The organism is Nonomuraea fuscirosea (genome assembly GCF_003001935.1).
GTDB classification, from domain to species: domain Bacteria; phylum Actinomycetota; class Actinomycetes; order Streptosporangiales; family Streptosporangiaceae; genus Nonomuraea; species Nonomuraea fuscirosea.
This window is the reverse complement of sequence record NZ_PVNG01000002.1, coordinates 630110-687194: the sequence shown is the minus strand read 5'-3', so window position 1 is coordinate 687194 and position 57085 is coordinate 630110. Positions and strand designations below refer to the sequence as shown.

The 57085-nt window shown below is 72.6% G+C and carries 48 protein-coding genes (2 of these 48 cut by a window edge); 27 read left to right on the top strand and 21 right to left on the bottom strand.

All coding sequences use genetic code 11. The annotated features are described in order from the left end of the window. The 3 genes in view from B0I32_RS06570 to B0I32_RS57475 are tightly spaced (each overlapping or abutting the next) and all read right to left on the bottom strand, a layout consistent with a single transcriptional unit that may run on beyond the window. A protein-coding gene (locus tag B0I32_RS06570) for an NADPH-dependent FMN reductase (protein ID WP_106235850.1) crosses the window boundary here: on the bottom strand, positions 1-571 show its 5' portion. 11 nt of this gene lie to the left of the window's left edge; only the first 571 of its 582 coding nucleotides appear in the window; it begins with the start codon at positions 569-571; its stop codon lies off the left edge, out of view. Continuing rightward, positions 568-702: a hypothetical protein gene (locus B0I32_RS60845; protein ID WP_281262574.1), complete on the bottom strand. Its 135-nt coding sequence runs from the start codon at positions 700-702 to the stop codon at positions 568-570. Before B0I32_RS60845 ends, B0I32_RS06570 begins: the two co-directional genes overlap by 4 nt. Beyond that, entirely contained in the window at positions 695-856 is a 162-nt protein-coding gene (locus tag B0I32_RS57475) for a hypothetical protein (protein WP_181307085.1), read from the bottom strand. The genes B0I32_RS60845 and B0I32_RS57475 overlap by 8 nt, the downstream gene beginning before the upstream one ends. Positions 857-969: 113 nt before the next feature. On the opposite strand from B0I32_RS57475, the gene B0I32_RS06565 reads away from it, so the two are divergent. The 9 genes from B0I32_RS06565 (at position 970) to B0I32_RS06525 (ending at position 10484) form a co-directional block, all read left to right on the top strand. Continuing rightward, positions 970-1302, top strand: a complete 333-nt coding sequence (locus tag B0I32_RS06565; RefSeq protein ID WP_106235849.1) for a putative quinol monooxygenase — start codon at positions 970-972, stop codon at positions 1300-1302. A gap of 106 nt (positions 1303-1408) precedes the next feature. Next, positions 1409-2632 carry an ROK family protein gene (locus tag B0I32_RS06560; protein WP_106235848.1) on the top strand — a complete coding sequence of 408 codons (1224 nt, stop codon included), beginning with the start codon at positions 1409-1411 and terminating at the stop codon, positions 2630-2632. Then, positions 2629-3438, top strand: coding sequence for an ABC transporter permease (locus B0I32_RS06555; protein ID WP_106235847.1), 810 nt, complete (start codon positions 2629-2631; stop codon positions 3436-3438). The genes B0I32_RS06560 and B0I32_RS06555 overlap by 4 nt, the downstream gene beginning before the upstream one ends. After that, positions 3435-4214 (top strand): ABC transporter ATP-binding protein, encoded by a 780-nt coding sequence (locus tag B0I32_RS06550; protein WP_106235845.1) that lies wholly within the window; start codon positions 3435-3437, stop codon positions 4212-4214. The genes B0I32_RS06555 and B0I32_RS06550 overlap by 4 nt, the downstream gene beginning before the upstream one ends. Positions 4215-4307: 93 nt before the next feature. Further along, positions 4308-5276, top strand: a complete 969-nt coding sequence (locus B0I32_RS06545; protein WP_106235843.1) for an aliphatic sulfonate ABC transporter substrate-binding protein — start codon at positions 4308-4310, stop codon at positions 5274-5276. Beyond that, a complete protein-coding gene (locus B0I32_RS06540; protein ID WP_106235841.1) occupies positions 5273-6742 on the top strand; it encodes a sulfatase family protein in 1470 nt (489 codons plus the stop codon). Before B0I32_RS06545 ends, B0I32_RS06540 begins: the two co-directional genes overlap by 4 nt. A 154-nt stretch (positions 6743-6896) precedes the next feature. Beyond that, positions 6897-8030: a hypothetical protein gene (locus B0I32_RS06535; RefSeq protein ID WP_146178062.1), complete on the top strand. Its 1134-nt coding sequence runs from the start codon at positions 6897-6899 to the stop codon at positions 8028-8030. Between the two features lie 2 nt (positions 8031-8032). Further along, a complete protein-coding gene (locus B0I32_RS06530) occupies positions 8033-8347 on the top strand; it encodes a hypothetical protein (protein WP_106235837.1) in 315 nt (104 codons plus the stop codon). A gap of 139 nt (positions 8348-8486) precedes the next feature. Next, positions 8487-10484, top strand: a complete 1998-nt coding sequence (locus B0I32_RS06525) for a glycosyl hydrolase family 28-related protein (RefSeq protein ID WP_106235835.1) — start codon at positions 8487-8489, stop codon at positions 10482-10484. A gap of 44 nt (positions 10485-10528) precedes the next feature. Here B0I32_RS06525 and B0I32_RS06520 read toward each other — a convergent pair whose 3' ends face one another. From B0I32_RS06520 to B0I32_RS06510, 3 genes are all read right to left on the bottom strand, one after another. Beyond that, positions 10529-11395 carry a fumarylacetoacetate hydrolase family protein gene (locus tag B0I32_RS06520; RefSeq protein WP_106235834.1) on the bottom strand — a complete coding sequence of 289 codons (867 nt, stop codon included), beginning with the start codon at positions 11393-11395 and terminating at the stop codon, positions 10529-10531. Positions 11396-11511: 116 nt separating this feature from the next. Beyond that, complete coding sequence (locus B0I32_RS06515) at positions 11512-13086, bottom strand: multicopper oxidase family protein (protein ID WP_106235832.1); 1575 nt, start codon at positions 13084-13086, stop codon at positions 11512-11514. Next, entirely contained in the window at positions 13083-13502 is a 420-nt protein-coding gene (locus B0I32_RS06510) for a hypothetical protein (protein ID WP_106235831.1), read from the bottom strand. Before B0I32_RS06510 ends, B0I32_RS06515 begins: the two co-directional genes overlap by 4 nt. A 152-nt stretch (positions 13503-13654) precedes the next feature. Here B0I32_RS06510 and B0I32_RS06505 point away from each other — a divergent pair, with 152 nt between their 5' ends. The 5 genes from B0I32_RS06505 (at position 13655) to B0I32_RS06485 (ending at position 22303) form a co-directional block, all read left to right on the top strand. Further along, a complete protein-coding gene (locus B0I32_RS06505; RefSeq protein ID WP_106235829.1) occupies positions 13655-14818 on the top strand; it encodes a sensor histidine kinase in 1164 nt (387 codons plus the stop codon). 64 nt (positions 14819-14882) lie between these two features. Next, entirely contained in the window at positions 14883-15551 is a 669-nt protein-coding gene (locus B0I32_RS06500) for a response regulator (protein WP_106235828.1), read from the top strand. Between the two features lie 373 nt (positions 15552-15924). Continuing rightward, entirely contained in the window at positions 15925-17163 is a 1239-nt protein-coding gene (locus B0I32_RS06495) for a KAP family P-loop NTPase fold protein (protein WP_181307083.1), read from the top strand. A gap of 2 nt (positions 17164-17165) precedes the next feature. Beyond that, complete coding sequence (locus B0I32_RS06490) at positions 17166-18125, top strand: hypothetical protein (protein ID WP_106235825.1); 960 nt, start codon at positions 17166-17168, stop codon at positions 18123-18125. After that, on the top strand, positions 18122-22303 hold the full coding sequence (locus tag B0I32_RS06485; protein WP_106235823.1) for an AAA family ATPase: 4182 nt from the start codon (positions 18122-18124) through the stop codon (positions 22301-22303). Before B0I32_RS06490 ends, B0I32_RS06485 begins: the two co-directional genes overlap by 4 nt. 53 nt (positions 22304-22356) lie before the next feature. On the opposite strand, the gene B0I32_RS06480 is transcribed toward B0I32_RS06485, so the two are convergent. After that, complete coding sequence (locus tag B0I32_RS06480; protein WP_245955637.1) at positions 22357-23541, bottom strand: L,D-transpeptidase; 1185 nt, start codon at positions 23539-23541, stop codon at positions 22357-22359. A gap of 164 nt (positions 23542-23705) precedes the next feature. Between B0I32_RS06480 and B0I32_RS06475 the strand changes: the two genes are divergently transcribed. Both B0I32_RS06475 and qcrB read left to right on the top strand, forming a co-directional pair. Beyond that, on the top strand, positions 23706-24356 hold the full coding sequence (locus B0I32_RS06475; RefSeq protein ID WP_106235822.1) for a hypothetical protein: 651 nt from the start codon (positions 23706-23708) through the stop codon (positions 24354-24356). 91 nt (positions 24357-24447) lie between these two features. Beyond that, entirely contained in the window at positions 24448-25965 is a 1518-nt protein-coding gene (gene qcrB, locus B0I32_RS06470) for a cytochrome bc1 complex cytochrome b subunit (protein WP_106235820.1), read from the top strand. 16 nt (positions 25966-25981) lie between these two features. On the opposite strand, the gene B0I32_RS06465 is transcribed toward qcrB, so the two are convergent. Genes B0I32_RS06465 through B0I32_RS06450 form a run of 4 tightly spaced genes read right to left on the bottom strand, consistent with a single transcriptional unit; the run spans position 25982 to position 32908 of the window. Then, the gene (locus B0I32_RS06465; RefSeq protein ID WP_106235819.1) at positions 25982-29248 is read right to left on the bottom strand and encodes a glucodextranase DOMON-like domain-containing protein; all 3267 of its coding nucleotides are present in this window, start codon (positions 29246-29248) and stop codon (positions 25982-25984) included. Between the two features lie 57 nt (positions 29249-29305). After that, complete coding sequence (locus B0I32_RS06460; protein WP_106235817.1) at positions 29306-30622, bottom strand: MFS transporter; 1317 nt, start codon at positions 30620-30622, stop codon at positions 29306-29308. A gap of 10 nt (positions 30623-30632) precedes the next feature. Continuing rightward, entirely contained in the window at positions 30633-32150 is a 1518-nt protein-coding gene (locus B0I32_RS06455) for an acetate--CoA ligase (protein ID WP_106235816.1), read from the bottom strand. Further along, a complete protein-coding gene (locus B0I32_RS06450; protein WP_245955636.1) occupies positions 32147-32908 on the bottom strand; it encodes an enoyl-CoA hydratase/isomerase family protein in 762 nt (253 codons plus the stop codon). The genes B0I32_RS06455 and B0I32_RS06450 overlap by 4 nt, the downstream gene beginning before the upstream one ends. A 112-nt stretch (positions 32909-33020) precedes the next feature. Between B0I32_RS06450 and B0I32_RS06445 the strand changes: the two genes are divergently transcribed. From B0I32_RS06445 to B0I32_RS06430, 4 genes are all read left to right on the top strand, one after another. Continuing rightward, a complete protein-coding gene (locus tag B0I32_RS06445) occupies positions 33021-33914 on the top strand; it encodes a LysR substrate-binding domain-containing protein (protein WP_106235812.1) in 894 nt (297 codons plus the stop codon). A 371-nt stretch (positions 33915-34285) separates the two neighbouring features. After that, complete coding sequence (locus B0I32_RS06440; RefSeq protein WP_245955635.1) at positions 34286-35254, top strand: polysaccharide deacetylase family protein; 969 nt, start codon at positions 34286-34288, stop codon at positions 35252-35254. A gap of 155 nt (positions 35255-35409) precedes the next feature. Beyond that, on the top strand, positions 35410-36066 hold the full coding sequence (locus B0I32_RS06435; protein ID WP_106235810.1) for a hypothetical protein: 657 nt from the start codon (positions 35410-35412) through the stop codon (positions 36064-36066). 279 nt (positions 36067-36345) lie between these two features. Next, on the top strand, positions 36346-37872 hold the full coding sequence (locus B0I32_RS06430; RefSeq protein ID WP_106235808.1) for a PepSY-associated TM helix domain-containing protein: 1527 nt from the start codon (positions 36346-36348) through the stop codon (positions 37870-37872). Positions 37873-37939: 67 nt separating this feature from the next. On the opposite strand, the gene B0I32_RS06425 is transcribed toward B0I32_RS06430, so the two are convergent. From B0I32_RS06425 to B0I32_RS06405, 5 genes are read right to left on the bottom strand one after another with little or no spacing between them, the layout of a single operon-like run. Next, positions 37940-40711: a DUF5682 family protein gene (locus tag B0I32_RS06425; protein ID WP_181307081.1), complete on the bottom strand. Its 2772-nt coding sequence runs from the start codon at positions 40709-40711 to the stop codon at positions 37940-37942. Further along, the gene (locus B0I32_RS06420) at positions 40708-41823 is read right to left on the bottom strand and encodes an ATP-binding protein (RefSeq protein WP_106235806.1); all 1116 of its coding nucleotides are present in this window, start codon (positions 41821-41823) and stop codon (positions 40708-40710) included. The genes B0I32_RS06425 and B0I32_RS06420 overlap by 4 nt, the downstream gene beginning before the upstream one ends. A gap of 10 nt (positions 41824-41833) precedes the next feature. After that, positions 41834-43153 carry a VWA domain-containing protein gene (locus tag B0I32_RS06415; RefSeq protein WP_106235805.1) on the bottom strand — a complete coding sequence of 440 codons (1320 nt, stop codon included), beginning with the start codon at positions 43151-43153 and terminating at the stop codon, positions 41834-41836. Continuing rightward, on the bottom strand, positions 43150-44535 hold the full coding sequence (locus B0I32_RS06410; RefSeq protein ID WP_106235803.1) for a hypothetical protein: 1386 nt from the start codon (positions 44533-44535) through the stop codon (positions 43150-43152). Before B0I32_RS06410 ends, B0I32_RS06415 begins: the two co-directional genes overlap by 4 nt. Next, positions 44535-45026 (bottom strand): hypothetical protein, encoded by a 492-nt coding sequence (locus B0I32_RS06405; protein WP_181307079.1) that lies wholly within the window; start codon positions 45024-45026, stop codon positions 44535-44537. The genes B0I32_RS06410 and B0I32_RS06405 overlap by 1 nt, the downstream gene beginning before the upstream one ends. A 232-nt stretch (positions 45027-45258) precedes the next feature. Between B0I32_RS06405 and B0I32_RS06400 the strand changes: the two genes are divergently transcribed. After that, a complete protein-coding gene (locus tag B0I32_RS06400) occupies positions 45259-45900 on the top strand; it encodes a GntR family transcriptional regulator (RefSeq protein WP_106235800.1) in 642 nt (213 codons plus the stop codon). A 9-nt stretch (positions 45901-45909) separates the two neighbouring features. Here B0I32_RS06400 and B0I32_RS06395 read toward each other — a convergent pair whose 3' ends face one another. Next, positions 45910-46713 (bottom strand): NAD(P)-dependent oxidoreductase, encoded by an 804-nt coding sequence (locus tag B0I32_RS06395; RefSeq protein ID WP_106235799.1) that lies wholly within the window; start codon positions 46711-46713, stop codon positions 45910-45912. A 144-nt stretch (positions 46714-46857) separates the two neighbouring features. Between B0I32_RS06395 and B0I32_RS06390 the strand changes: the two genes are divergently transcribed. The 3 genes from B0I32_RS06390 to B0I32_RS06380 all read left to right on the top strand — a co-directional run bounded on the left by B0I32_RS06390 (position 46858) and on the right by B0I32_RS06380 (position 49446). Then, positions 46858-47601, top strand: a complete 744-nt coding sequence (locus B0I32_RS06390; RefSeq protein ID WP_106235797.1) for a PIG-L deacetylase family protein — start codon at positions 46858-46860, stop codon at positions 47599-47601. Further along, positions 47598-48299, top strand: a complete 702-nt coding sequence (locus tag B0I32_RS06385) for a 4-carboxy-4-hydroxy-2-oxoadipate aldolase/oxaloacetate decarboxylase (RefSeq protein ID WP_106235796.1) — start codon at positions 47598-47600, stop codon at positions 48297-48299. The genes B0I32_RS06390 and B0I32_RS06385 overlap by 4 nt, the downstream gene beginning before the upstream one ends. A 73-nt stretch (positions 48300-48372) precedes the next feature. Then, on the top strand, positions 48373-49446 hold the full coding sequence (locus B0I32_RS06380) for a 4-oxalomesaconate tautomerase (protein WP_106235794.1): 1074 nt from the start codon (positions 48373-48375) through the stop codon (positions 49444-49446). Positions 49447-49473: 27 nt separating this feature from the next. On the opposite strand, the gene B0I32_RS06375 is transcribed toward B0I32_RS06380, so the two are convergent. The 4 genes from B0I32_RS06375 to B0I32_RS58760 form a co-directional block, all read right to left on the bottom strand. Continuing rightward, on the bottom strand, positions 49474-49890 hold the full coding sequence (locus B0I32_RS06375; RefSeq protein WP_106235792.1) for a cupin domain-containing protein: 417 nt from the start codon (positions 49888-49890) through the stop codon (positions 49474-49476). An 11-nt stretch (positions 49891-49901) separates the two neighbouring features. Next, on the bottom strand, positions 49902-50723 hold the full coding sequence (locus B0I32_RS06370) for a phosphoenolpyruvate hydrolase family protein (protein ID WP_106235790.1): 822 nt from the start codon (positions 50721-50723) through the stop codon (positions 49902-49904). Next, positions 50720-52156 (bottom strand): Tm-1-like ATP-binding domain-containing protein, encoded by a 1437-nt coding sequence (locus tag B0I32_RS06365; RefSeq protein WP_106235789.1) that lies wholly within the window; start codon positions 52154-52156, stop codon positions 50720-50722. The genes B0I32_RS06370 and B0I32_RS06365 overlap by 4 nt, the downstream gene beginning before the upstream one ends. Positions 52157-52232: 76 nt before the next feature. Next, complete coding sequence (locus B0I32_RS58760; protein ID WP_106235787.1) at positions 52233-52940, bottom strand: helix-turn-helix domain-containing protein; 708 nt, start codon at positions 52938-52940, stop codon at positions 52233-52235. 130 nt (positions 52941-53070) lie between these two features. Between B0I32_RS58760 and B0I32_RS06355 the strand changes: the two genes are divergently transcribed. The 3 genes from B0I32_RS06355 to B0I32_RS06345 all read left to right on the top strand — a co-directional run. Then, the gene (locus B0I32_RS06355) at positions 53071-54534 is read left to right on the top strand and encodes an NCS1 family nucleobase:cation symporter-1 (RefSeq protein WP_219911665.1); all 1464 of its coding nucleotides are present in this window, start codon (positions 53071-53073) and stop codon (positions 54532-54534) included. Continuing rightward, positions 54531-55259, top strand: a complete 729-nt coding sequence (locus B0I32_RS06350) for an aspartate/glutamate racemase family protein (RefSeq protein ID WP_106235783.1) — start codon at positions 54531-54533, stop codon at positions 55257-55259. Before B0I32_RS06355 ends, B0I32_RS06350 begins: the two co-directional genes overlap by 4 nt. Before the next feature lie 120 nt (positions 55260-55379). After that, positions 55380-57085, top strand: the 5' portion of a protein-coding gene (locus B0I32_RS06345; RefSeq protein WP_106235781.1) for a glycosyl hydrolase family 18 protein. Its footprint extends 250 nt past the window's final position; 1706 of the gene's 1956 nt are visible here — the first part of the coding sequence; its start codon is at positions 55380-55382; its stop codon lies off the right edge, out of view.

Genomic DNA, 57085 nt, shown 5'->3' with positions numbered 1-57085 from the left:
CTCGGGAAGCGGCGGCCGACGCCGCCGGCCTGAGTGCGGCGATCGCGCGCACCTGGGGCGCGATCCGGTCGGCCCAGGCCGCCACGACCTCCTCCAGCCTGGGGAAATCCGCCTCCAGGAACGCGAGGCCCGGCGTGGGCACGCTCGCGCCCAGCTCCACCAGCAGCGGGCGCAGGTGCACCTCCACCGCCAGGGCGTGCTCGGCGTCCCCCATGACCAGCAGCGGCAGCGCCACCGTGCCCGCCAGCGCCTGCGGGGGCAGCCGGTCGAGGAACGACTTGAGCAGGCCGGTGTAGGTGCCCTTGTAGGTCGGGCTCGCCACCACCAGGACGCTCGCCTCCCGCACCAGCTCCAGCGCCACCTCGACGCCGGGGTGGGCGCCGGGGGCGAGCAGGTGGGGCCCGAGTGCCGACAGGTCGACCTCTTCGTGCGACCGCCCGGAGGTGCCGTTCGCCGAGGCGCTGAGGCCAGCCGGGTTGAGGCGCCGGCCGACCGCCTGCGCCGCCCGGCTGGCGAGGGTCAGGGTTCTGGAGCCCTCGCGGGGGTTGCCGACCAGCGCGACGACGGTCATCGGGCCACCGCCTCCTCATCCTCCAGGACGGTGGGGAAGAACTCCTCCGCCTCGTCGTCCGGCAGGTCGTACCAGTGGACGTCGCCCTCGCGCTCGTCCGGCGCCGCGTACCGGCGTGTCGTCTCAGCCATGATGGGCCGCCACCTTCCGTTCCCTCGCGACGAAGGCGATGGATGTGCCGGTGTGCTGCCGGACGTGGGCGAGGGTCTCCTGCAGTCTCTCGCGCGTCCGCACGTCCAGCCCGGCGAACGATTTCGTCCAATGACAGCACACCGGAGTACTCATGCGTATGAAGCTACGAGCCCCGCGCGGCGAAGTCAACATTTCCTACATGAGATATAGAGAATTAGCGATCGCTACGCTCGTCGGTAACGCCGCCGATCAAGGGAGCCGATTCGATGATCTTCATCACCGCCAAGTTCCGCGTCCTGCCCGAGTCCGCCGAGCGCTGGGCCGAGATCACCGCCGAGTTCACCGCCGCGACCCGCGCCGAGCCGGGCTGCCTATGGTTCGACTGGTCGCGCAGCCTCGACGACCCGGCCGAGTACGTGCTGGTGGAGGCGTTCAGGGACGACGAGGCGGGTGCGGCGCACGTGCAGTCGGCGCACTTCAAGCAGGCCCAGCAGACGCTGCCGCCGCACCTCGCCGAGACGCCCCGCATCGTCAACACCACCCTCGACCAGGACGGCTGGTCCGAGCTGGGCGAGATGGCGGTCCCCGACCGCGCCTGACCAGGCCGGCGCACCCGGCCGGTGCCCGAGCCCGAGCCCGGCCGGGACGAAAATATTTTTTCCGGGTTATTGACGAAAAAGGCCGGGCGTCGGCAGACTCAGCGTCATGGCACAACCCCATGGCCCCCTGTCGCAACTCCGGCGCGGGCACGAAGAGCTCGTGCTCGGGCTGCTGCGCAAGCACGGCCCGCTCAGCCGGGGCGAGCTGGGCAAGCACTGCGGGCTGTCCCGCACGACCCTGTACGACATCCTCGCGGAGCTGGTCGCCGAGGGCGCCGTCGTCACCGCCACCTCGCAGGACGCGCCGCGCGGGCGCGGCAGGCCGGCCGAGACGCTGACCCTCAACCCGGACGCCGGGCAGGCCATCGGCATCGACTTCGCCCGGCGCGGGCTGCACGTGGCGGCCGTCAACGTGGCCCACGAGATCGTCGGCTCGGCCAGCGAGCCGCACGACGCCGACCTGCCGTGGGAGGAGCGGGTCGCGCTGGCCGAGCGGCTGGTCGGCTCACTCACCGGAGCCGGATCGGGGGCGCTGCGCCTGGGCGCGCTCGCCGCGATCGGCGTCGGCGTGGTCGGCGCGCAGGTCGAGGGAACCGATCCGGACGAGAAGGGTTCCGCGCCGCATCCCGCACAACTGCTGCTGCGCGAGCGGTTCGGCGTCCCGGTGCTGCTCGACAACAACACCCGGCTGGCCGCGCTGGGCGAGTCCATCTGGGGCGCGGCGGCGGGCGGCCAGGACGTGCTCTACCTGCGGCTCTCCCACGGCGTCGGCGGCGGGCTGGTGGTCGGCGGATCGCTGCACCGCGGCGCGTACGGCCTCTCCGGCGAGTTCGGCCACATCACGGTCGAGCCCGGCGGCGCCCGCTGCGACTGCGGCGGCACCGGCTGCCTGGAGACCGTCGCGTCGATAAGAGCCGTGCTGGACGCCTACCGTGACGCCGGCGGCCGGGCCGCGGACATACCCGAGCTGGTCAAGGCCGTCAGAGCGGGCGAGACGGGCGCGCTGACCCTGCTGAGCGGGGTCGGCGCCAGGATCGGCGAGGTGCTCGCCGCCGTCTGCAACGCCATCGGCCCCAGCGTGATCGTGATCGGCGGCGAGCTCGCGGAGACCGGCCCCGCGCTGATCGGACCGATCGAGGGCGCCCTGCACGACCACGTCATGCCGGTCTCCCGGCAGCGCGTGAGCCTGCGCCGCGCCACGCTCGGCGAGGTGGCCGGCGCCCTGGGCGGCATCGCCCTCGTCCTGCACGAATCCCCCCTGCTCTCCCGCTATCCGGCCGGTCCCGACCTGGCGGAGATCCCCTCCATGACGCAAACGAGGCACCCATGACCCAGCTGACCGCGCTGGGCAAGTCGTCGCCGGCCCCGGTCGTGCGGCGCGGCCCCAAGCGCTCGCGGCGCGCCGTCGCGCTCAACCTGATCGCGGTCGTCATCGGCCTGGCCGTCTGGACACTGCTGGCCGGCGTCGGCGTGCAGGGCCTGCCCGGGCCGGTAGAGGTGGCGGGCAAGGCGGCCGAGCTGCTCTCGGACGGCACCCTCCCGCTCGACGCCCTGGCCAGCCTGCGCAGGGTGCTGCTCGGCTTCCTGCTCGGCACGCTGCTGGCGGTCCCGATCGGCTTCCTGATGGGCTGGTACGCCACCGCGCGCGGCCTGCTGGAGCCGTACGTGCAGTTCTTCCGCACCATCCCGCCGCTGGCGATCATCCCGCTGGCCATCGTGCTCATGGGCATCGGCGAGGTGCCGAAGGTCTTCGTGATCTTCCTGGCGTCGTTCCTGTCCAGCGTCGTGGCCACGTTCCAGGGCGTGGTGGACGTGGACAGGACGCTGATCAACGCCGCCCGGGTGCTCGGCGCGTCCGACCGGACGATCTTCCTCAAGGTCGTGGTGCCGGCCTCGACGCCGTTCATCCTGGTCGGGATGCGGGTCGGGCTCGGCTCGGCCTGGGGCACGCTGGTCGCCGCCGAGCTGATCGCCGCCCAGGAAGGCCTGGGCTTCCGGATGCAGCAGGCCCAGCTCTACTACGACCTGTCCACGATCTTCGTGGGACTGATCGCCATCGGCGTGCTCGGCCTGCTGATGGACCGGTTGCTGCTGCTCGCCGAGCGCCGCCTCACCGACTGGCAGGAGCGCCGTTGAACGCCAAGATCTCGTTCAGGGACGTGGTCAAGACCTACCCGATGAAGGACGGCACCTTCACGGCCCTGGACCACGTGTCGCTGGACATCGCCGACCGCGAGTTCGTCACCGTCGTGGGACCGTCCGGGTGCGGCAAGAGCACGCTGATGAGCATGGCCGCCGGGCTGGTCGAGGCCAGCGCGGGCGAGACGCTGGTGGACGGCAAACCGGTCACCGGTCCCGGACCGGACCGGGGGGTGATCTTCCAGCAGTACGCGCTGTTCCCGTGGCTGACCGTGCGCAAGAACGTCGAGTTCGGGCTGAAGCTCATGGAGCTGCCGGCCGAGGAGCGCAGGCGGCGGGCCGAGCGGGCGATCGAGCTGGTCGGGCTGTCCGACTTCGCCGACGCGCTGCCGAAGACGCTGTCCGGCGGGATGAAGCAGCGCTGCGCCATCGCCCGCGCGTACGCGGTGAACCCGCAGGTGCTGCTCATGGACGAGCCGTTCGGCGCCCTGGACGCGCTGACCAGGGTGCAGCTGCAGGACCAGCTGCTCGACACCTGGAGCCAGGACCAGCGCACGGTCATGTTCATCACCCACGACGTGGACGAGGCCGTCTACCTGGCCAGCCGGGTGATCGTGATGGCGGCCAGGCCCGGCCGCATCCAGCGGATCATCGACGTGGACCTGCCCTACCCGCGTACCGAGGAGATGCGGCTCTCGCCCGAGTTCGGGCGCATCCGCAACGAGGTCTGGCACGCCGTCTACCACCAGGCGCCCGCCTCGTCGGCGGCCTGACCCACACCACCAGGCACCCGGCCTGAACCACACCCACCAGGCATCTGCCGCGTCAGCGGCCTGAACAACCCCCCGAGAAAGGACTGATCCGCCATGCGTTCTCTTCGTCGCGCCCTGACGGCCGCCACGGCGGTGAGCCTGTTGACACTGTCCGTGACCGCCTGCTCCGACGACGGCTCCACGGTCAGGTTCGGCTACATCAGCGACTACAACGGCGCGAGCCTGCTCGCCATCGCCGACAAGCAGGGCCTGTGGGACAAGCAGGGGCTCACCCCCGAGATCAAGGTGTTCACCAACGGGCCGCTGCAGATCCAGGCGCTCGGCGCCGGCGACCTCGACTTCGGCTACATCGGCCCCGGCGCGATGTGGCTGCCCGCCACCGGCAAGGCCAAGGTCGTCGCGATCAACACGCTCGCCTACGCCGACCGCGTCATCGGCCGGCCCGGCGTCAAGACGATCCAGGACCTGAAGGGCAAGAAGGTCGGCGTGCCGGAGGGCACGTCCGGCGACATGGTGCTCAACCTGGCGCTGCAGAAGGCCGGCATGACGGTCAAGGACATCCAGAAGGTGCCGATGGACCCGGCCACCGTGGTGTCGGCGTTCGCGGCCGGGCAGATCGACGGGGCCGGCATCTGGTACCCGCTGATCGACAACATCAAGCGGCAGGTGCCGGACATGGTGGAGCTGGCCAGCACCAAGGAGTGGCCCGACAGCTCGTTCCCGACCGCGTTCGTGGGCGGCACGAAGGTGGACGACGCGCTCACCAGCAAGGTGATCAAGGTGCTGCAGCAGGCGAACGACTGGCGGGCGGCGCATCCCGAGGAGGCGATCACCGAGTCGGCCGCGCTGCTCAAGCTGGACCCGGCCAAGGTCAAGGCCGACGCGGCGAACGTCCAGACGATGACGACCGAGGACCTGGTCGGCAAGACCAAGGACGGCACCGTCGCCAAGTGGCTGAACAGCCTGGGTGACTTCTTCGTCGGCACCGGCCAGCTCAAGACGAGGCCCGACCCCGCGACGTACTACACCGGCGATCTCTACACGAAGGCCTTCACGAAGTGAACCTGCTGTTCCTGATGACCGACCAGCACCGCGTCGACACGCTCGGCTGCTACGGCAACCCGCACGTCGCCACGCCGAACCTGGACCGGCTGGCCGCCACCGGCACCCGTTTCGACCGGTTCTACACGCCGACGGCCATCTGCACGCCGGCGCGGGCCAGCCTGCTCACCGGGCAGGCGCCGTTCCGGCACCGGCTGCTGGCGAACTACGAGCGCAACGTCGGCTACCTGGAGGATCTGCGGGAGGACGCGTTCACCTTCCCCGAGGCGCTGAAGGAGCGCGGCTACCAGCTCGGGCTGATCGGCAAGTGGCACGGAGGCACCACGCGCAACGCCGCCTCGTACGGCTTCGACGGCCCCGACCTGCCCGGCTGGCACAACCCGGTCGACCACCCCGACTACCTGGCCTACCTGGCGGAGCGGGGGCTGCCGCCGTACCGGATCTCGGACCTGATCCGGGGCACCACGCCCAACGGCAACCAGGGCAACCTGCTGGCGGCGCGGCTGCACCAGCCGGTGGAGGCCACGTTCGAGCACTACCTGGCGACCAGGGCGATCGAGCATCTGGAGCGGTACGCGGCCGACGGCCGGCCGTTCTTCCTGGCCACCCACTTCTTCGGGCCGCATCTGCCGTATCTGCTGCCGGACGAGTACTTCGACATGTACGACCCCGACCTCGTCGAGCTGCCGCCGTCGATCGCGGAGACGTTCGAGGGCAAGCCGCCGGTGCAGCGCAACTACAGCGCGCACTGGACGTTCGACACGATCCCGATCGAGGTCAGCCGCAAGCTGATCGCGGTCTACTGGGGTTACGTGACGCTCATCGACCAGCAGATCGGCCGCATCCTCGACCGTATGGACGAGCTGGGCCTGACCGATCGGACGTCGGTGTTCTTCACCTCCGACCACGGCGAGTTCACCGGCGCGCACCGGCTGCACGACAAGGGCCCGGCGATGTACGAGGACATCTACCGCATCGCCGGCATCGTCCGGATCCCGGGGGCTGCGCCGCAGGTCAGGGACGAGTTCGTGTCGCTCACCGACTGCACGGCGACGATCCTGGAGCTGGCCGGCTGCGACACCGGGCCGGCCGTGGACAGCCGCAGCCTGGTGCCGCTGGTGCGCGGCGAACATCCGGAGTGGCCGGGCGAACTGCTCGCCGAGTACCACGGCCACCACTTCCCGTACCCGCAGCGCATGATCCGCGACGACCGCTACAAGCTCGTCGTCAACCCCGAGTCGGTCAACGAGCTGTACGACCTGCGCGCCGACCCGCACGAGCTGAGCAACCGCTACACCCACCCCGAGCTGGCCCCGGTCCGCCGCCGCCTGATGCGCCGGCTGTACGACCTGCTGCGGGAGCGCGGCGACAACTTCTACCACTGGATGACGCCGATGTACGACATCGGCGCCCTCGACTACGACCCCACGCTGAGCGCGTTCGAGAAGGAGGCCGCCTCGGGATGAGATGGGACCCGGCTCCGGGCGCGGCCGGCTCCGGGCGCGGCCGGCTCGGCGCGTGATCCGAGGGCGGCGATTCCCGTTCTGTGAAACGCGTGTCGGGCGGCGCCTCTGATGTGCTTGACTCCCGCCTGGTAGATAACCCCCTCTGGGAGGGCTCATGGGGGAGTTCGTAGGGATCGACCCCCGTTGGGCACAAGAGGTGATCCGCCGGATGGAGGCGGGAAAGGGGGTCCTCGGCCGGACGCGACCCGGGCTGGACGCCGCCATCGACGAGGCGGGCCAGGACTGGGCCGGCCATCGGGGCACCACGGCCATGCGCCGCGCCTGGGAGTTCTACCACGAGTCCCAGCAGGACCTGAAGTGGCGCGTCGACACGCTGGAGCAGCTCGTGCCGGTGCGGGAGAGAGGCATGCTCACCGGCGCCTTCCCGTTCGGCAGCGAGACGGAGGCGGTGCTGGCCGCCGAACGGACCGCGCACGCCGTCCTGCGCGCCCTGGACCAGCCTGCCACCGGCGCCCGGGCCGCCCCGGAGACGGCGACCGGGGCCGAGGGGGGCGACGAGCAGGCGGACGGCGAAGAGGCAGGCGACGATCAGGCGGACGACGGGCAGGTGGGTGGCGAAGAGGCAGGCGACGATCAGGCGGACGGGCAGGTGGGTGGCGAGGAGGCGGGTGACGTGATGGAGCGAGCCTTGGCCGGAGCCGAGGGCAAAACCGGCGATCCCGCCTACGCGGCGGCGCTGCTGGCGACCCTCGGGCCCGACGCCTTCACCCGCCTGCTGTCGGAGCACGCCGCCTCGGACACCGATGGGCCTGCGGAGGACGCCGTCCCGGCCGACGGTGGGCCGGTGGGCGGGCGGGTCCTGGCCGAGGCGTTCGCGAGCGCGGAGCGGACCGGGCGCCTCGGGGACGCATGGTATGAGCTGGTGGACAGCGCCCCGGCCGGCGTCCTGGCGAACCTGGTCACGCTGGCCGGCCAGTCGGGCGCGATGCTGAACCGGGTGGCGACGGGCCTGCTCGGCCGCCCGCCCGCCCCAGGCTGGAGCCCGCGCGCCCTGATCCAGGCGTACGAGCGCGATCCGCTGGCGTTCCAGCAACTGCTGGCCGAGCACCGGGACGAGGCCCGCGTGCTGCTGGACGCCGCGGCCGGCGACCCCGGCTGCGCGGAGCCGCTGGCGAGCGCGGTGCACGAGGCGCTGAAGCCGGGCGCCGGCGTGGACGGGCTGCGCGAGCGGGCCTGGCGCACCGTCGTCCGCGGGCTCGGCGCGACGCTGGAGATCGAGGATCGCTGAGCATGCTCACCAAGCACCAACTGCTGCGCGACGCGGCCGAGAAGGAGTCGCTGGCGGCGGCCTTCACCCGCTACGCGCGCGGCCTGGCGGAGGCGTTCGACGGGATCCCGGTCGAGCCCGGCGACTGCGAGCCGTACTGGACGGGGCCCGCCGCGGAGCGCTTCCTCACCCGGGCGCGGTCACTGCGCCGGGAGCTGGGCGAGCTGGAGGACTCGTGCCTGGCCACCGCCGAGAACCTGCGCGGCCGCGCGGGGCGGTTGCGCGAGGAGGCGGCCCAGTTCGGCCCCTCGTCCGAGAACGATCCGTGGGGCTGGTAGGCCGGCCGCAATCTACGCAAGCTGTTTGCGTTATGGCCGCAAGAATTTGAGGAGTCGCTGAAAGTAGTGCACAGGGCCTTGTGGAGGTGTGTGCGAGCGGCCTACTGTCGCCTCACCCCCCGAGAGAAACGAGGACGCGATGCGTCGCACCCTCATCGCGGCCACCGTCGCCGCCCTGGCCCTGAGCCTCACCGGCCCCGTCGCAGCCGAGTCCGCGGCGCCCGCGCCCGTCGTCACCCGGGCGGGGCTCGATCCGGCGCTGGTCGCGGGCCGGGGCGCCCGGGTGGCCTTCGCCGAGCAGGAGGCGGAGAACGCGGCGACGAACGGCACCGTCATCGGCCCGGGACGCGACGCGTACACGCTGCCCGCCGAGGCGTCCGGGCGCAGGGCGGTCCGGCTGGAGCCGGGCCGGCACGTGGAGTTCACCCTGCCGGCCAGCGCGAACGCGATCACCGTGCGCTACAGCATCCCCGACGCGCCCGGCGGAGGCGGCATCACCGCGCCGCTCGACGTCACGGTCAACGGCCGCGACCGCGTCACGATGACGCTCACGTCGCAGTACTCATGGCTGTACAACCAGTACCCGTTCTCCAACGACCCCGGCGCCGGCCTGCTGCATCCCGACTGGTGGATCACCGAGTGCTCGTGCGTGCCCGCCGCCACGACCCCGCCGCCGGTGATCCCCAAGCCGTTCCGGCCCAGCCACTTCTACGACGAGCAGCGCCTGCTGCTGAAGCGCACGTACCGGGCGGGCGACCGGGTGCGGCTGACCGCCCCGGCCGGGAGCGCGGCCGCGTGGACGGTCGTCGACCTGCTCGACTCCGAGCTCGTCGGCCCGCCGAAGATCGAACTGCTCGCGGCCAGCGTGCTGGCCTTCGGCGCCGACCCCACGGGGCGGCGGGACGCGGCCGGGGCGTTCGACCGGGCCATCGCCTTCGCCAAGCGCAAGCGGCTGAAGGTGTACGTGCCGCCGGGGACGTACCAGATCGATCGGCACATCATCGTCGACGACGTGACGATCACCGGCGCGGGCAGCTGGTACACGATCATCAAGGGCCGCGAGACCGCGCTGCCCCGCCCGGCCCCCGACGGCTCCACGCACACCGGCGTCGGCTTCTACGGCAGGGACGCCGCCGACGGCGGCAGCCGCGACGTGCACCTGTCGGGGTTCGCGATCGAGGGCGACGTACGCGAGCGCATCGACACCGACCAGGTCAACGGCATCGGCGGCGCGATGAGCGACTCCACCATCGACGGCCTGCACCTGCGGCACACCAAGGCCGGCATGTGGTTCGACGGCCCGATGAGCGACGTGCGGATCACGAACAACGTCATCGTCGACCAGATCGCCGACGCGATCAACTTCCACACCGGCGTCACGAACTCGCTCGTGGCGAACAACTTCATCCGCAACACCGGTGACGACGCCCTGGCCATGTGGTCGGAGAAGATCCCGGACACCGGCAACACGTTCGCCCGCAACACCGTGCAGAGCCCCGTGCTGGCCAACGGCATCGCCGTCTACGGCGGCGGCGACAACACGATCTCCGGCAACCTGATCGCCGACCCGGTCAGGGAGGGCAGCGCCCTCCAGGTGGGCTCCCGCTTCGGCGCGGAGCCGTTCACCGGCCGGCTGGACATCACCGGCAACACGACGGTCAGGTCCGGCACCTACGAGCTCAACTGGAACATCGGCCTGGGCGCCATCTGGTTCTACGCGCTGGAGCGGGACATCGCCGCCGACGTCCGGGTGACCGGCAACGACTTCCTCGACAGCACCTACAACGCGATCATGCTGGTCAGCGAGTGGTCGGTGAAGGATCTGTACGCGATCACGAACGTGCATTTCAAGGACATCCGGGTGGACGGCACCGGCACCTCCGTGGTCAGCGCCCGGGTGAAGGGGTCGGCCACGTTCGAGAACGTCGACGCGCGCAACGTCGGGGCGGTCGGGGTGAACAACTGCGGCTCGTTCGGCTTCCCCGCCACCGGGTCGGAGTTCTCGCTGACGGACCGGGGCGGGAACGACGGGGGCTGGCTGGCGCCGTGGCTGCTGCCCAACACCATCACCTGCGACGACCGCCCGCCCGTGGTCCCGCCCCCGGCCCCGTCACCCTGGCGAGGGGGGCGCCGGTGACCGCCCCACGCTGGACGGGGAGGCCGTCGGTGAACGCGCCGCGCTCAGCTCATGGCGGCCAGGCCCTTGACCACGGTGGTGGTCAGGGTGCCGATCTCGCCGATGCCGATGCTGACCGTGTCGCCGTCCTGGAGCGTGAAGGGCAGGTCGGGCACCAGGCACGTCCCGGTGGCCAGCACCGCGCCGTCGGGGAAGGAGTCGGCGCGGAACAGGTAGCCGGCCAGGTCGTCGAGGCGGCGGTTCAGCTGGGAGGTGCTCGCCTTGCCGTCCCACACCGTCTCGCCCGCCCTGACGATGCTCAGCGAGATGTCCAGCGCGTACGGGTCCGCGACCTCCCACGCGGGCCTGATCGCCGGCCCCACCGCGCACCCGCCCAGGTAGATCTTGGCCTGCGGCAGGTAGAGCGGGTTGACCCCCTCGATGGTGCGCGAGCTGACGTCGTCCACGACCGTGTAGCCGACGATCTCGCCGTGCGCGTTCAGCACCAGCCCGAGCTCCGGCTCCGGCACGTCGATGCCCGAGTCCTCGCGGACCGAGATGCGCCCGCCGTCGCCGGACACCTTCCACGCCACCGACTTGAAGAACAGCTCGGGCCGCTCGGCGTCGTAGACCAGCTCGTACACGTCGGCGGCCTGTTCGCTCTCCAGCACCCTGGCCTCGCGCGAGCGCCGGTAGGTGACGCCGGCCGCCCACACCTCCATCCGCCCGTCCACGGGAGCCAGCCGCCGCACCGACCCGGACGGGTGCCGCGGCCCGTCCGCCTCCGCGCAGCGCCGGCGGAGCTCATCGGAGGACAATCGGAGCAGCTCGCCCACGGTGGTGATCCCGGCCAGCTCCGCCACCTGCTCGCCGTCGTCGATTCCGACGGCGTCGGCGCTGGTCAGAGGGCTGGTGAACCGTACGATCTGCATGCCTGCTCCTAGCTCCATCAGACGAGGGGGCGTCGGTCATCCGATGAATAATCCCCTAAGGGATCAACCTAGTAGTTCGGCGGGTTGATCGGGAGGGGCCTTGTGGTCATATCCCCTCATATCACCTCGAAGTCGGCCATCATCGCCATGTCCTCGTGTTCGAGGTTGTGGCAGTGCAGCATGTACGTGCCGCGGTGGCCGTCGAAGCGGACGAGCACGTCCACGACCTCGTACGGGCGCACGTCCACGGTGTCCTTCCAGCCCGCGTCCGTGGCGGCCGGCGGCCGGCCGTTCCTGGCCAGCACCTGGAAGTGGGCCAGGTGCACGTGCACGGGATGCCGGAAGTCGCCGGTCAGCCGCCAGACCTCGGCGGTGCCCAGGCGGGGCCGGGCCAGCGGCACGCCGGGCCGGTAGCGCTGCCCGTTGATCGTCCAGGCGCCGTCCGTCGCGCGGAAGTCGAACCGGCGGGTCACGACGGGGCTGGGCCGCTGCGGCGGGCGGGACAGGACGGCCGGCACGCGGCTGTCGTCCGGCGCCCGCCGGGTGACGACGAAGCGCATGACGTTCCCGGCCGGGCCCTCGGCCAGGGCGTTGACCAGGGTGACGGCGGTGCCGACCGGGTAGGCGGAGAAGTCGACGACGACGTCGTACCGCTCGCCGGGGGAGATCGGGATCTCGTCGTGCGCCACCGGGGCGGCCAGCAGCCCGGAGTCGCTGCCGATCTGGGTGAACCGGCCGCCGGGGGTCAGCCGGAGCAGGTACCTGCGGGCGTTGGAGGCGTTCAGCAGGCGCAGGCGGTAGCGGGTGGCCGTCACCTCGGCGACCGGCCAGGGCGCGCCGTTCACCAGGATCACGTCCCCTTCGACCCCCTCCATGTAGTCACCGCCGAGCCGCCCCCAGCCACCCGGCGGGCCGTGCCGTCCGTGCCCGCCGTCCGTCCCGGTCGCGCCGCTCGCGCCATGGGCGTGTCCGGTCGGCGGGGCGTCGAACGGCTGCGGGTAGCGGAACGAGCCGTCCTCCTCGAAGGCCCGGTCGCAGATCATCAGCGGCAGTTCCCGCTCGCCGCGGGGCAGCGGCAGGGCGTCCTCCTCCTCGTCGCGCACCAGCGCCATCCCGGCCAGCCCCCGCCACACCTGCGGCGCGGTGAAGTCCATCCGGTGGTCGTGGTACCAGAGCGTGGCCGCCCGCTGGCCGACCGGGTAGCGGTACTCCTTGACCAGCGGATGGTGCACCTCCCCTGGATGAGCCGGCCGCGGCGTGAGGCCGGCGGGCATGACGAGGTCGGTCGGGTAGCCGTCGGAGCCGGGCGGGGTGACGCCGCCGTGCAGGTGCGTGGAGGTGGGCACGGGCAGCTCGTTGCGCACCGCGACCGTGACGGGTTCCCCGCGCCGCAGCTCGAACGTGGGCCCGGGGAAGATGCCGCCGTACCCCCACACCTCGGTACGCAGCCCCGGCAGGATCTCGGCCGCCGCCACCCGCTGCGTCACCTCGTACCGGCCTGGACTGACCGGCCTGGCCACGTCCGGGATCGGCAGCGGCACCGTGAACGGCCGGGGCGGCCGCGCCCCGCTCCGCAGCAGTTGCCCCGCCACCTCGTCCGTCGCCCTGCACCCGGCCACCCCCAGCCCGGCCCCGCCCAGCACCCCCAGGAACGCCCGCCGGGAGAACCCTCCGGCGCCGGCCCGGCTCACGCGCCACCGTCCCCGGCGTCGGAGCGGCGGAACGTGCGCCAGGTCCAGGCGGTGAAGACGGCCGACAGGCCGAAGATGGCCATGCCGAGCGGGAAGTGCCCCGCGATGATCCGCGCCTGCCCCAGCCCCACCTGCGCCGTCTCCAGCACCACGAGCCCGGCTCCGGCCAGCGCCGGCCACCCGGGGCCGCGGCCTGGCCGCCACAGCAGCACGGAGGCCACCAGCTGCAGGTAGAGCAGCGCGTGGGTGTAGCCGGCGTTGTCGCGGTGCCAGGCCAGCAGATCGACGTCGCCGGTGACGAACAGCCCGGCGAGCGCCGCCTGGACGAGCACCCCGGCCAGATGCCCGGTCGCCGCCACCCGCAACGACCAGACGATCCAGCCGCGCGGTCGCGGAACGGAGTTCGAGGAGGTCATGGCCGGAATGCTCCTCGGAACACCCCTCCGCTCACATCCCGCACCGGACGACTCTGTTCCCTACTCCCGGGGTCGTACGCGAGCCGCCGGGTACGCGAAACGTACGCCCCCGGGATGACGCCCCGCCCGAGCCGCTCCCCTACCTTGGGTGCATGAACACCCGCCGAAAGGACGCGCTGGTCGCGGCGGGCGCGCTGGCGGCGATCACGGCGGGCACGTACGCGAACCTGTCGTGGTCGGGCCCCCAGGAACGGCCGCTCGACCCGGCGGGCCTGGCGCTGCTCGTGGTCGCGGCGCTCTCGCTCGCTTTCCGCCGCACCGCCCCGCTGGCGGCCGGGATCGTCGCCGCGGCCGCCGGGGTCGCGTACTACGCCGCCCACTATCCGGGCGTGTTCACCGCCGCGCCCGCGCTGGCCTCGATCTACACCCTCGTCGTGCTCGGCCGGCGCAGGGCGGCGATCTGGCTGGCGGCGGCGCTGACCGTCAGCATGTACGGCCTCATGGCGCTGGCGCCCGAGGACCCTCCGCCGGGCAGCTGGATGGCGCTGCTGAGCGGCTGGCTGGTGGCCATGGTGCTGGTGGGCGAGGTGACCAGGAGCGGCCGGGCGTACCTGCGGGCGGTGGAGCAGCGCGCGCAGGCGATGGAGCAGCGGGCGGAGGCCGTGGAGCAGCGGGCGCTGGAGGCCGAGCGCACGCGGGAGGAGGCGGCGCTGCGCCAGGCGGGCGAAGAGCGGCTGTGGATCGCGCAGGAGCTGCACGACTCGCTCACGCACAGCATCTCCGTGGTCAACGTGCAGACCGCGCTGGCCCTTGAGCTGCTGGAGCGCCGTCCTGAGCGGGTCAGGGAGGCGCTGCTGGCGATCAAGGAGTCGGGGCACGAGGCGATGAACGAGCTGCGTGCCACCCTCGGCGTGCTGCGCGCTCCCGAGGAGGTGGAGACGGGGCTGTCCGGGCTGCCGCGCCTGGTCGCCAGGGCCGAGGGGGCGGGGCTGCGGGTGACGCGCACCGTGCTCGGTGTCCCGTACGCGCCGGCGCCTGAGGTGGATCGGGCCGCGTACCGGATCGCCCAGGAGGCGCTGACCAACGTGCTGCGGCACGCGGGCGCGGCGGCGGTCACGGTGACCGTCGAATACGCCGACTCGAAGATCGTGCTGCGGGTGGAGAACGACGGCGAGCCCGGCGTGGCCGGGCCGGGGATGGGGTTGATCGGGATGCGCGAGCGCGCGGTCGCCGTCGGCGGCTCGCTGACGGCGGGTCCGGGCGAGCACGGCGGCTTCACGGTACACGTCGAACTCCCCGCCCGGGCCGCCGCATGAGCCCCCGGCACGGCGAGTCCCGCGCGGACGCCAGGACGCGCGACGCCGCCGCAGGGAGGCGGCCGTGATCCGGGTGCTGCTGGCCGACGACCAGCCGCTGATCCGGGCCGGCTTCAGGGCCCTGCTCGAACTCACCGACGACATCGCCGTGGTCGGCGAGGCGGGCGACGGCGCGCAGGCGGTGGAGCTGGCCGGACGGCTGCGGCCGGACGTGGCACTGCTCGACGTGCGCATGCCGCTGATGGACGGCATCCAGGCCACCCGCAGGATCGGCGCCACCCCGGAGCTGAACGACGTCCGCGTGGTGATCCTCACCAACTACGCCCTCGACGAGTACGTCTTCGCCGCGCTCAGGGCCGGCGCCAGCGGCTTCCTGCTGAAGGACATCGAGCCGGGCGACCTGCTGCAGTCGGTGCGGGTGGCGGCCAGGGGCGAGGCGCTGCTGTCGCCGTCGGTGACGCGCCGCCTGATCGAGGAGTACGTCAGCACCCCACCCCGCCCGGCACCCTCCGCGCCGGGGCTGGACCGGCTGACCGGCCGCGAACGCGAGATCGTCGCCCTGGTCGGCAGAGGGCTGTCGAACGAGGAGATCGCCGCGCACCTGGTGATCAGCGGCGCCACCGCCAAGACGCACGTGAGCAGGTCGATGATCAAACTCGGCGTCCGCGACCGGGCCCAGCTGGTCGTCTTCGCCTACGAGTCGGGCCTGGTGGTCCCGGGGGCGAGCGCCTGACCGGCGAGCGCCCGGGGCTCAGAAGGTCAGCAGGAAGTCGTAGCAGTTGAGCAGCCAGATCAGCAGCCACAGGGCGACGGCGGGCAGCCGGGCCGGCCTCCGCCACCTTCCGTCAGTCGGCACCTGATATCACAACGCCTTCCATGAACGGCGATGTCGTCCTCCCAGTCTGCGTCTTCACCGCCGCAGGCGCGCGTTTTCCGGCGCGCATTCTCCAGCGCGTATTCTCCGGGGGCCGGAGAACGGGCGACGGAGGACAGGCGAAGGAAGGGGCGGCGCGCGACAAAGGATTCCCCGAATGCGCTCCGGCAGAGGAGCCGGTTTATATGCTCCATTGCACGGCCGACCTGGCGAGCCCGCAAAAGGAGCATTCATGGACAAAGACATTCCGGTCCTGTCCGATGCGCCGGTCGGGCTGGAGCAGGACGAGCTGGGCTTCGGCCGCTACGTCGACCCCCTGGTCCAGGTGATCACCGACCCGGCGACCGAGACCCCGTTCACGGTCGGCGTCTACGGCTCCTGGGGCAGCGGCAAGTCGAGCCTGCTGCGCATGCTGGACCAGCGCCTGGCCGCGGAGCATCCGGGCCGCACGATCAGGGTGCACTTCAACCCGTGGGTGCACCGGGGCGAGCCGCACCTGCTGCTGCCGCTGCTGCACGCGCTGCAGGACACCCTGGAGCAGGACGGACGCCACCGCCTGCGCGAGGCGGCGGGCCGGCTCGGCCACGTGATCGCCGGGCTGACCTCCGACACCCTGCTGCGCAAGGTCTCGGGCGGCGCGGTCACGCTCGACCGGATCGGCGAGCTGTCCAGGCAGTACGCCGAGCAGCGCGGCAAGGTGCACAGCGAGCTGCGCAACCTGCGGCGCACGCTGCAGGAGCAGGCCGACCGCGCCGCGGCCGACGACGCCCGGCTGGTGATCTTCATCGACGACCTCGACCGCTGCCAGCCGCACGAGATCGTCGATCTGCTGGAGTCGGTCAAGCTGTTCCTCGACCTGCGCCATGTCATCGTCATTCTGGCCGTCGCCAAGAATGTGGTCGATCAGGGCATTGCCATGAAATATCGGGAATTCGGATTCGAGGCCGCCCGACTCGTGGAAATAGGCGACGAATATCTGGACAAGATTGTCCAGCTGCCGCTCACGCTGATGCCGATCGACCCCGGCGCCTTCCTCGACCGGCTGCCGCTGCCCGGCGGGCTGGCCACGTACCGGGAACTGCTGGCCGGGATCGTCGCCCCCAACCCGCGCCGGATCAAACGGGTGCTCAACACGTGCGCCGTCATGAGCGTCGTGGGCGGCCCGCCGCTGCGCGCCGACATCGTCATCAGGCTCGTCGTCCTGCGCGTCCAGAGCCCCGACCTGTACGACGCCATCGTGGCCCGCCCCCGCCTGGCCGCGGCGCTGGAGGACATGTACGCCGGCCGCCTCCCCCTCGACCGCCCCGACCGGCTCATCGAACGCTACGGCCAGGCCGAGGCGGAACCGATGGCCGCGGCCGTACGCAAATTCCACCGGTCGCAGGACTACCTCGGCGGCGTCTTCTGCGGCACGGCGTTCGCGGAGGTGAAGGACGAGCTCCCCGGCTATCTCACGATGCTGGGCCGCTGACGATGTTGTCGGAGCCGCTGCGCTACGAGCTGTACGGGCTGCGTCACGGCAACCCGTACCGGATCGAGCCGCTGGACCCGCTGGCCCGCGCGGGCGACCGCGCGCTGCTGGTGGACATCGACGGGTTCGTCTCGACGGAGGCGCTGCGCGCGTACCTGCGCGAGAGCGTGGCGGCGGGAGAGTCGGCGTTCGTGGTGGTGAGCGGGCGCGACTACACCGGCCGCACGACGATCGCCAACCACGTGCTGGACGTCTACCGCGAGGTCAGCGAGCTCGACGACCGGCTGCTGGTCAGCCGGATCAAGGTGGGCCACAACCGCGACTTCGAGTGGGTGAAGGAGGCGATGGTGGAGCTGCAGAACGAGATCGAGGAGGCCGACCTGACGCTCTCCCCCGCGTTGACCGAGTCGCTCAACACCATCGAGGGCATCGACGAGGGCGTCTACCAGAGCCGTTACCGGGGGCTCGCCCGGCGGTTGCACGGGGAGCTGGCGGGGCAGGCCAGAGGACGGTGCTCGTTCGGGGTGGTGTTCGAGGGGCTGCGGCAGACGAGCCTGGTGGACGCGATGCGCAAGGTGTTCAAGAGCAGCCGGTCGATCGCGGTGTTCACGCACGGCGACTACAAGCACGCCAACACGCCCTCGTACGAGGAGCTGAGCCGGTTGGACGTCCACCTGATCAAGCTGGAGCCGCTGAAGGGCGAGCAGGTCCGCTGCCTGGCCGAGGAGCGCTGGCGGGCGGCCTCCGCGCTCCCGAGCCCGTTCCCGCCCGACAGTCTGGAGACGGCCTGGCCCGCGCCGACCCCGATCAAGTCGGTGGTCAAGACGCTGAGCCTGCTGCTGGACATCCGGCTCGGCTCGGCCGCCGACCACGGCCCCTGGCCGGACAACACCGAGCTGGAGATCCCGCACCGGTTCATGTTCTTCATGATCAGGATGCTGAACGAGCTGGGGGCGTCGTGAGGACGGCCACCGGCAACCCCTTCCCCGCGCGCGGCACCATGAGCATGGAGGAGCAGGTCAGGGACGCCGACATCCTCGACGCCCAGATCACCGGGCCGACCGTCGAGCTGCCCGCCGTGGCCGGGCTGACCGCGCTGGTCCGGCAGTACCTGGAGCAGCCGTCCTGCGGCCAGGTGGCGTTCCTGCACGGCGAGCACGGCACCGGCAAGACCCACACGATCAGGTACGCGCTCGGCGGCGAGACCGGCGCGCTCCGGCTCTACGCCAAGGCCCAGGACGGCGACTTCCGCGCCCTCTACCAGCGGCTCATGAGCCAGGTGGGCCGCGACCGGCTGCGCGAGCTGAGCCGCGGCTTCCAGGCGGTGCTGGCCGGCGAGGAGGCGGGCCTGCGCCGGCCGCCCGATCCCGGGCGGGCGGAGCTGCTGTTCACGGAGCTGCTGGTGGAGCCGGGCGCGGTGCTGGAGGCGCAGGCCGACGAGCTGGGCCGGGTGACCGACGACGGCCAGGAGTTCCAGCGGGCGCTGACCTCGCTGCTGGAGCCCGCGATGGAGGAGGCCGCGTTCGCGTGGCTGGCGGGGCGCGACATCACGCCGACGGACGCGGCGCGGCTCGGCGTGTCCGGCCCGATGACCGACCCCAACCAGTGCCGCCACGGGCTGCAACTGCTGACCGCGCTGTGCGCCCGGGTCGGGCGGCCCGTCATCATCGTGGTGGACCAGTGCGAACGGCTCGTCCTCGGGCCTCCCTCGAACCTGGGTGTGCTGCACTCGCTGGTGGAACGCGTTCCGCAGGAGGGCGGGATGCTGCTGCTGTCGGGGAGCGGCTCGGTGTGGGCGGCGCTGCCCGACGACCTGCGGCAACGGTTCGGCGCCAACCACCTGGAGACGGGGGTGCTGAGCCCGGGGCAGGCCCTCGCTCTCCTCCGCGCCTACCTGGAACGGGCTCACGTCCCCGGCGGTGGCCGGAGCGGCGGGTCAAGCGGGCCGAGCGGCAGACCGGGCGGACCGGGCGTCGGACCGGGCGGACCGGGCGTCGGACCGGGCGGACCGGGCGTCGGACCGGGCGGACCGGAGGGTGAGGTCGGGCCGTTCACGGAGGAGGGGCTGCGGGCGCTGCTGCGGCTGAGCGGCGGCAACGTGCGGGCCTTCCTGCAGCTGGCTTGGCGGGCGTTCCGGCTGGCCACCGCGGGGGGCGAGCGCGGCACGATCGACCGCCGTTTCGCCGACCGCGTCCTCGGCACGGGGGCCGCGATGAGGCAGGCCGCGGACCGGGCCGTGGAGGGGTGGCTGCTGGACGAGCGGGCCGGATACCGGCGCGACTGGCGGGACGGCGACGTCACGGCCGACTACGCGGTCCTGTCGGCGTCGGGGCCCCGGCTGCTGGTCCAGATCGTGGACGCCGTCTTCACCGCGCGGGAGGCGGCGGACCTGGCCGGCCTCATGGAACGGGTGCGGGCGCGGGGCTGGCCGGCCAGGATCGTGCTGGTCGTCGCGGGTTACGCCGCCCCCGAGGCGCTGCCGCTGCTGGAGCGGGCCGCCCACGAGGTCGTGGTGGTGCGCGGCGAACGGGATCTGCACCGGCTGCGCGGCTCGGTCAGGCCGCTGGTGCCGGACGCGGGCGAGGTGTTCGACGGGCTGCCCTATCCGGGGGCCGAGCCGTTCTCCGAACGGGACGCGAAGGTGTTCTTCGGCCGCGAGGAGGCCGTCAGAGAACTGGCCGGGCTGCTGTCGGAGGCGCGGGAGCCGGTGGTGGTGACCGGGCCCACCGGCGTGGGGGCGTCCTCACTGGTCCGGGCCGGCCTGCTGCCCGCTCTGGCCGAGAACGGGCCACGGGGGACGCGATGGCACGGCCTGGTCCTCGTCCCCGGCACCGCCCCGCTGAACGAACTGGCCGCGTCCCTGTCCGGCCTCGTCGACGGCCTGGACACCGCGACCGTCCTGGCCGCCCTCCGCGAACGCCCGGCAAGCGCCCGCTCGATAGCCGCCCAAGCCATCACCGCCCTCCAGAACGCCGCCTTCCCGGGCGACACACTCCCAGGTACCGCCCTGCCGAACGCCGGACTCCCGGGCAACCGGCCCCCAGGCGACACACTCCCAAGTACCGCCTCGCCGACCGCCCCCCTCCCGGGTGAAGGGCTGGTGCTGGTGGTGGATGGGTTCGAGGAGGTGCTGGCCGGAACCGGGGCCGGGGATCCCGACACGGCGGCGTTCGTGGCGGCGTTGCATGCCGTCGCCGGCGGGCCGCACAACGTGCTGGTCGTGGTCGTGGTGAGTGCGCCCTTCGCCGAGCGGTGCGCGGCCTTTCCCGAGCTGGCCGGGCCCGCGTACACACTCGGGCCGATGGGGCGCGGCGAGCTGCGGCGGGCGATCACGGGACCGGCGGAGGTGGCGGGGCTGGCCCTCGAGGAGGGGCTGGTCGACGCGGTGCTCGACGACCTGCGCACCCCGCGCGGCGCGCCGGAGCCGGGCGCGCTGCCGCTGCTGGCCCGGGCGATGCACACCACCTGGTGCCACCGCGACGGCGACCGGCTCACCCTGCGCGGCTACGCCGAGACGGGCGGCATCCGCAGGGCGGTGGTCGACGCCGCCGAGTCCGCCTACCTCGCGCTCGACGCCCCGCGTCAGGCCGTCGCCCGTACGGTGCTGCGCCGGCTGGCGGCGATCTCCCGCGACGGCCGGATCCTGCCCAGGCGGGCCGCGCTCGACAGCCTGCGGGCCGAGCACGCGGACGCGGCCGGCGACCTCGACGCGGTGCTGCGGGCGCTGGCCGCCGCGCGGGTGGTCGTGGTGGACGCGGACGCGGTACGGATGGCGCACGGGTGCCTGGCCGAGGACTGGCCGCGGCTGCGGGACTGGTTCGAGGAGGACCTGTCGGGCCAGATCCTCTACGACCAGTTGCTGGACGACGCTGCCGCCTGGATGGACAGCCGGCGCAATCCGGAGTTCCTGTACCGGGGCACCAGGCTGGCCACGGTGCTGCGGGCGCGCGGGCGGTGGGAGGAGAGCGGCGAGCTGCCCCTGGACGACCGGGCCCGCCTGTTCCTGGAGGCCGGCGACCGGGCCCGCAGGAGACGCAGGAAGGTCCGGGGCACCGCGCTGCTCGCGTTGCTGGTGACGGTGCTGGTGGCGGGCCTGAACGTGGCCAGCCTGACCACCGCGGAGCGCCGGTGGCGGATCGTACGGGACGACGAGGTGTCCCAGGGGCTGGCCGAGCAGAGCGCGCTGGTCAGCGACCCCGCGCTCTCGGCGCTGCTGGCCGCGCTGGCCTGGCGGGTCAGCCCCACGCCCGAGGCCCGTTCCGGGCTGCTGCGGGTGCTCGGCTGGCCGGCCAGGAGGTCGTCCTACCGCCTGGGCGATCCCGCGCTGGCGCTGGCGTTCGGCCGGGAGGGCGACATCGTCGCGGCCGAGGCGGCGAAGGACGGCATCCGGCTCAGCGGCGTCCGGGTCCGGCGCAAGCCGGCCAGGATCGGCGGCGCCGGCTCGGTGGTGGCGTTCAGCCCCGACGGGCGCACCCTCGTGGTCGGCGGCGGCGCGGGCGTGCGCGTCGTCGACCGCCGTTCCCTGGACGTGCGCGACCGCATCCCCACCCGCGCGAAGCCGTCGTCGCTGTCGCTCAGCCCCGACGGGCGCACGCTGGCGCTCGCCGTCGCCGGCGGGGTGCAGCTGGTGGACCTGGGCACGAAGGAGGTCACGATGCGCCTGAACGACAACGAGCCCGTGCTCGCCTCGGCCTTCAGCCCCGACGGCAGGACCCTCGCGACCGGGAACGCGGCCGGCGTGGTGCGCCTGTGGAACGTCCGGGGCGGCGACCAGCCCAGCGCGGCGCTGCTCGGCCACGTGAACCCGGTCACCTCGCTCACCTTCAGCCCCGACGGCAGGACCCTCGCGACCGGCGGCGCGGACGCCACCGTCCGGCTCTGGGACCTGGCGAGCAACCGGCCGATCAGCGTCTCCCCCACCGGGGAGCGCAGGACGGTGACCGCGCTGGCCTTCGCCGTGGACGCGCGGACCCTGGCCGGCGCCGACGACGGGGGCCGCGTCCGGCTGTGGAACGTCGAGCCGCCGGCCGACCTCGCCGGCGGCGCCTGCGCGCTCGCCCGCCGCGACCTCACCCCCGTCGAGTGGGCGAAGTACGTCCCCGCCGAGGTCGAACGCCGCAAGGCCTGCCCGGCGCGTTGACGGCGGCACCACCGCCGGAAGGCGCGCGAGGTGCGTGCCTTCCGCTGGTGGCCCTACCCGTTGACCGGTTTGCCCAGGGCGCTGCCCGCCAGCCAGTCCTCCCAGGACTTGGCCCACGGCGTCGGCCCGTTGCCGAATCGCAGCTTCCTGGAGGTGCCGGTGACCTCGATGATGTCCCCGCGCTGGGTGAACTCGTAGAACCAGCGCGCGTTGGCCGGGCCGGCGTTGACGCAGCCGTGGCTGACGTTCGAGCTGCCCTGCGCGCCGGTGGACCAGGGGGCGGCGTGGAAGAAGGTGCCGCTGTAGGTCATCCGGACGTTCCACTTCGTCTTGATCCGGTACTCGCCCGGCTCGCCGATCGTGGCCGAGTCCATGACGACGTCGGCGGCCTTCTCCTGCGCGATCATGACGCCGGAGTAGCTGTCGTCGCCCGGCCTGCCCAGGCTGACGGGGATGGTCTTGACGACCTCGCCGTCCTCGCGCACGACCGCCCGGTGCGACTTGGCGTCGACCTTGGTGATCTGCTCGGCCCCGACGGTGAAGCTCAACCGGCGATCCTTGGTGCCCCACACGCCCGGGCCCGCGCGCAGTCCCGCCAGGTGCGCCACGACCGTCACCTTCTGCCCGACCGGCCAGTACTCGCGCGGCCTGAACTGCACCTCGCGGTCGCTCACCCAGCTCCACGCGCCCTCGACCGGCTGCGACATCGTGACGACCAGCGACCGCTCGATCGCGGCCCGCTCCTGCTTGCCGGGGACCGGCCGGGACAGCAGGAGCTGCACGGGCATCCCGACGCCCACCTTCTCACCGTCGAGCGGCGACATGCCGCTCTCCAGCGCCCGCCTGGGCTTGAGCGTGGTGAACGTGGAGCGTCCCGTCACCTGCTTGCCGTCGGTGCCGGTCGCCCGGGCATCGACCGTGTAGGTGGTCGAGGGCCGCAGCGGCCACCGGGGCCGCCACAGGCCGTCCGCGCCGACCGCGCCCTTGACCGGCCGGCCCTTGGCGTCGGCGACGGCCAGCTCGCCCAGCTTGCCGCCGGTGACCTTGACGCCGATCCCGGTGTCGGGGGCCACCTTCTTGGTGCCGTCGGCGGGCGTGAACGACAGCTTGGCCACGGGGGCCGTGGCCTGCGGGGGCCGGTCCGGCGACCCGCCGCCCGACGAGGTACAACCGGCGGTGACGAGCAGCGCCGCCGCCATGATGCCGGCGAATGTCCTTCTGGTCCGGCCGTTCCGCATCGCTGATGCCTCCCGCGCCTGACATGTAGGCAGTTCTTCACATTAGTTCGTTTGTCGGCGATCCGGCGGACTCCTGCCCGTATCGGCTTGACCCATGCGGACCGGGGGCGCGGCGCGTGTCAATGATCTTGATCCGGTGTTCGGCCGCCTACAATCATGGGCCGGTGGACTACTACCTGATCTCCCCGACGGCGGGCGACCCCTCGCCCGCGGCCCTCCTGGTGGAGGAGTTCGTCCTGTGCGACGACTACACGGCGGCCGGCATCGACGGCGCCGAGTGGCAACCGGAGATCGGTGCCTGGTCCGCCTCCGCGGAGCTGAGCCGGGCCATCAGGGCCGACAGCGCGCTGCGGGGGCGGGTGACTCCGGTGAGCCGGCAGGAGGCCGCCGCCGCCTTCGCCCGGCTCGGCGGCGGCGGGCTGCCGGAGGAGGCCGGGCTGCGCACCCTCTTCCAGGAGCGCCGGCACCTGCCGACCACGGCCCCGCTCAACCTCGGCTCCGGCTCGGGAGCCCGCCGTTACCGGATCCTGTTCGCCGGGGAACTGGGCGAGGACGGCCTGGCCAACGCGCGCACGGCCCTGCGCCTCGAACCCACCGACCATCCCCGCGTGGTCGGCAAGGCCTCGGTCAGCGCCGGCGGCCACGGCTTCACCTGGGAGCTGCGCCGGATCGGCGCGGGCATCGCCTGGTGCGTGGACGTGACCGCGCGGCTGGGCTCCGGCCCCGTCACCGCGCTTGGGGCGCTGCTGCACCATCACCGGCAGGTGGTGCGTGAGCAGGGCCTCATCCCCGTCACGGTCGAGCGGTTCGCCTGAGGAAAAAATTCATCGGCCGGTGAGTGTCACATTCGTGCCCCGTATCCCGTCTTGTTGCTGAAGGTGAAAACAAGTCGTATGCGGGGTGGCGATGAAGGGCAGCTCACTGGCCGGAGCCTTGGACGACCGGCTCGGCGGAGCCGGATTCCTGAAGAAGGCGATGCGGAAGATCTTTCCCGACCACTGGACGTTCCTGCTGGGCGAGATCGCGCTGTACGCCTTCGTGGTGATCCTGCTCACCGGCGTCTTCCTGACGTTCTTCTTCAAGCCGTCCATGCAGGAGGTCGTCTACAACGGCAGCTACGTGCCGCTGCGCGGCGTGACGATGAGCGAGGCGTACGCGTCGTCGCTGGAGATCAGCTTCGAGGTGCGCGGCGGCCTGCTGATGCGGCAGATGCACCACTGGGCCACACTCATCTTCCTGGCCGCGATCGTCGTGCACATGCTGCGCAACTTCTTCACCGGCGCCTTCCGCAAGCCGCGTGACCTCAACTGGCTGATCGGCGTGGCCCTGTTCGCGCTGGTGCTGCTCAACGGGCTGTTCGGCTACTCGCTGCCGGACGACCTGCTGTCCGGGGCCGGGCTGCGCATCCTGCACGGGGTGATCATCTCGGTGCCGCTGGTGGGCACGTACGTGGCGACGTTCCTGTTCGGCGGGGAGTTCCCCGGCGAGGACATCGTCTCCCGCCTCTACAGCCTGCACGTGCTGCTCATCCCCGCCCTGCTGCTGGTGCTGCTCCCGCTGCACGCGGTGGTGCTGACGTGGCGGCAGACGCACACGCAGTTCCGGGCCAAGGGGCTGCGGAACGAGCAGGTGCGCGGCGCGCCGTTCTTCCCCGCGTTCCTGGCGAAGACGACGGTGTTCTTCCTGTGGGTGACCGGGGTGGTCGCGCTGCTCGCCACCGTCTTCCAGATCAACCCGATCTGGCTGTACGGGCCGTACCTGCCGAGCACGGTCAGCGCCGGCTCCCAGCCCGACTGGTACATGGGCTTCCTCGAGGGCGCGCTGCGGATCATGCCGCCGTGGGAGTTCACCGTCTTCGGCTCCACGGTGACGATGAGCGTGCTGATCCCCGCGCTCGGCGCGCCGGGCCTGCTGTTCACCGTGCTCGCGCTCTACCCGTTCGCCGAGCGGTGGATCACCCGGGACCACGCCGTGCACCACCTGCTCGACCGGCCGCGCGACGTGCCCAAGCGGGCGGGGCTCGGGGTCGCCGGGATCATGTACTACGGCGTGTTGTGGCTGGCCGGGGGCAACGACCTGATCGCCTCGAACTTCCACATCTCGCTCAACGCGACCACCTGGATCTTCCGCGTCCTCATCGTCGCCGGGCCGGTGCTCGGGTACGTGATCACCCGGCGGATCTGCCTGGGGCTGCAGCTGCGCGACCGGCACATCGTCGCGCACGGGGTGGAGACCGGCGTGATCGTGCGCGGTCCCGAGGGCGGCTTCACCGAGATCGAGCGGCCGGCGACCGAGGAGGAGACGGCGGTGCTGGTGCCCGCGGCCCTGCCCGCGCTGCCGCCCGCCCCGCCGGCCGACGGCGACGTGCCGCCCCCGGCCGGGGAACGTGTCCGCCGCACCCTCCAGCGCTCCTGGCCCGGCTGACCACGCAGGTACAAGGTCAGGGCACGGTGACGGCGGGCACCTCGACCGGGCCGGCGAGCGGGTTCAGCACGTCGGCCTGGGACTGCCCGGCCGGGACCAGCACGTCGAGCGCCTTCGGCACCGTGCCGGGGTCGGCCGCGCACAGCGGGTCCGTGCCGCCCTCGGCGCAGACCCCGAACGCGTACGGCTGCGGCGTCGCCGCGAACCCCCTGGCCTGGTCGGCGCTGAACCCGTCCTGCCCGGCGAGCACGACGGCGAAGCGCCACCCAGGACCCGGCGTCCCGAAGACGGCCCTGGGCAGGGCGATCGTGATCGTCCGCGTGGTGCCGGACGCGCGGACCGCGGCCCCGGCCCGCGCCACGCCGTCGGCCGTCACCCAGACCGGGGCGGCGAAGCCCTGCGCCTCCACCCGCTGCGTCCAGGCGTCCGGCCCGGCGATGCGGTGATTGCGCTGCGCGAAGGCCGCGTCCGTCGAGCGGGCGGCCACCGCCGGGTCCTGGACGTACACGTCGAGGAGCTGGGCGCCCATCTGGTTGCCGAAGGTGGCCGTCAGGTCGCGCAGCCCGGCCCGCAGGTAGACGGTGGTGTCGTCGGTGATGACCTGGAATCCGCGCAGGTCGAACGCGCCGTCATGGAAGTCGGCGGCCGTCGGGTAGGCGTACGTGCCGGGACCGTCGTCGTCCCCCTCGGGATCGGTCACGTCCAGCACCGTCGTGGCGCCCGCGATGTCGCCGACGACCGAGCGCCGCGCGTACGCGTCGCGGCCGTCCTGGGTGGCGGCCGTCACGGTGAGCACGACCTCCCCGAAGGAGACCGGCGCCGCTACGGTGAAGGCGCCGTCCGAGCCCGCGCGGGCCGAGACGACCTGGGTGGGCGCGCCGGTGTCGACGGGCGTGGCGGCCACCTCGACCCGCGCGCCGGGCGCGGTGGTGCCCTCGACCCGCACCGACGCCCCGGCGACCGCGGTGCCGTCGGCCGGGGCGGTGACGGTCAGCGGGATGCTCCGCGGCATGGTCGCGTAACGGCCGCGTACGACGTCGGGCTGCTCGACGGGCCGGCCGGACCCGAGCGACAGGATGAGCCGCACGGCCTGGGCCTGCGCCCAGGTCAGCGGGGAGGCCGAGCCCGCCGGGCCGCCGTCGCGGAAGCCGATCGAGGCGACGGCCGGATCGGTCCCGTACGGGGAGGCGGGCAGGTCCCGGTTCTCCCACGCCTGCTCGGGGATCAGCCCGGTGCCCGAGGCCATGGCGCGCATGGCCGACAGCAGTGCGGAGGCGGAGCCCCGGTCGCCGGTCTGCAACGCCTGCTCGGCCCGCTCGCCGGCCAGCACCGGCCACACATGCCCTGAGCCGGTGTTCCCGGTCGGCCACGGTCTGCCCGACGGCGCGCAGTCGGTGGGGTCGGGCTCGTGGCAGTCGCCGTAGCCGTCCTCGGTGCCGGGGGTGTCGGAGCCGTAGCGGTACCAGCCGGGGCCGCGGGCCGTGTCGCGCCTGATCACCCGGTCCACGACGGGCAGGCTGGCCAGCACGTCGGGGTCGCGAGGCGGCAGGATGCCGAGGCGGGTCAGCTCCAGGAAGCCCGCGTCGACCACGCGGCGCTGGTCCTCGGTGGGGCCGCCGTTGCCCAGGTTGTAGGACGAGGCCGCGTCCGGGTCGCCGGCGCGCGACAGGCGCAGGAAGTAGCGGGGCGCGTACGGGCCGGTCGTGGTGACCGTCCACGCCTTGACCGAGCGGGCGAAGTGGTCGGCCGTGGACCGGTAGAGCGCGGCCCTGGCCCGGTCGCCCTGCCTGGCGGCGATCTCCCCCGCCGCGACCAGCCCGGCGATCTCGGCCGCGATCGTGGACGGCGAGTAGCCCGACTGCTCCTCCCAGCGCTCCACGCCGAACGCGGGCCCGCGTGAGAGCACGAAGTCGGCCGCTGCCCGCACCCGCGGCCAGAGCTTCGCGTCGCCGGCCAGCCCCGCCTGGTAGGCCATCAGCAGCGGGTAGGCGGTCTCGTCGAGCTGGTCGCCACCCGAATCGGGGGCGAGCTGGCCGTTGAGCAGGGAGTTGCGCGGCAGCCGGCCGTCCGGCAGTTGCTGGCGCTCCAGCAGGAAGCGGACCGTGGCGCGGGCGGTCGCCACGTCGCCGGCGGCGAGGAAGCCGGTGAACGCCTCGTACAGGTCGCGGGCGAACACCTCGCGGTAGGAGCCGAAGTAGATCGCCTTGCCCCCGACCAGCTCGCCCGCCCCGATCGCCTGCCCCCACGGGCCGGCCAGCGAGGCCACGACCGCGCCGGGGAACGTCTTGTCCTCGCTGGCCTTGAGCACGTTGGCCGACAGCCGGTAGAAGTCGCCCAGCGCGTTCGGCGGCCGGCGCAGCCCGGCGTCGTAGGCGGCCCAGCCGGACTCGTAGCGGGCGCGGGTGGCGTCGAACGGGCGGCCGGCCGCCTCGCCGGCGGTGCGCAGCGCGGCGGCCCTGGTGCGGCCGAAGCCGAGGGCGAACGTCACCTCGCCCCTGCCGTCGATCGGCAGGCGGGCGGTGGCGACCACGTTGCCGGCCGGGGCGTCGGTGTACGGGGTCAGCCGGCGGTCCGCGTCGAGCTGGGCGGCGCCGTCGCCGGCGGTGCCGGCGTATCCGACGCTCGCCTCCGGCAGCCGGCGTCCGGCCCGCAGCGCCAGGTGGGTGGGCACGGCGTAGTCGCGGGCCGGGGCCGAGGTCTCTGTGGTGGCGTCCCAGATCACGGGCGCGCCGGTGGCGCCGTCGATCGTGCCGCTGTCGGCGCCGCCGTTGGGCTCGCCGCCGCCTCCGTTGCCGTTGACGCTCGCGTCGAGCCGGACGTAGAGGCGCAGGCCGGCGGGCTGGATCCGGGTGCGCACCACGACGGCGTCGCCGCCCGGGTCGGTGACGTAGGTGGTGGTCAGGCGGTAGCGGCCGCTCTTGCTGGCCGAGGTGATCGTGCAGGTCATGCCGGAGCGGTCGGTGCTCACCTGGTAGGTGGTGTCGCGGGCCTGCAGCTCGGTGAACGTCCTGCCGTCGGTGACGACGAACTGCATGGTCTCGACGTTGGTGTTGTCGATCGTGGGCTCGTACACGTCGGACAGGACGCCGCCCGCGACCGTGTACCAGACCTTGGAGGCCCGGCCGGTGGCGGTGCCCACGCAGTCCTTCCTGGCCGCGCCGAAGTGCGAGCCCGCCCCCGGCCCGCCCGGCGCGGGGGCCAGGGCGAGCACCGGATCGACGGGGACCGTGACGAAGGCGGCGGTGATGAGCAGGGCAAGGACGGTGCGGCGGATCGCGGGCATGCCAGGGCTCCCCTCCCGACCCCGATGGAACGAGACAAGACCAGCCCCGGTCCCCTGTCAAGCCCGCACGCCGCCCGCCGGGGCGTCCACGCCCCGGTCCAGGGCGAGGCCGCGCGTCTCCTTGAACGAGGTCAGCACCACGACCAGCGAGACCGCCGCCAGCGCCACCATGTAGAAGGCCGGCGCGATCGGGTTGCCCGCCGCCTCGACCAGCCCGGTCGCCGCGAACGGGGCGGTGCCGCCGAACAGCACGTACGCCGCCGTGTAGCCGATGGCCGACCCGCTGGCCCGCACCTTCGCGGGGAACATCTCCACCAGCGCGGGCACGTTCGACGTCCCGATCACCGACACCAGCATCGCCAGCACCGACGTGCCCACCAGCGCCCCGCCCAGCCCCGAGCCCATGAGCCAGAACGCGGGCAGCGGCAGCAGCACGAACCCCGCGCAGGCCGCGATCAGCATCGGCCGCCGCCCGAACCGGTCGCTGGCGACGGCCGCGAAGACGCACGCGACGCTGTAGGCGAGCATCGACACCACGTTCGTGAGCTGTGCCTGCGACTTGGAGTAGCCCAGTTCCTCCGACATGTACGCGATCATGTAGCTGCTCACCAGGTAGTACCCGACGGCGTTGGTGATGCTGTAGCCGAACAGCGTGGCGATCTGCCTGCCGCAGCGGCGCACGGCCTCGCGCAGCGGCGCGGGCTCCACCTCGTCGTGCTGCTCCAGCGACCGGAACACGGGCGTGTCCTCGACCTTGGAGCGCAGGTACAGCCCGATCGCGCCGAGCGGCGCCGCCAGCAGGAACGGGATGCGCCACCCCCAGCTCTGCAGCGCCTCGGCGGTCACCGTCGAGGTGATGAGGAAGCCGACGCCGGAGCCCGCCACGCTGGCCAGGCCCACGGTGACGGGTACGGCGGCGGCGAAGCGGGCCCTGCGGCCCTCCGGCGCGTACTCGACGATGAACGCCGACGCCCCCGTGTACTCACCGCCGGTGGAGAAGCCCTGGGCGCAGCGCAGCAGGAACAGCAGGACCGGCGCGGCCACCCCCCACGAGGCGTAGGTCGGCAGGACGCCGATGAGGAACGTGGCTCCGCTCATGGTCAGGATGGTCAGGGCCAGCATCCTGTTGCGGCCGAGGCGGTCGCCGTACCGGCCGAAGAAGGCCGCGCCGAGCGGCCTGGCGACGAACCCGCCGGCGAAGATCGCCCAGGTGGCGAGCAGGGCGGCCGCCTTGTCGTAGTCGGGGAAGAACAGCGCGGCGATCGTCGCCGACATCACCGCGTACGCCGCCGAGTCGAACCATTCGACGAAGTTGCCGATCGCGGAGGCCATGGTGACCTTGCGCCGGACGGCCGCGGAAAGCTGGGGGGTCATGCTCACTCCTTCACCGCGCGCGGAGCTTCGCGCGCTGGATCTTCCCGGTCGCCGATCGGGGCAGTTCGTCGACGAACTCGATCTCCCGCGGGTAGGCGAAGCGCGAATGCGTGGTCTTCGCGAACTCGCGGATCTCCCGTGCCAGCGCCTCGTCCGGCCGGTGGCCGGGCGCGGGCAGCACCCACGCCTTGACCGCCTGGCCGCGTACGGGATCGGGCACCCCGGCCACGCCCACGTCGGCGACGGCGGGATGGGCGCGCAGCGCCTCCTCGATCTCGTCGGGGCCGACGCGGTAGCCGGATGTCTTGATCACGTCGTCCACGCGGCCGAGGAACCAGTAGTAGCCGTCCTCGTCCACGCGCGCGTGGTCCTTGGTGTGGAACCACTCGCCGCCGAAGGTCTCCGCGGCGGCCTCGGGCCGGTTCCAGTAGCCGAGCGGGAACTGCGGGTTGCTCCGCGCCCGCAGGCAGATCTCGCCGACCTCCCCCTGCGGGACCGGCCGCTCGTCCTCGTCGAGCAGCGCGACGTCCCAGCCGGGCAGCGGGCGCCCCATGGAGCCCTCCTTGACCGGCGTGCCGGGCAGGTTCCCGATCAGCGGGTACGACTCCGTCGAGCCGTAGTAGTCGAGCAGCGTGACCCCGAACTGGTCGCGGAACCACCGGATCAGGTCGGCGCCGAGCGGCTCGTTGGCGCAGCAGATCACCCGGAAGCGCTGCGGATGGCGGGCGCCCGCGTCCGGCACCTTCTCCCGCATCTTGCGCAGGAACGTGGGGTTGACCAGCCCGGTCGTCACCCCGTTCCGTGCCATGGCGGCCAGCAGGCCCTCCGGGTCGAACCCGGCGGCGGGGCGGTAGACGAGGTGGGTGGCCCCGGCCCGGAGCGGGCCCATGAGCTTGGCCATCGACCACGCCCACTCCCCCGCCCCGTAGAAGACGTCGCCGGGACGCAGGTCGTGGCAGTGCCGGAACTCGTTGTGGCCCAGCAGCGTGCGGTGCGCGTGCACGATGCCCTTGGCCGGGCCGGTCGTGCCCGAGGTGTAGAAGATCAGCGCCGGGTCGTCAGCGGCGGTGTCGGCGTCGGCGAACTCCGGCGGCAGCAGCGCCGTGGCCGGGTCGTCCACGTCCAGCACGGTCCCGCCGTAGCCGGCCGCCCTGCGTACCGCGTCCGTCTCGGTGACCAGCACCGACGCGCCCGAGTCCGCCAGCCGGTAGGAGATCTGGTCGTCGGCCCACAGCAGGGACATGGTGACGAGCACGGCTCCGGTGCGCAGCACGCCCAGGTAGGTCGCGGGCGTGTCCGTGCGCTGCGGCAGCATGACCGCCACCCGGTCGCCCTGGCGTACGCCGAGCTGGTGCAGGCGGGCGGCGATCTGGCGGGAGCGGTCCTGTATCTCGCCCCAGGTGATCTCCTCGTGGGCGCCCGCGTGGTCCTCGAAGATCAGCGCCAGGCGGTCGCGGGGGTGGCGGTCGGCGACGTCGACGGCCATGTTGTAGCGCGCGGGAACGCTCCACTCCTCCTGATCGCTCATTTGCCGCGGCCCTTGAGGAAGCGGGTCATCTCGCGCTGGGGTTCGCCGGAGGCGTACGCGGCGGCGTGCACCTTCTTGGCCGCCGCCACGGAGTCGGCCAGCGCCTCGCGTTCCAGCTCCCTGAGCCGCCCCTTGGTCAGCGCCACCGCACCGGCGGGCAGCCCGGCCAGCTCCTTGGCCTGGGCGATCGCGGCCGCCAGCACCTCGCCCTCGCCCACGAGCCTGGTCAGCAGGCCGAGCCGCTCCGCCTCCGCCCCGTGCACCAGCCGCCCGGTCAGCGCGAACTCGGTGGTCTTCGCCCGGCCGAGGATGTTCCACATGGCCCAGATGCCGGTGATGCTGGGGATGCCGGACAACACCTCCGGCTGTCCCATCCGCACCCCCGCGTGCCCGATGCGCAGGTCGGCCAGCAGCGCGAACTGGAACCCCGACCCGGCCGCCACGCCGTTCACCGCGGCCACGACCGGCTTGTCCAGGTCGAGCACCGCCCGGTAGAGGCGGTCGAAGCCGTCGATCCAGGCGTCGGAGGCCGCGTGGTCGTCCGGGTCGATCGCGGCCGTCTCACCGAGGTCTTGTCCCGCGCAGAAGGCGCGCCCGGCGCCCGTCAGGACGACCGCCCCCACCTCGGGGGCCGCGCCGCTCTCGCGCAGCAGCTCGATGAGCCGCTCGCGCATGCCGGCGGTCCACGCGTTCAGCTTCTCCGGCCGGTTCAAGGAGATCACCGTGACGGGTCCGTCACGGTCCAGCAGTACGGTCACGAGCATCCCTTCGCAGGTCAACAGGCTTGCCGGGGATACAACCAGGTGTGCGGGCAGCGTGGCCAACATCAATGCGGACCCTTGGCCATACCAGAGCGATATGGTGAGGCCGATGGAGCTACGCCACCTGCGTTACTTCGTCGCCGTGGCCGAGGAGTTGCACTTCGGCCGGGCGGCGGAGCGGCTGCACATGGCGCAGCCGCCGCTGTCCCAGCGCATCCGCGACCTCGAACGTCACCTCGGCGTGCGCCTCTTCGACCGCAACCCGCACCGCGTCACGCTGACCGAGGCCGGCGCGCTGTTGCTGGAGCACGCCCGGGGCGTGCTCGACCGGGCCGACGCCGCCCGCGAGGCCATGCGCCGCATCCGTCCCGGCGCCTCGGGCGTGCTGCGCGCCGGCGTGCCGCCCGACACGACGCCGATGGCGCTGCGGACCCTGGTCGCCGGGTTCACCGGGCGCGTTCCCGACGTGCTGCTGGAGCTGCACGAGCTGACCACCGCCGGCCAGCTCGCCAAGCTGCGCGCGGAGGAGCTGGACGCGGGCCTGGTCCGCCACCCCTGCGACACCGTCGGGCTGGAGTCGAGCCAGGTGGTGCACCGCAGGCTGGGCGTGGTCCTGCCCGGCGACCACCACGCGGCCCAGCAGGACGAGGTACGCCTGCGCACGCTCGCCGGCTCACCCCTGGTGATCTTCCCCCGCGACATGGCGCCGCACCTCTACGACCACATGCTGGAGGCGTGCCGCGACAACGGCTTCCTGCCCAGCGCCATCCGGCACGCGCGCAACCCCCACTTCGTGCACGGCCTGGTCCTGTCGGGCCTCGGCGCGCACCTCAACGAGGAGCCCTACGACGAGCTGCCGGCCGGCCTGGTCTGGCGGCCCATCGACGAGCCCCGGCTGACCTGGTCCACCTCGGTGGTGTGGCCGCCGGTGCAGGGCGGCGAGGTCGTCACGGCCTTCGCCGAGGCGGCCCTGGCGGGGCTGCGCGAGGTCGGCCACACCTGACCGGGTTCAGTTCAGTCGTCTGAGGGGTCCGGCAGGAGTCCGAAGGGCGGCGGAGCAGGCGGACGCGGCCCAGGCGGCGGGGTTGATCCACACCGTGGTCGAGCCGGGACCCGGCTGGTCTTCACCGGGATGAACCCCGCCGACGGTGCCGCCGCACCCGTGTTCCCGCCGACCACGACGATGGGGCGGTACGGCAGGCAGGCTCGGTGAGCCGGTCGGCATGGCGTCCCCTCACCGACCGCTTCATCCGGAAAGCGGCTTTCCGCGAACCAGGTGCGAACGGCGGCAGTCCAACACCTTGGAACGATCCTGGCGCTCGCCGGGGTCGTCGCTCAGGGGGCGCACCGGGGGCGGTGCGCGAGGGGGCAGAAATGAACATCGGCACGAAGCCGCGCCCGCCCGCAGGGGCCGGGGCGCGGCGGGGGACGACGCGACTACTCACCGCAGCCGCTCTGGTGACGGCTGCCTGCGGCTACCTGACCATCACCCCGGACCCGGGAAGGGCCACGTCGGGAGCAGCGCAGGTCAGCGCGGTGGCAGGGCTGGGCGTGGGGGGTATGACACCGGACTCCGCCCAGCCCGAGACACGGCAGGCCGAGGGCGGGGTGTCGCCGGGCGCGTTATCGGTGGCCGTGCGGGCTGCGTGGGCGAGGGCGACGGGGGCGGTGGAGGTGGCGGGGGCGGCCTCGATCGCGCCGGTGCCGGCCGCGATCGACGGCGTCACCGCCGAGCAGGCCAGGCCCGTCGACTGCCGCCGGGTCAAGTGCGTGGCGCTCACGTTCGACGACGGGCCGGGCCGCTACACGGACGCGCTGCTGCGTCACCTGGCGGACCACCGGGCGCGGGCCACGTTCTTCGTCGTCGGCCAGAACGTCGCCGCGAGCCCGGGCATCGTGCGCAGGACGTACGCGGCGGGGCACGAGATCGGCAGCCACACCTGGTCGCACCCGGACCTGACGAAGCTGTCCGCCGTCCGGGTGCGGTCGCAGCTCGCCCGTACCGACCAGGCGATCAAGGCGGTCATCGGGGTCCGGCCGAAGCTCGTCCGGCCGCCGTACGGGGCGTTCAACGCGGCCGTCCGCCATCAGACCAGACGCCCCATCGTGATGTGGAGCCTGGACACCCTGGACTGGCGCCTGCGCGACAGCGCCAAGGTGGCCCGTAAGGCGCTCAAGTCGGTGCGGCCCGGCAGCGTCATCCTGTTCCACGACATCCACCCGTCGACGGTGCGGGCGATGCCGCGGATTCTGCGGACCCTGTCCAAGCGCGGCTACCGCTTCGTCACCGTCAGTCAGCTTTACGGCGGCAGGCCGCCCAAACTGGTGTACGGCGCCCAGTGACCGTAACCGGTCTCACCTGCGCCTTCGTTCCCGCGAAGGCGTGACTTCGCTCCCTTGGCCCCGGCCAAGGGCGGGCGCTGATCCGAAGGTCCGTCGCGTTGGGTGAACCGCGCCCGCGAACCCGCCGTATCTGTCGGTGTGAGCGGTGAACGCGCATGAGCCCCGACCAGAAAGGACGCGGCACCGGCAGCAGGGACACCGCGCAGGCCGGCCGGCCCGGCTTGCGCGGGCTGCGGGCGGCGGTGTTCGCGGCCGTCTGCGTGCTCGCGGCGCTGGGCATGCACGTGCTGGCCGGCGGGCCGATCGCCGGTCTCGGGACCGTGCTGGCGGCCACGGCGGTGACGGCGGCGGGCGCGTACGTGCTGGCCCGCCGCAGACGCTCCCCCGGCATGCTGCTCACCGCCTCCTTCGCCGCCCAGTACGGGATGCACCAGCTGTTCACGTCGGGCGAATCCTCCCTTTTCTCCGCACTGTCCCCCGGCGGCGGCGAGCACGGCTCGCACCTGCTCGCCGGCCACCACGAGGACGGCCTGTTCGCCTGGGCGGGCATGCTGCTGGCCCACGCCCTGGTCGCGGCGGTGTCGGCATGGTGGCTCGATCGCGGTGAGACGGCGCTGGCCGCCCTGCTGTTGTTGCTCGGCTGCTCGGTGCGCGAGCTGCTGTGGGCGCTGCTGATCGCCCGCTCCGCCGCACCCCCGGCGTACGCCCGTGTCGCCCGCCCGATCGCGGCGGACCGCGCGAAGATCCGCGACTCCCAGGTGCTGGCCTGGGCTCTGTGCCGCAGGGGACCGCCCTGCCCGGGACCGGACTGACCCGACCTCTTGTCGGTGCCCGGCCGCACCTTCTCGCCGGGTACCTCCGCCGGCGGCGCAGGCACGAGCCTGTATACCCGCCGCACGGTTCCCTGCCTGGATTCGGCACGTACGCCGGCCCCGCGCGACAGCCAGTCGCCGGTTCCGGCGCGCACGCCGGCTCCGCGCGACCCCTTGTCGCCCGGTTCCGGCGCATACGTCCCCTCCACGCGGTCCCCCCTTGCCCGATCTCGGCGCGCTCTCGTTCAGCCATGCGCGCCGGACGGAACGGAGCCCTTCATGACCTCGGTCGAAACACGCACGGAAGCCACCGCACCCGTCCCCTCACCTCCGCCGACGCCGTCCGCCTCCCAGCGCTACCGGGTCGTCTGGCGCTGGCACTTCTACGCCGGCCTCTTCGTCGCCCCCGTCCTGCTCGTGCTGGCGATCACCGGCTCGATCTACCTGTTCAAGGAGCCCTTCGAGGAGTGGCGTTACCAGGACGTCCGCACGCTGGCCGAACCCGCCGCCACGGCGCGCCCCCTGTCGGAGCAGATCACCGCCGCCCAGCAGGTACGTCCGGGCACGCCCGTCATGTCCGTCATCCCGCCCACGTCCCCCGACCGCACCACCCGCGTCATCCTTCAGGGCACCGACACCGGCCCCTTCGCCCAGGGCATCTCGGTCTACGTCAATCCCGGCACGGCGCAGGTGGTCGGGGAGATCGACGACGCGGCCACGTTCATGCGCGTCGTGCGCACGATCCACGGCGAGCTGATGTCAGGGACGGCCGGCGACCGGGTCGTGGAGATCGCCGCCTGCTGGGCGCTGATCCTGGCCGCGACCGGCACGTACCTGTGGTGGGGCGGCCGGCGCAAGCGGGTCAAGGGGGCGCCGGTCAGGAAGGTGCGGAACGGGCGGGCGAAACTGCGCCGGCTGCACGTCACGGCCGGGATCGGCGGGGGCGCGGTGGTCGTGTTCCTCGTGCTCTCCGGCCTGCCGTGGTCGGGCGTGTGGGGTGACGGGCTGCAGCGCATCGAGGCGGGCACCGGCTCGACGTACCCGAGCGCCGACGACTACCCCAACACCTCCACCCCCCTGTCCGGCGACCTGTCGGCCAACCCCGACGCCAAGGTGCCGTGGGCGGCCGAGCGGCTGCCCGTGCCCCCATCAGACAACACGCCAGACAACACGTCTGGCGACACGTCTGGCAACACGCCCGGCGACACGTCCGGCGACGCGCACGCCGGGCACGGCGCGGCGCACGGCGTGCTGCAGCCGGGAGCGCTGCCCGTCGAGAACGCCCTGGCCGCCGCCCGGCCGGCGATCCGGAGGTGCCCGCCGGCCGAATGCGACGTCAAGGTGCTGCTGCCGGACGGGCCCGAGGGCGTCTACACGATCGTGACCGACCCCCGCCGCGACCCGGCGGACGCGCAGACCCTGCACGTCGACCAGTACAGCGGGAAGGTGCTGACCTCGTACGGCTGGGACGAGTACGGCGTGCTGGCCAAGGCCGTCGAGCAGGGCGTCGCGCTGCACGAGGGCCGCAGGTACGGCGTGGTGAACCTGCTCGTGATGCTGAGCGCCTGCCTGACGATCATCACGCTCGTGGTCACGGGGACGTGGATGTGGTGGAAGCGCCGCCCGCGTGGCCGCGCCGGCGCCCCCGCCCGCGCCACGGACCGGCGCACGGCCTACGGGGTGATGGCCATCATGGCGGTGCTGGGACTGCTGTTCCCGCTGGCCGGGGTGACGATGATCGTGGTGCTGCTGGTGGACTGGCTCGTCCTGCGCCGCATCCCCAAGCTGGCCCGCGTGTTCGGCTGACACCGCCGATGCCGGGCGCGGTCCCGTTCTGAACGGGGCCGCGCCCAGCGGTCAGCGGCGCGGCGGGTCAGGACAGCAGGCCCGCCAGCGCCAGCGCCGCCTCCGGATGCCCGTCCAGCAGCGCGCTCACCTCGGGATGCCCGTCGGCCGGCCCGGCGCCGGGCGCGGCCCACTCGCCCGCGCACCCGAGCACCCCGGCCACCGCGTCACACGCGGCCGGATGCGCCAGCAGCAACTCGGCCACCGGCCCCGACGCCATCGGAGCGGCGCCGGCGGCCGAGGCCGGCTGGGGACGGGACTCCCAGGGCGGCGTCCAGGTGTCGGCGGCGGTCAGCGAGCCGGGGAACGTGCGCCCGGCCTCGCGGACGAGCACCGGCACCAGCTCCGCCGCCCCCTCGCGCAGCGTGGTGATCAGCTTGGGCAGCCAGGGCAGCAGCACGCCGTCGGGCAGCCGGCCGAACGCCTTGGAGATCACCTCCACCACGAACCCCGACAACTGCGGCACCGGCTCCATGGCCTGCACGAACCCGATGATGTACTGCGGGAACGACGGGATGACCAGCGGGTTGGCCAGCAGCTCGTCCGCGCGCGAGCGCAGCTCGGCCAGCGGCAGCAGCCCGAGCTGGTGCCGGGCCGCCCACAGCAGCGCCACCTTGGCCGGCGCCTCCGGATGCGACTGCTGCACCGCCAGCTCCAGCTGAGCCCGGTCGCAGCCGAGCGCCAGCGCGAGGCTCTCCATCGAGAACAGGAACCCGAGCATGGCCGACACCTGCCGCACCCCGGTGTCGTCGTCCACGAAGGCCGTCGGCAGCAGCGTGCAGTAGTGGGCGTATCCGCTGGTCGCGAACGCCTCGCACCAGGCGGGCAGCTCCGGCTCGGCCGACCGGTAGTAGGCCATCAGCCGCCGGATCCGGCGCAGCACCTCCGGCGCGTCGTCCACGGTGCGTTCGGCCGCGAGCAGCTCCACCGCCCGCGCGCCGAGCTCGTCGGCGAAGCGCCGGCTGCCGAGGAACAGGATCGCGTCCTCGACCGCCGCCAGCGCGACGGCCGCGGTGGCCTTCTGGTCCCACACCTTGCGCCGCAGCCGCTGCTCCAGCACCTGCTCGATGGTGACGCCCTCGTAGCCGAGCTCGATGATCGAGCGCTGGTGCTTGCCGAACGACAGGTCCCAGCTCTCCTGGATCGAGCGTTCGCCCAGCTTGCGCTCGCCCATGATGGGCCGGACCGCGTCGGACGGCAGCAGGTGGCGCAGCATCCACAGCAGGTCGGAGCAGGGCACCAGGTCGGGCTCCGCCTGCAGGTTGAGCAGCGCCCGCTGGATCGTGCGCTTCTCCAGGTCGAGCCCGAGCGGCGCGAGCCGGTCGTAGACGTTCCTGGCCAGCGGCGGCAGCGCGTCGTAGCCGACCTCGCCGACGCGGTCGCCGCCGAGCAGGATCTCGCACAACCGCCGCACGTCGCGCCGCCCGGGCACCGAGTCCTTCTCGATGCAGGTGACGGCGGCGTCCTGGAAGTCGTACGGGGTCGGCCTGGCCCGGTTGCGCATGCCCGCCAGCAGGATCGAGGTCTCGTAGACCGCGATCGCGTCGGCGGTGCTGGCCAGGTAGCCGTTGCGCCGGGCCAGCCGGACGATGTCCACCGACCAGCCGAGCAGCTCGGCCTCGTCTAGCGCGTCGAGGGCCGGCGGGCTGGACAGGAACCCGGTCAGCTTGTCGGCCACGTCACCCTGCGGGACGGGCGCCGGCAGCTTGGCCGGGCGCTTGCGCGCGCCCTTCTGGCCTTGGAGCTGGAACGGGGTCAGCTTGCCGCGGGTGAGCGCCTTGGACCAGGTCGCCGCCGCGATCGAGACCGAGCCGGGGGCCAGCCCGAACTGCGCCTCGATGGCCGAGTGGCTGGACGGGATGAGGCCGTACAGCCACTTGGTGCCGGTGCGCGGGCTGATCTCGAACGGCGCCTCGGACCTGACGCCGAACTGCTCGACGTGACTGGCGGCGTGGAAGGCGCCGCACACGTACAGGCAGTCGGCGGCGTCGGCGCCCGAGGCGGACAGGTGCTCGCGCATCCTGGTCCACATGTAGCGCTCGCGGTCCTCGTCCACGGCCAGCCGGCCGCCGCCGGGGCCGAGCCGGCGGAACAGGCTGCCGATCAGCACCATGACCTGGCGGTAGGTCTCGTAGTCGGCTCCGGACAGCGGCTGCTCGACGTACTGGTCCCACCACTCCGACCAGTGGCGCACCTTGCCGTGGTGCAGCAGGTGCTCCTCCAGCTCGGCGAAGCGGGGACGCAGGTCGCCGATCTCGACGCCCACCGCGTCGCCGTGCAGGCCCGCCTCCTCCTCCTTGGCGGCGGTCTGCGGCTCCTCTCCCGGAGCCCACTGGAAGACGTGGTCGGTCGAGCGGTCCACCAGCACCAGCTCGACGCCCGGGGTCTCCAGCGCGTACGAGATGGCCTGGTATTCGGCGGACGCCTCCGTGATGGGCGCCACCACGCTGAGCGGCGCCCACGACTTCGGGAAGCCGTCGATGTCCGTCGCGAACGCCTGCAGCGCCACCGGCAGCCGGCAGTTGCGCAGCTCGGTCAGCAGCGGCTGCAGGTCCTCGCAGAGCTCCAGGTAGATGACCTTCGGCTGCTTCTCCCTGAGCCTGCGCACCATCGCCAGCGCCGAGGCCGGCGAGTGGTGGCAGACCGGGAAGATCTCCAGCTCCTCGCGCAGCGCCCGGTCCACGTCGTCCACCAGGCCCGACAGGATGCCGGACACGGCCACGGGACCCTCGGCGAACTGCTCGGCCGCGCCGAGCAGCTGCTCGCGGAGCGAGCCGAAGGGGCTCGGCTGGTCGATCATGAGAGCGTGGCGATGGCCTCGCGGCCGCCCTCGAGGAACTCCGGCCACTCGCCGCCGTCCTTCTTGCTGCGCGGCTCGACCACCCCGTGCCAGTACTTGTTGAGGATCGCCAGGTCCTCGGGGCTGCGCCGGGCCAGCGAGCCGACCAGCGACCCGGCCAGCGTCTGCGCGCGCAGCACCCGATCGCCGAAGAAGTGGCTGTGCAGGATGGCGTCCTCCAGCACGCCGATCTGCTCGGCCGTGGACAGCGCCGACTCCAGCTTGTCGTCGTCGCTGGTGGCCGAGGACGCCGCCGAACGCAGGTCGGCGAAGCTCTGCAGCAGGATGTCCAGCAGTGTGGGCGGCAGGTCCAGCTCGATCCGGTGCCGGCGCAGCAGCTCCTCCGTACGGAAGCGGACGATCTCCGCCTCGCTCTTCTTGTTCGTCACGACCGGGATGCGGACGAAGTTGAAGCGGCGCTTGAGCGCGGAGGACAGGTCGTTGACGCCCCGGTCGCGGCTGTTGGCGGTGGCGATGATGGAGAAGCCGGGCTGGGCGAAGACGATGTTGTCGTCGTCGAGCTCGGGGATGGAGACGTACTTCTCCGACAGGATCGAGATGAGCGCGTCCTGCACGTCGCTGGTGGAGCGGGTCAGCTCCTCGAAGCGGCCGATCACGCCGCCCTCCATCGCCGTCATGATCGGCGAGGGGATCATCGACTCGCGGGACTGCCCCTTGGCGATGACCATGGAGACGTTCCACGAGTATTTGATGTGGTCCTCGGTGGTGCCTGCGGTGCCCTGGACGACGAGCGTGGAGTTGCGGCAGATGGCCGCGGACAGCAGCTCGGCCAGCCAGCTCTTGCCGGTGCCCGGGTCGCCGATCAGCAGCAGGCCCCGGTCGGAGGCCAGGGTCACGATGCTGCGCTCGACGAAGCTGCGGTCACCGAACCACTTCTGCGGGATCTCCCTGTCGATCCCGTCGGCGCGCTCGGAGCCGAGCACGAACATCCGGATCATGCGGGGGCTGAGCCGCCACGAGAACGGCTTGGGGCCGTCGTCGATCGACTCCAGGTAGTCGAGCTCCTCGGCGTACTTCACCTCTGCGGGGGCACGCAGCATATCGTCACTCATTCGCGGTCTCCTAGGCGAGGAAGTTCTTGAGCTCGAACACGAGCTTGCGGACATGGCCGGAGAGCACGGGCGTGCCCATGGCCTTGAGTTTCTGGCGGTACCACGGGTCGACGCTCTGGCTGCCCGAGCTGTTGACCGAGCCGACGGGGATGAACTTGACCCCCGAACGGTGGATCGCCTCGAAGTCGGTGATCAGTGATCGGTTGTCGTAGAAGTCGGAGATCCACACCATCGCGGTGTTGCGCGGATCGGCGATCTTCGGCCTGGCCAGCGCCATCGCGACCGTGCCGTCGGTGCCGCCGCCGAGGGTGGTGCGCAGCAGCACCTCGAACGGGTCGCTCACCCACGGGGTCAGGTCGAGTGCCCTGGTGTCGTAGGCGACCAGGTGCACGTCCACCTTCGGCAGCCCGGCGAAGATCGAGGCCAGGATGGTGCAGTTGACCATGGCGTCCACCATCGAGCCCGACTGGTCGACGACCACGATCACGCGGGCCGGGGTGGTGCGGCGGGCGGTCTGCTTGTAGAAGAGCCGGTCCACGTAGAGCCGCCGGTCGTCGGGGCTCCAGTTGGTGAGGTTCTTCCAGATCGTCCGTTCGATGTCGAGGTTGCGGTAGACCCGCTTCGGCGGCACCGACCGGTCGATGACGCCCGCGCTGGCCTTCTCCACCTGGGTGCGCAGCACCTCGGCGACCTCGTCCACGAACCTGCGGATCAGCGCCTTGGCGTTGGCCAGCGCGACGCCCGACAGGTTGGACTTGTCGTGCAGGAGCTGCTCGATCAGCGACATGCTCGGCGTCAGCTGCTTGGCCAGGGCCGGATCGGCGAGCACCTCGCGCAGGCGCATGCGCTTGACCAGGTCGCCCTCCAGGCCGGCGAGGACCTTGGCCAGCTCTTCGTCGCCCACGCGGTGGCGCAGCCCGCCGGGCTCGCAGCCCATGCCGCGCTCGAACCAGCCGGCGTCCTGCTTCCAGCTCTGCAACTGGCTCGCGCTGACGTTGCCGGAGCCGGTCGCGAACACGTTGAGCAGCAGTTTGGAGACGAGGGCCGCGCGGCGGACCTCGTCGCCCTCCTCGTGCTCCTGCTCGGTCATCAGGCCCTCGAACTGTGCGGCCAGCTCGGGGAAGCGCTGCACCAGGTTGTCCACCGACACCCCTGGGTCGAGCAGCGCGGGCGGCAGGCCCAGCTCGCCGACGATGCCGACGCTGGCGTTCTCCAGCGAGGGCTGCTCGTCGGGGCTGAACAGCCGGGACAGCAGCCGCCAGTAGAGCACCTGGCGCTTGGTCTGGTCGGCGCTCTGCGCCTCGGGCGCCGTGACGGGGGTCTCGGTCATTTCCGCAGCAGCCGTCCCGCTCGTTCGCGCAGCACGGCGACCACGTCACCGTTCCTGGCCTCGGCCTTGGCCGCCTTCGGGTCGGTCGGGCCCTTGGCCCAGTCGCCGTTGTGCGCCGCGACCGGCTCCTTCTTGACCACCGACTGCACCGCGAGCGGCTGGAGCGACCACTGCCCGCCGTCCCAGCGCAGCAGGCCGACGCAGGCGGTGGAGGCCTTGAGCAGCGCGGGGGTGAGCGGGCCGCAGGACGGCAGCCGGTCGAGGTCGAACGCGATCTTGCCCCCGCCGAGGGTCAGCGTCCGGCCGTCGGACTTGTAGCCCTCGACGAAGACGGGCTCGGCGATGCGCACCGGATGGCGGTCGAGCGGCGTCACCGCCGCCGCCGTGGCCGCGCCGAGCTGGAGCCGGGCGGTGGCGAACGGGTCGGCTTCCTCGCCCGGACGGGCGCGGTCGTCGTGCCACACGAGGTCGCCGCCGGGCAGCAGCGGCATGTCGGTGATCTCCAGGCTGCGGTGCTCGGCCAGCGCGGCCAGCAGCGCGGGGTGGCCGCCGAGCAGCCGCCACACGGTCGGGCCGACGATCGTGTCCACCTTGGCGGCGGCCACGCTCGTCCGGACGAGCATGGTGGGCGCGCCTCCCGACGGCTCCAGCACCGCGTGCACCTGCACGCGGACGACGGTGGCGTGCTCGTGCACGTCGGCGCCCAGGATCAGCAGCCGGCCCGACACCCGCTCGCCGCCGCCGGGCCACGGGCCCTGCTGCGACAGCAGCGTGGCGCGCGTCCACAGGTCGGCCCACCGGCGGGCGGGCAGCCGGTCCATCGTGGCGATCGGGCTGGAGGCCCGCAGCTCCGTCGCGAGGCCGTCGAGCAGCACCGCCAGGCCGCGCAGCTCCGGCACGGCCAGCAGCGCCTCGATGGTCTGGTCGGCGGAGGCGACCAGGTCGTGATCGACGCCGCGCCAGCCCACGATGGCCAGCTCGCGCAGCCAGATGCGGCAGCCGGCGAGCAGATTGGCCCGGGTCTCGCTCTCGCCGGCGACCGGCTCCCAGGTGGCGCGGGTGCGGCCCAGCGCCGTGTCCAGGCGGGCCAGCAGGGCGTCGTGGACCGCGCCGAACAGCGCCGCCCGGCCGCCGGCCAGCGCGGCCAGGTGCTCGTCCGCGACGGAGCCCGCGCTCACCTTCTCCACGGCCTCGCTCACCCGCCCGGCCAGCGGGGTGCCCCCCAGCGCGCCCGCCAGGGCGGCCAGCGCCGCCGCCGGCTCCTCGCCGATCCGGGCGAACCCGTGGGTGAGCGCGGCGTCGAACCCCGCCACCACGTCGAGCGCCGCGCCGACTCCCGCGGGGCCGTCCGCGATCAGCTCGCTCAGCTGTACGTCGAGCATCAGCGCACCGCCCCCGTCGCCGGGAACCAGTGCAGCTCGGTCAGCGGGCCGGTGCTGTCGGGCACCTCCAGGTAGGCCAGGTGGCGCAGGAACCGGCTGAACACGACGGCCGCCGGGGTGCGCTCGACGTGGCCGTTGATGTGCGCCATCAGGCGTTCCCCCTCAGGGACCTCGACCCGCAGGTAGCGGGCCACCCGATCGAGCCCGTACTGCACGACCGCCTCGTCGGCCAGCAGGTTGATGTGCTTGCACGCGTAACCGTGCAGCGCGCCGCACGGCCGGTTGTTGTTGGTGCTGCAGCTCAGCGCGTGATCACCGGCGCTGATCGACGAGACGTAGACCCGCTCGATGTCGGATCCGCTCGACACGACGCCCTGCAGCCGGCCGTCGGCCAGCTCGACGAAGGGCACTTTCGCGAGCTTGCGCGGCTCGACGGGTGGCACCACCCGGAGCACGCTGCGCTCTTCCCACGCGGCATTGTCCGCGTCCACGGCCTCAGAACCTCCCGCCCCTGCCGGCTCGCGGGCACGCGCGGACATGCCCGTGCTCTCCGCGACCGGCTGATCGAATGATCCGGGAACTTACTAGAGGGCACCGACAGATCGGGGCCAAACGATCAAAGCGCCAGGCCCGCGCGGTGGGGGCCCTCCGGCCGCACGACCACGCACGGATTGTTCATAATATTGTCGAACCAGATACGTCCGTACGGCACCAGGAGAAGTCGTGACCGCAGGGTCCCCGCAGGAGGAGACGCTGACCGACCGGGTCAGGTCGGCCATACTCGACGGGGACTTCGTGCCCAACCAGCGGCTGGTCGAGGCCGACGTGTGCGAGCAGTTCGGCGCCGCGCGGGCGGCGGTGCGCGAGACGTTCAAGGAGCTCGCGGGCGAAGGGCTCGTCGAGATCCTGCGCAACAAGGGCGCCCGCGTCCGGGCGATCTCGCGGGAGGAGGCCGTCGAGATCACCGAGGTGCGGATGGTGCTGGAGGGCCTGTCCGCGGCCAAGGCCGCCGAGCGGGTCACGCCCGAGCAGGCCACGCGGCTGCGCGAGATCGTGGGCGACATGCGGGAGGCCGTGGCGGTCAACGACGTCGACCGGTACTCGGAGCTGAACGCCGCCCTGCACGCCGAGATCCGCGCCATCGCCGGGCACCGCACCTCGGCGGCGATCATCGAACGGCTGGGGGCGCAGGTGGTGCGGCACAAGTTCCGGCTGGCCAGGCAGCCGGGGCGGGCGGCGGTGTCGCTGCCGCAGCACGAGCTGATCGTGGCCGCGATCGTGGCCCGCGACCCCGAGGCCGCGCAGACCGCCATGCAGCAGCACCTGCGCAGCGTCACCAAGGCCCTCGAAGCCGGCCCCACCTGACGCGGCTCGTCACGGGGCTTGGTCCGGGGTGGGTGGGACGCCGGTGCGGGTGGCGTGATCGAGGGTGGCGGTGGTGGCCTCGGTCATGGTGGAGGGCACGCCGAGCGCCGTCAGCATCCGGGTGGCCGCCTCCATCTCGTGCACCCGCCGCACGCCGTGCTGTCCCGCTCCCTGGAGCAGCCGGACCACGAAGGCCTCGTCGGCGTTCTGCACGGTCTCCAGCAGATGCTCCCAGAACCACTCCCCCAGCCCGGCCGCCTCAGCCGCCCGCCGGGACTCGATGAGCAGGGCGCTGAGCCCTTTCACCAGCACGCTGCGCAGCAGTTTGCGGGCCGCGGCGTCGCCGGGCGCGCCGCCGATCGGCGTCACCGCCATGCCGTGCGCGCCGGCGAACGCGGCGAACCGCTCCGCCTGCTCCCCGCTGGCCAGGACCGGCGTCGCCAGGCCGCGCAGCGGGATCGGCGCCATGATCGCCCCGTCCACGACGGCCGCGCCGCCCGGCTCCAGCACCTCGGCCAGGCGCCGCTTGTCGCCGGGCGCGCCGGTGGACAGGTCGGCGTACAGGGCGCCGGGCTTGAGGTGGGGCAGCGACTCGGCGCCCGCGGTGAGGCTGTCGGCGCCGGTGGTGACCGCGATGACGACGTCGGCCCCGCGTACGGCGGCGGCATTGGACGCGACCAGTTCACCGGACGCCGGTCCGCCGGGCGGGCAGGCCGGGTCGTACACGCGCAGCGGGACACGTCCGGCGAGTCCGCCGGCCAGGATGCGGCCGACCTCACCGTAACCGAGCAGCGCGACCTGAGGGTCCTGCATGGACGTCCTTCCTTAACCGGCACTCCTTGTTGTTGACAATATTGTCCAGATTCAGCTCAGGCTAGCCACCGGAAACGGGAGAGGCGCGTGGATTGCGAGCGAAAGTGTTGACAATCCGGCCGATCGGCTTTTAGCGTCGGCTGGGTGACCTCGGCAGAGACCTCTTCCCGCACCCTTCTGGTGATCAGTGCCCACGCGGGCGACTTCGTCTGGCGCGCGGGCGGCGCGATCGCCCTCGCGAGCAGCCGTGGCGAGCGCGCCAAGGTGGTCTGCCTCAGCTTCGGCGAACGCGGCGAGTCCGCGAAGGCGTGGCGGGCCGGCCGTACGCTCGACGAGATCAAGGCGATCCGCCGCGAGGAGGCGCAGAACGCCGCCGCGGCGCTGGGCGCGGAGATCGAGTTCTTCGACGCCGGCGACTACCCGCTGATCGAGAGCCCGGAGCTGGTCGACCGGCTCGTCCGGGTCTACCGGGAGCTCGAACCGGAGGTGGTGCTGACCCATCCGCTGGCCGATCCGTACAACGGCGACCATCCGGCGGCGGCCCGCATGGCGTTGCAGGCGCGCGTGCTGGCGCAGGCCGCCGGCTACGACGCGCCCGGCGCGCCGCTCGGCGCGCCACCGGTGTTCTTCTTCGAGCCGCACCAGCCCGAGCAGTGCGACTTCAAGCCCGACCTGCTGCTCGACATCACCCCGGTGTTCGACAGGAAGCGCAAGGCCATGGAGTGCCTGCCGGCCCAGCAGCACATGTGGGACTACTACACCGACCTGGCCAAGCGGCGCGGGGTGCAGCTCAAGCGCAACGCGGGCCCCAATCTGGGGCTGGCGCACGACACCATGGGCGAGGCGTACATGCGGCTCTACCCGCAGGTCACGGACGTGCTCGCATGAGGAACGTGGTCGTCACCGGCATCACGCGGGCGCCCGTCGACCGCATCGACACGCTGGCCTCGTACGGCGTCGCGACCGTGCACGAGGCCCTCGGCCGCACCGGCTACCTCGGCCCCGGATTGCGTCCCGCCTGGCCGGGCGCGCGGACGGGCGGCAACGCGGTCACCGCGGTGTGCTGGCCGGGCGACAACCTGATGATCCACGTCGCGGTCGAGCAGTGCCAGGAGGGCGATCTCCTGGTCGTCACCACGACGTCGCCGTGCACGGACGGCATGTTCGGGGAGTTGTTCGCGACCGCGCTGCGCCACCGCGGCGTGCGCGGCGTGGTGATCGACGCGGGTGTGCGCGACGTGGGGGAGCTGCGGGCGATGGGCTTTCCCGCGTGGAGCGCGGCGGTCAGCGCGCAGGGCACGGTGAAGGCGACGGCGGGCGCGGTGAACGTGCCGGTCACGATCGGCGGGCAGCTCGTCCGGCCCGGCGACCCGATCATCGCCGACGACGACGGGGTGCTCGTGTGCCCGCGCCAGGACCTGGAGCGGGGCATCGAAGCCTCCGCCGCGCGGGCCGCCAAGGAGGCGGCGACGCGGGAGGCGTTCGAGAAGGGCGAACTCGGCCTCGACCGCTACGGCCTGCGCGAACGCCTGCCCGAGCTCGGCATCACGTACGTGAGCGCGGAGGAGTACGACAGTGATCGATGAACCTGACCGATGAACGTGACCCATGCGGCGACCGGCACCGGTGACCGATGGCGGTGACCCTTGGCGGTGATCGATGACAGCGGACGATGAGGGCGTGCGCTGCATGCTGATGCGCGGCGGCACCTCGAAGGGCGCGTACTTCCTGGCGTCCGACCTGCCCGCCGATCCCGTGGAGCGCGACGACCTGCTGCTGCGCGCCCTGGGGAGCCCCGACCCGCGCCAGATCGACGGCATCGGCGGCGCGCATCCGCTGACCAGCAAGGTCGCCGTGGTGTCGCCGAGCGCCGATCCTTCGGCCGACCTCGACTACCTGTTCCTCCAGGTGGCCGTGGACGAGCCGGTGGTCTCGGCGGCGCAGAACTGCGGGAACCTGCTGGCCGGCGTCGGCCCGTTCGCCGTCGAACGCGGGCTGGTCACGCCGGGCCGCGAGCACACCGAGGTGCGCATCCGCCTGCTCAACTCCGGCGGCGCGGCCACCGCGAGCTTCCCCACGCCCGGCGGGCGCGTCGGCTACCGGGGCGGCACCGCCATCTCCGGGGTGCCGGGAACGGCCGCGGCCGTCGTGCTCGGGTTCGAGGACACGGCGGGCTCGGCCACCGGCGGCCTGCTGCCGACCGGCCGCGAGGTGGACGTGATCGACGGCGTCGAGGTGACGTGCGTCGACAACGGCATGCCGGTCGTGGTGGCGGCGGCCGAGGACCTGGGGATCACCGGGTACGAGCCGCACGAGGAGCTGGCCGCCGACGAGAAGCTGCGCGAACGGGTGCAGTCGCTGCGCCTGCAGGCCGGCCGGCTCATGGGGCTCGGTGACGTGACGGGCCGGCCGGTGCCGAAGACCACGCTGGTGGCCCCGCCCAGGGACGGCGGGGCGCTGTGCACCCGTACGTTCATCCCGCTCAGGCCGCACGCGGCGATCGGCGTGCTGGGGGCCGTCAGCGTCGTGACGGCGGCGCTGCTGGAGAACGGGGTGGCGCGCCGGTACGCCCGGCTGCCCGCGGGCAGCCGGGTGGACGTCGAGCATCCCACCGGGCATCTCCAGGTGGAGGTGGAGCTCGACCTGTCCACGAGCCCGCCCACCGCGCTGCGGGCCGCGAACGTCCGCACCGCGCGCAAGCTCTTCGACGGCACGCTCTACCCCCGCCCCTGAGCCGCCGGGCCTCAGCTCGGTGGAGCCTCAGCTCGGCGGGCCGACCTCCCAGGTGGGGTGCTCGCCGGGTGCCAGCTCGATGAAGTCCGGCAGGTCGCGCAGCGCCTCCTCCGCGCCTCCCGGCGTGTACGTGGCGATGATCCGCAAGGGCCGCCAGCCGGTGTTGAACGTCGAGTGCAGCGTCCCCATGGGGATCCAGACGGCGTCACCGGCCTTGACCACGAACTCCGGGTCGTCACCGACCGTCTGACGCCCCTCCCCTTCGATGATGTAGAGGATCTCGTCGGAGTGCGGGTGCAGGTGGCGGTCGTGACCCCGGTTCGGGTTGATCACCACCTCGCCGAGCGTGGACGAGGCGCCGGGCACGCTGCCGGGCGTCACGTGCCATTTGATCGAGCCCCAGTCGAAGAGCATCGTGGGAACGGAGTTCGGTTCGCGGTGCATGGGACCCTTTCCTAGGCGGGCAGGCCCTTGAAGGCCCTGAGCTGGTCGGCGATGGCCCGCTCCGCGGGCAGGCGTTCCATCGAGGAGGCGCCGAAGAAGCCGGCCACGCCGGAGGTGCGCTCCTGGATGTAGCGGACGTCGTCGGGCTCGGCGATCGGGCCGCCGTGACACAACACGATGACGTCGGGGTTCACCGCGACGGCGGCGTCACGCATCTCCTGGACGCGGGCGGCCGACTCGTCGAGGGTCAGCGCGGTCTTGGCGCCGATGCTGCCCTTGGTGGTCAGGCCCATGTGCGGCACCAGGATGTCGGCGCCCGCCCGCGCCATCGCCTCGGCCTGCTCGGCGGTGAACACGTAGGGGGCGGTGAGCAGGCCGCGCTCGGCGGCCAGCCGGATCATCTCGATCTCCAGGCCGAACCCCATGCCGGTCTCCTCCAGGTTCGCCCGGAAGACGCCGTCGATGAGGCCGACGGTGGGGAAGTTCTGCACGCCGGCGAAGCCCATCGCGGCCAGCTGGTCGAGGAACCGCGGCATCAGCCGGAACGGGTCGGTGCCGCAGACCCCGGCGAGCACGGGGGTGTCCCTGACCACCGGGAGCACCTCGCCGGCCATCTCGACCACGATGGCGTTGGCGTCCCCGTACGGCAGCAGCCCGGCCAGTGAGCCGCGCCCGGCCATCCGGAACCGGCCGGAGTTGTAGATGATGATCAGGTCCACGCCGCCGGTCTCGGCCGCCTTGGCCGACAGCCCGGTGCCCGCGCCGGCCCCGATGATGAGCCGGCCCGCCTTGCGTTCGGCGTGCAGCCTGGCGAGCGCCTCGTCGCGATTCATGCCGCTCCTTTCTGGATCAGCTCGTGCAGCCGGTCGGCGGCGGCCACCGCGAATCCCGGCCGGTTGATGTCGTCCTGGCTCTCCACCACCTCCACCGCGCTGCCCGCGACGGCGCGCAGGACGGCGTCGAAGCAGGCGGCGTCGGCCTCCGGGTCGTGGAAGGGGCCGCCTTCGACGTCCACGGCGGAGACGCCGCCGCGCGGGAGGAAGAGCGTGACCGGCCCGGTGGCGGCGGCCAGTTTGACGCCGATGGTCCGGCCGATCTCGGCGTTCTCGGCGGGGGTCGTCCGCATCAGCGTCACGGTCGGGTTGTGCACCAGCAGCCGGCGCCGCGCGAACCGCTCGGGGACGGTGTCCATCGGGCCGAAGTTCACCATGTCCACCGCGCCCAGGCTGACGACCTGCGGCACTCCGGCGGCGCCGGCGGCGGTCAGGCGGTCGGGGCCGGCGGACAGGACGCCGCCGACGAGCTCGTCCGCCAGCTCGGTGGTGGTCAGGTCGAGCACGCCCGCGAAGTATCCGCTCGCGACCAGCGCCTCCATGGCCCGGCCGCCGGAGCCGGTGGCGTGGAAGACGAGCACCTCGTAACCCAGCTCCTCCAGCCGGGCGCGGGCGGCGTCCACGGCGGGCGTGGTGACGCCGAACATGGTCGCGGCGACCAGCGGCCGCTCCCCCTCCCCCGAGAGCCCGGCGGCGGCGCGGGCGTCCCGGGAGGTGCCGGCGTCGGAGGAAGCCCGGGCGCCGCGGGAAGCGTCGGCGGCGCGGGTGTCGTAGGCCGCCGCCATCGCGCTGATCGCGGCCGCCGCGTTGCCGAGGATCTGGCGGGAGATCGAGTTGATCCCGGCCACGTCGACGACGCTGTACATGAGCGTCACGTCGCTCTGCCCCACGTACGCCGACACGTCGCCGCTCGCCATGGTGGAGACCAGCAGCTTCGGCAGGCCCACGGGCAGGACCCGCATCACGGCGGCGGCGATCGAGGACCCGCCGCTGCCGCCGAGCGCCAGCACGCCGCTCAGCCGGCCTTGGGCGTGCAGGTCCTTCGCGATGGCCGCGGCCCCGGCCGCCATGACCTCCAGAGCGCGGCCGCGATCTCCCGCTCCGCGCAGCTCCTCCAGCCGCGCCCCGCCCGCCTCGGCCACCGCCGCCGCCCCGAAGCCGGCCTCCAGCCCCGGCCCGCCTCCGGCCCGTGCGCTCGCCCCCGTGCCGGCCCCGGACCCCGCCTGCGTGCCCGTCCCCGTGCCAGTTCCCGTCCCCGTGCCAGTCGCCGTGCCAGTCCCCGTCCCCGGGCCGGCCCCCGCGTCCGGGGGCGGGGCTCCCAGGACGCCCGCGTCGAGCAGGACCACCTCCTGTCCCGCCGCCGTGACCAGGTCACGGACGTGGGCGTACTCGGCGCCCTTGGTGTCGAAGGTCCCCAGCAACAGCACGGCCATGACGGGCCTCCTCGCAGTCTCGGGTTCTCCGCCACACTGTGGCCTCCCCCGCCACGCGCGCGGTCACGCCTGCCGTTCAGCGGGCGTGCACGATGAGCCAGGTCGCGACCGCGGTGACGGTGGCGGAGCGGTTGCCGATGCTATGCGGCCGGCTGCACGGGAACGTGATCGAGTCGCCCGCCGCCAGGGTGACCACCTCCGACTCGAACTCGATCGTCAGCTCCCCCGCCGTGACCGTCCCGACCTCGTACCCCTCGTGCCGCAGGAAGCTCCCGTGAGCGGTGGAGACGGCGTGCGGCGGGTACGTGGACTCGAAGAACTCGACGTCCGGCGTCGCCCCCGGCGACAGCCGGCGGAACGAGACCCCGCCGCCGAGCACGATCGGCGCCACCTCCCCCGCCCGCCGCACGGCGAGGCCGGGCACGGGCGCGGGCCTGGAAACGGACCCGGCGACGGACCCTGAGGCGGCCCCAGCAGCGGACCCGGCAGTGGTCCCGGCGGCGGACCCGGCGGCGGACCCGGCGGCGGATCGGCCAGTGGCCCCAGCGGAGGACCCAGCGGCGGAGGGCTCCTCGAAGACGGCCGCCAGCGGCACGCCGATGGCGGCCGTGTAGGCGATCAGCCGGCTGACGGACGGGCGCATCGTCCCGCGCTCGATCTGGGACACCGCGCTGGCCGAGATGCCCAGCTCACGGGCCACCGCCCGCAGCGACTTGCCCGACCCGGCGCGCAGCTCGCGCAGCCGCCGGCCGAGACGTTCGCCGCCGAGCGCTTCCAGGTCCATGGGCCCCCATCGTCAATTGTTAACACGGCCGCAATCAGCGCCCGGGTGTCCGGGCTTACATTCGACCTAGGTGTTAAGTCATCACTTAACACTCCGGCGAACGCGTACCCACCCCCCAAGGATGCCGCAGATGACACAACCCGCCGTCACCACGTCCCCGCCGTCCTACGACCCCCGGCTCACCAACGAGGACCTGGCCCCGCTGAAGAAGCAGACCTGGTCGTCGTACAACATCTTCGCCTTCTGGATGTCCGACGTGCACAGCGTCGGCGGCTACGTGACCGCGGGCAGCCTGTTCGCGCTCGGCCTGGCCAGCTGGCAGGTGCTGTTCGCGCTGCTCGCGGGCATCGTCATCGTCAACGTCTTCTGCAACCTGGTGGCCAGGCCGAGCCAGGTGACCGGGGTGCCGTACCCGGTGATCAACCGCGCCGTCTTCGGCGTGCTGGGCGCCAACATCCCGGCCATCGTGCGCGGCGCCATCGCCATCGCCTGGTACGGCGTGCAGACGTACCTGGCCTCGCAGTCGCTCATCATCATCTTCCTGAAGTTCTGGCCCGCCACCGCGGCGCTGAACGAGCCGACCTTCCTCGGCCTGTCCGCGCTCGGCTACATCTGCTACGCCATCCTCTGGCTGGCGCAGGCGGCGGTGTTCTGGCGCGGCATGGACGCGATCCGCCGCTTCGTGGACTGGGCCGGCCCGGCCGTGTACGTGGTCATGCTGGTCCTGGCCGGCTACCTGGTCAGCCAGGCGGGCTGGGAGAACATCAGCCTGGACCTGTCGCAGGGCGACAGCCTCGGGTTCGCCGAGTCGATCCCGGTGATGCTGAGCGCGATCGCCCTGGTCGTGTCGTACTTCTCCGGGCCGATGCTCAACTTCGGCGACTTCTCCCGCTACGGGCGCAGCTTCGAGGCGGTCAAGCGGGGCAACTTCCTCGGCCTGCCGATCAACTTCCTGTTCTTCTCCCTGCTCACGGTGATCACGGCGTCGGCCACGGTGCCGGTCTTCGGCGAGCTGATCACCGACCCGATCCACACCGTGCAGCGCATCGACACACCCTTCGCGATCCTGCTCGGCGGCCTGACGTTCGTCGTCGCGACCGTGGGCATCAACATCGTGGCGAACTTCATCTCCCCGGCCTTCGACTTCTCCAACGTCAGCCCGCAGCGGATCAGCTGGCGTACCGGCGGGATGATCGCGGCGGTCGGCTCGGTGCTGCTCACGCCGTGGAACTGGTACGGCAACCCCGACGCCATCCACTACACGCTCGGCCTGCTGGGCGCGCTGATCGGGCCGCTGTTCGGCATCCTGATCGCCGGCTACTACGTCTGCGCCCGGCAGCGGGTGTCGGTGGACGAGCTGTTCACGATGGACCCGGGCGGGCGCTACTGGTTCAGCCGCGGCTACAACCCCAACGCGGTCTGGGCCACGGTCGCCAGCGGCGGGCCCGCGATCGCGTCGGTGCTGGTGCCGAAGCTGGTCACGGCGGTGGACGTGACCTGGATCGCCGACTACAGCTGGTTCATCGGCTGCGGGCTGGGCTTCGTGGCCATGATCGCCCTGGAGCGCCGCAACCCCAGGATCACCGCCGCATGACGCACATCAAAGTGATCAACCCGAACACCGCCCTGGCCATGACCGACGCGATCGGTCGGTGCGCCAGGGCGGTGGCGTCCCCGTCGACCACCGTGACGACCGTCAGCCCGTCCATGGGCCCCGAGTCGATCGAGAGCCACTACGACGAGGCGCTGGCGGTGCCGGGAGTGCTGGCGGAGGTGGCGGCGGGCGAGCGTGAGGGTGTGGACGCGTACGTGATCGCCTGCTTCGGCGACCCCGGCCTGGACGCCGCCAGGGAGCTGGCCATGGGCCCGGTGCTCGGGATCGCGGAGGCGGCCATGCACGCCGCCACCATGCTCGGCCGCGGCTTCAGCGTGGTGACGACCCTGTCCAGGACCGTGGGCCGGGCCTGGGACCTGGCCCACCGCTACGGCTTCGCCACCGCCTGCAGAGGCGTGCACGCCAGCGACATCCCGGTCCTCGACCTGGAGCGGCCCTCCGCCCGCGCGGCGGTGATCCGGCTCTGCGCCGAGGCCGTCGAGCGGGACGGCAGCGACGCGCTGGTGCTGGGGTGCGCGGGCATGGCCGACTTCTGCGCCGAGGTGTCGCGGGCGACGTCGGTGCCGGTGATCGACGGCGTCAGCGCGGCCACCCGCTTCGCCGAGTCACTGGTGGCGCTCGGCCTGCGGACCAGCGCGCGCGGCGAGTACGCGCCGCCGCGGCCGAAGCGCTACTCGGGCTTACTGCGCGACTTCACATATTGACCGCACATATTGACGGCACCCCAGGCAGGAACTACGGTCGTCTCATAACTTAAAGGAAACTTTCCTAATAGTTGGCATCCTTCACCCCCCTCACACCCCCCAACCGGATGTCGGAGCGTCATGAGACACAAGATCCTGAGCAAGCTCCTCGCGGTGCTGGCGGCGCTGGCACTTCCCCTCACGGCCCTGGCCGTCGCGCCGCCGCAGGCGCTGGCCTCGGCGCAGGCCGTCCTCGCCGACTGGGCGGCGTGGACGGCCTACACGGCGGGCACGCGCGTCACGTACAACGGCGTCGAGTACGAGTGCGTCCAGAGCCACACCTCCCAGCCCGGCTGGGAGCCCCCGAACGTCCCGGCGCTGTGGCGGACCACAGGCGGCGGCGGAGGCGACACCACCGCGCCCTCGGCGCCGGGCAACCTCCGTTCGACCGGCGTCACCAACAACAGCGTCGCCCTGGCCTGGAACGCCGCCACCGACAACGTCGGCGTCACCGGCTACGAGGTCTACCGCGGCGGCAGCCTCGTCACCACCGTCACCGGCACCACGTACACCAACACCGGCCTGAACGCCGGCACCAGCTACACCTTCACCGTCCGCGCCCGCGACGCCGCCAGCAACCGCTCCGGCGAGAGCAACAGCGTCAGCGCGACGACCTCGGGCGGCGGAGGCGGCGACACCACCGCGCCCTCCGTGCCGGGCAACCTGCGCTCGACCGGCGTCACCAACAACAGCGTCGCCCTGGCCTGGAACGCCGCCACCGACAACGTCGGCGTCACCGGCTACGAGGTCTACCGCGGCGGCAGCCTCGTCACCACCGTCACCGGCACCACCTACACCAACACCGGCCTGAACGCCGGCACCGGCTACAGCTACACCGTCCGCGCCCGCGACGCCGCCGGCAACCGCTCCGGCGAGAGCAACAGCGTCAGCGCCACCACCACGGGCGGCGGAGGCGGCGGGGGTAACAAGGTCCTCGGCTACTTCGTGCAGTGGGGCGTCTACCAGCGCGGCTACCACGTCAAGAACATCGACACCAGCGGCTCGGCGGCCAAGCTCACCCACATCAACTACGCCTTCGGCAACGTGCAGAACGGCCAGTGCACGATCGGCGACAGCTACGCCGACTACGACCGCTTCTACCAGGCGAACGAGAGCGTGGACGGCGTCGCCGACACCTGGGACGCGGGCGCGCTGCGCGGCAGCTTCAACCAGCTGCGCAAGCTCAAGAAGAAGCACCCCCACCTGAAGGTGCTGTTCTCCTTCGGCGGCTGGACCTGGTCCGGCGGCTTCGGCCAGGCGGCCCAGAACCCGGCGGCCTTCGCCGACTCCTGCTACAACCTGCTGGAGGACCCGCGCTGGGCGGACGTGTTCGATGGCATCGACATCGACTGGGAGTACCCGAACGCCTGCGGCCTGACCTGCGACAGCAGCGGCCCCGCCGCGTTCAGGAACGTCATGTCGGCGCTGCGCTCGCGCTTCGGCTCCAACTACCTGGTCACCGCCGCGATCACCGCCGACGGCACCAACGGCGGCAAGATCGACGCGGCCGACTACGGCGGCGCCGCGCAGTACCTGGACTGGTACAACGTCATGACCTACGACTACTTCGGCGCCTTCGCCCCGCAGGGACCGACGGCTCCGCACTCGCCGCTGACCTCCTACAACGGCATCCCGACCGCGAACTTCCACTCCGACGCCGCCATCCAGAAGCTCAAGAGCAAGGGCGTGCCGGCGAGCAAACTGCTGCTCGGGATCGGCTTCTACGGCCGCGGCTGGGCCGGGGTCTCGCAGGCCGCGCCGGGCGGCTCGGCCTCCGGGCCCGCGCC

What these genes read in the sequence shown, in the direction of transcription:
- B0I32_RS60845 (WP_281262574.1), bottom strand. Translation starts at nt 702, where the DNA reads ATGGCTGAGACGACACGCCGGTACGCGGCGCCGGACGAGCGCGAGGGC.
- B0I32_RS06355 (WP_219911665.1), top strand. Translation starts at nt 53,071, where the DNA reads ATGACACAACCCGCCGTCACCACGTCCCCGCCGTCCTACGACCCCCGG.
- B0I32_RS06490 (WP_106235825.1), top strand. Translation starts at nt 17,166, where the DNA reads ATGTTGTCGGAGCCGCTGCGCTACGAGCTGTACGGGCTGCGTCACGGC.
- B0I32_RS06505 (WP_106235829.1), top strand. Translation starts at nt 13,655, where the DNA reads ATGAACACCCGCCGAAAGGACGCGCTGGTCGCGGCGGGCGCGCTGGCG.
- B0I32_RS06520 (WP_106235834.1), bottom strand. Translation starts at nt 11,395, where the DNA reads ATGCAGATCGTACGGTTCACCAGCCCTCTGACCAGCGCCGACGCCGTC.
- B0I32_RS06435 (WP_106235810.1), top strand. Translation starts at nt 35,410, where the DNA reads ATGAGCCCCGACCAGAAAGGACGCGGCACCGGCAGCAGGGACACCGCG.
- B0I32_RS06420 (WP_106235806.1), bottom strand. Translation starts at nt 41,823, where the DNA reads ATGAGTGACGATATGCTGCGTGCCCCCGCAGAGGTGAAGTACGCCGAG.
- B0I32_RS06385 (WP_106235796.1), top strand. Translation starts at nt 47,598, where the DNA reads ATGAGGAACGTGGTCGTCACCGGCATCACGCGGGCGCCCGTCGACCGC.
- B0I32_RS06565 (WP_106235849.1), top strand. Translation starts at nt 970, where the DNA reads ATGATCTTCATCACCGCCAAGTTCCGCGTCCTGCCCGAGTCCGCCGAG.
- B0I32_RS06375 (WP_106235792.1), bottom strand. Translation starts at nt 49,890, where the DNA reads ATGCACCGCGAACCGAACTCCGTTCCCACGATGCTCTTCGACTGGGGC.
- B0I32_RS06440 (WP_245955635.1), top strand. Translation starts at nt 34,286, where the DNA reads ATGAACATCGGCACGAAGCCGCGCCCGCCCGCAGGGGCCGGGGCGCGG.
- B0I32_RS06525 (WP_106235835.1), top strand. Translation starts at nt 8,487, where the DNA reads ATGCGTCGCACCCTCATCGCGGCCACCGTCGCCGCCCTGGCCCTGAGC.
- B0I32_RS06410 (WP_106235803.1), bottom strand. Translation starts at nt 44,535, where the DNA reads ATGCTCGACGTACAGCTGAGCGAGCTGATCGCGGACGGCCCCGCGGGA.
- B0I32_RS06365 (WP_106235789.1), bottom strand. Translation starts at nt 52,156, where the DNA reads ATGGCCGTGCTGTTGCTGGGGACCTTCGACACCAAGGGCGCCGAGTAC.
- B0I32_RS06460 (WP_106235817.1), bottom strand. Translation starts at nt 30,622, where the DNA reads ATGACCCCCCAGCTTTCCGCGGCCGTCCGGCGCAAGGTCACCATGGCC.
- B0I32_RS06535 (WP_146178062.1), top strand. Translation starts at nt 6,897, where the DNA reads ATGGGGGAGTTCGTAGGGATCGACCCCCGTTGGGCACAAGAGGTGATC.
- B0I32_RS06395 (WP_106235799.1), bottom strand. Translation starts at nt 46,713, where the DNA reads ATGCAGGACCCTCAGGTCGCGCTGCTCGGTTACGGTGAGGTCGGCCGC.
- B0I32_RS06530 (WP_106235837.1), top strand. Translation starts at nt 8,033, where the DNA reads ATGCTCACCAAGCACCAACTGCTGCGCGACGCGGCCGAGAAGGAGTCG.
- B0I32_RS06555 (WP_106235847.1), top strand. Translation starts at nt 2,629, where the DNA reads ATGACCCAGCTGACCGCGCTGGGCAAGTCGTCGCCGGCCCCGGTCGTG.
- B0I32_RS06495 (WP_181307083.1), top strand. Translation starts at nt 15,925, where the DNA reads ATGGACAAAGACATTCCGGTCCTGTCCGATGCGCCGGTCGGGCTGGAG.
- B0I32_RS06445 (WP_106235812.1), top strand. Translation starts at nt 33,021, where the DNA reads ATGGAGCTACGCCACCTGCGTTACTTCGTCGCCGTGGCCGAGGAGTTG.
- B0I32_RS06545 (WP_106235843.1), top strand. Translation starts at nt 4,308, where the DNA reads ATGCGTTCTCTTCGTCGCGCCCTGACGGCCGCCACGGCGGTGAGCCTG.
- B0I32_RS06510 (WP_106235831.1), bottom strand. Translation starts at nt 13,502, where the DNA reads ATGACCTCCTCGAACTCCGTTCCGCGACCGCGCGGCTGGATCGTCTGG.
- B0I32_RS57475 (WP_181307085.1), bottom strand. Translation starts at nt 856, where the DNA reads ATGAGTACTCCGGTGTGCTGTCATTGGACGAAATCGTTCGCCGGGCTG.
- B0I32_RS06430 (WP_106235808.1), top strand. Translation starts at nt 36,346, where the DNA reads ATGACCTCGGTCGAAACACGCACGGAAGCCACCGCACCCGTCCCCTCA.
- B0I32_RS06465 (WP_106235819.1), bottom strand. Translation starts at nt 29,248, where the DNA reads ATGCCCGCGATCCGCCGCACCGTCCTTGCCCTGCTCATCACCGCCGCC.
- B0I32_RS06560 (WP_106235848.1), top strand. Translation starts at nt 1,409, where the DNA reads ATGGCACAACCCCATGGCCCCCTGTCGCAACTCCGGCGCGGGCACGAA.
- B0I32_RS06350 (WP_106235783.1), top strand. Translation starts at nt 54,531, where the DNA reads ATGACGCACATCAAAGTGATCAACCCGAACACCGCCCTGGCCATGACC.
- B0I32_RS06370 (WP_106235790.1), bottom strand. Translation starts at nt 50,723, where the DNA reads ATGAATCGCGACGAGGCGCTCGCCAGGCTGCACGCCGAACGCAAGGCG.
- B0I32_RS06415 (WP_106235805.1), bottom strand. Translation starts at nt 43,153, where the DNA reads ATGACCGAGACCCCCGTCACGGCGCCCGAGGCGCAGAGCGCCGACCAG.
- B0I32_RS58760 (WP_106235787.1), bottom strand. Translation starts at nt 52,940, where the DNA reads ATGGACCTGGAAGCGCTCGGCGGCGAACGTCTCGGCCGGCGGCTGCGC.
- B0I32_RS06455 (WP_106235816.1), bottom strand. Translation starts at nt 32,150, where the DNA reads ATGAGCGATCAGGAGGAGTGGAGCGTTCCCGCGCGCTACAACATGGCC.
- B0I32_RS06425 (WP_181307081.1), bottom strand. Translation starts at nt 40,711, where the DNA reads ATGATCGACCAGCCGAGCCCCTTCGGCTCGCTCCGCGAGCAGCTGCTC.
- B0I32_RS06380 (WP_106235794.1), top strand. Translation starts at nt 48,373, where the DNA reads ATGACAGCGGACGATGAGGGCGTGCGCTGCATGCTGATGCGCGGCGGC.
- B0I32_RS06480 (WP_245955637.1), bottom strand. Translation starts at nt 23,541, where the DNA reads ATGCGGAACGGCCGGACCAGAAGGACATTCGCCGGCATCATGGCGGCG.
- qcrB (WP_106235820.1), top strand. Translation starts at nt 24,448, where the DNA reads ATGAAGGGCAGCTCACTGGCCGGAGCCTTGGACGACCGGCTCGGCGGA.